Origin of the sequence: Kitasatospora sp. NPDC087314 (assembly GCF_044744365.1) — a bacterium.
Lineage (GTDB): Bacteria > Actinomycetota > Actinomycetes > Streptomycetales > Streptomycetaceae > Kitasatospora.
Genome location: NZ_JBIUYE010000014.1, coordinates 172,188 through 229,686, shown reverse-complemented (window position 1 = coordinate 229,686; position 57,499 = coordinate 172,188). Strand labels below are relative to the sequence as shown.

The following is a 57,499-nucleotide window of genomic DNA, read 5'->3' as shown; positions in this document are numbered from 1 at the left end:
GGTGCCGTCGGCCACGCCGGCGGCGGTGATGCGGGCCAGGTCGTCGAGGGCCTCGGATTGCTGCCGCAGCAGCTCCGCCCGGCGCGCGATCTCGGCGAGCACGGCCTCGTACCGCTCCAACTCCTCACCTCCCAGGTCGGGGACGCTCAGATCCTCGACGCCGTGCGAGGCCCGTACGGCTCCGCGGGTGCGGCCGTGGTCCGAGGCCGCGGCCCGCAGGAGCGCCGCCAGGGTCCGGGGCTGGACCGGGGGGTCGGCATCGGGGTGGACACGCAGGATGCGGGCCGGGGTGACGACGACCGACAGGCCCTCGGTGTCAACGTGAACGCCGAAGCGCGGACTGGTGGTGACGACGAGATCGCCCGGCTCGGTGAACTGGATGTGCTCGTACGCCGTGAGGACCAAACCCCGGTCGATACGGCGGTTGCCGAACCGCGCCATACCGAGGATCTCCTCCGGCCCGATCACCGCGTAGTGGCCGTCGGAGGAGAGGTGCTCTGGGGCGATGCGGTGGCCCGGGCGGCGACGCAGACGGCGCTCTTTGAAGAGACGGCTGATGGTCGTGCGGCGGATCGGCTGGTCCTCGGAGCGGAGTACAGCCCCGATCCTCAGGGGGCCATCGGCGCCAGCCCGGCGCGCCCCTCGCTCGTCGAGTTCGGCGAGGTGTCGCTCCACATCTGCGATGCGGGCAGGGCGTTCCACGACGGCCCGGGCGTACCGGGCCTCAGCCGAGCGGTGCTGGACGGTGAAGGCGGAGCCCGGCCGGTCGTCGAGCTCCTTCGCGGGCACGACGGCCGCATGGCGGAGCTGGTGGCGGCGGTCCCCGTGCCATGCGGAGGCCTGCCAGATGGCGATGTCCTCGGCGAGCACGTCGAGGACCGGCTCGATGAGCGGCTGCGCGGAGTAGTCGGCGAGGAGGACGCGGCCCGCACGCTCATCCTCGGGGGTACGAGCCAGGATCCAAACGGCGGTGCGGTAGCCGGGGCGGTAGGCGAAGGCTCCGTCGGGCAGGCTGATCACCGCTTTGAGGAGGCCCTTGTCGAGGAAGGAGCGGCGCAGCCGGTCCGCACCCCCATGGCGGGGCAGGGACCCGACCAGCGCGTCGGCCGGGCCGAGGACGACCGCCGTCGAGCCGTCGCTGAGGTAGTCGGTGAAGTCCTGGACCCGTTCCAGGACCTGGCGTGCGCTGCGGGTCTCGCCCGCCTCGTACGGGAGGGCGCAGACCAGTACGTCCGGATCGCCCCAGTCATCCGTGGACAGTTCCTCACCTTCGGTGACGTCGAGCGAGAACTCGAACACGCCCCGAACGAGCATCCTGCGCCGGACGAGACGGGCGAGCGTCGGGTCGGGCTCGGCCGCGAGGTAGGTGTGGCCGGAGTCCTCGGGCGCCGCCGTGTGCAGGGCGGCTAGCAGGTCGCCGCTGCGGGCGTATGGGGTGGCGACGATGGACTCGTCGGCCAGGGTGCCGATGCCGGCCAGGGCCGCGAGGGCGCGGGCCACCGCCGGGGTCGGTTCGTCGGCGGCCAGGTCGTGGGAGCCGAGGCGGCGGCGGGCCTCCAGGACCCAGTCGAAGGCTTCGGCGGGGGTGTAGGCGGCCTCGGTCAGCTCGTCGGCGAGCGCGCCCAGGGCCGAACCCAGACGTTCCGGGTCGGGGACGGCCCGCAGCTCGGAGAGGAGGAACGTGTCCTCTGCGTCTAGATCGGCGGCCTGGTCTAGGAGGTTGCCCCAGGCTTGCTCCCCAACGGGGGCGTCGTACTGCTGGCGGAGGCAGATCAGGGCCGTCAGCGCGCCCACCAGATCGAGGCCGGAGAGGCCGGAGGACCGCCAGGCGGCAAGGGTGTGCAGAGCCGCCTCGGCCCGCAGGCGCCGGGGCTCGGCCTTGCCGCGGCCGGTTCGGATAAGCCAGCCCACAACCTCCCGGGCGTCGAAAAGCGGGCTACCGCCCTCGCGGGTCACCGGGACGGGGAAGTCGGGGTGACGTCGACTCCAGGTGGTGGGGACGGGCCGCTTCACTTGCGCGAGGGCGGCGATCTCGGCGTATCCGATACGCCAGGCCGGGACCTCGGGCAGGATGGGACGAACCTCGCCCGACATGGAACCGCTCATCGTTCTTCCCTCCCCCAGAGTCGTGTCTGTCGAGGTGGCCCCGAAACACTCGCCGCATCGACGTGTGGCAGAAGCTTACAGTCCGATGCGATCTAGCCATCAATTCTTCTGATAACCCCCGTTATCAGGAAGTGAGACTTCATCCTACGGAAGCAGCGATGGGTTCCCTCGTCACAACGTCCGCGTGAGGTCCACGCGACGAGCAGCAAGACCTGACATTCCTGCGATCACCACACAGCACTCCTCCGCCCGGAGCGGCCTGGGCCCCGCACCGCCGACGCCGACACCCACGGCGAAGCCCGACCCGGCGACCTCCTTCGAGGGCGACGGCCAGTACCTGGTCGGCGTGGACATCGCGGCCAGCGCACCCGCCGCATTCGGGACCGCCCGTACACACTCCGCCGTCTCCGGTGCCGCCCACACCCCGGAGCGAAGAGCCAGCCCCCATTCCCGACACTCCGGCGGACGGCTCCCGCTGAGCCTGGTTGTCCCGCCCCTGGTCCTCGCCATCGATGTGGCCCTCGGCACCACGGTCACGGGTGACTGCTGACTGGCAGCCTCCCTGGCCGACGGCGACGCGTCTCTCACCGAGGAGACGTTCGCGCGATGAACTGCCGGCCCCGGCCAGGTGCGGTCGCCTACCACTCCCCGCCGTGACCGCCCCGACGGCAACGACCACCATCGCAACGAGGTCCTGGACCGGGGGTACCGCCCTGTCGAGTACCCGGAGCTGGGCCTCGTCGCACTGAGGGATGGTCTTATGGATGTCAAGCAGCGGTTGTGAGCTGCTCGGCGGTGATCGGTGAGGTGGTGGGGGCGGTCAGGACCTGGTAGATCTCGCGGGCGATATACCGCTTGAGGCAGCGGATGATCTCCTTCTTCGACAGGCCGTCCGCGGTGCGGCGGGCCGTGTAGTCCTTGGTGCGCTGGTCCCAGCGCAGGCGGCAGAGCACGATCCGGTAGAGGGCCGAGTTGGCGCCTCGGTCGCCGCCTCGGTTGAGGCGGTGACGCTGGGTGCGGCCGGAGGAGGCCGGTAGCGGGGCTGCACCGCAGAGCATGGCGAAGGCTGCCTCCGAGCGCAGGCGCTCGAAGTTCTCCCCGGCCGTGACAAGCAGCTGCCCGGCGACGTCCGCGCCGACGCCGTTCAGGGCGAGCAGGGCCGGGGCGATCTCGGTGGCCAGCGGGGTGATGAGCTCGTCGAGTTCATCGACCTCCTCGCCGAGGCGCTGGTGGCGGCGGGCGAGGGTCCGCAGCGCGAGTCTGGCCGCGACGAGCGGCTCGCCTGCCCGCTTGGCGTCCGGTCGTGAGGCCGCACAGGTGGCGATCAGCTGCCGGTCGCCCAGGCCCCGCAGGAGGGCGCGCAGTTCCTCCGGCGCGGTGATGATGAGGGTCTTCAACTGCCGTGACACGTCGGCGCGTTGGCGTACCGCGCTGCGGCGTGCGACGCGCAGGCTCCGCAGGGCCTCCACCCGGCCGTCGCGACGTTTGGGTATGCCGGTGCGGCGCTGGGCAAGGGCCGCGCGGGCCGCCGCCTCGGCGTCGACCGGGTCGGACTTGCCCTGCCAGCGGCGGGCCTTGCGGTCCGGGCGGTCGATCTCGACCACCGGTACGTCCTGCTCGCGCAAGTGGCGGGCCAGGCCGGCCCCGTAGGCGCCGGTGCCCTCCACCCCGACCAGCACCAGGGTGCCGAACGAGCGGAGCCATGCCAGAAGCTCGCGGTAGCCGGCCGCGGTGGCCTCGAACTGCTCGGCGCCCAGGGGGCGTCCGGCCGAGTCGACGGCCGCGGCGGTGTGGGTGTCCTTGTGGGTGTCGACGCCGCCGGTGATCTCGCGGGCCTGTTGTGCGATGGTGGACATCGCCGTCCTCTCCATTGAACCGGTCAGGGCGGCAGTCACCGGTCCGGCGGGCGGACAGGACAGTGATGGGGCCTCTGGCCAGGCTCTTATGAAGTCACGCAAGCCGGTCCGGTGGCTGCACACGAACGCCTCCCGGGCGGGGCCGACAGATCCCGCTGAGGACCCGAGGTCAGTCAGAGGGTGGGTCAGACCCCGCCGGAAGACATCCATGAACATCCTCACTGTCAGAAGGCGTCGTCGAGCTCAAATAATGGATCAGGCATGAAAGTTGATAACCCTGGTTACCAGTAACTCATAATCCTTTGGTCTTGCTCTCTCCCTAACGTTTCGTCCCGTCAGAAGGCGGTGCACGACACCGCCGCATCCCCTGCCAGACCGCACAGGAGAGCCTTCGTGACCAAGACGGAACAGCACCAGCAGACCGCGCTCCCCCTGGCCGAGACGGTGGCGACGCGCCTGGCCGAGTCGGCCCTTCCCGAGCCCGTCAGGGCTCTTCTCCGCGAGGCGCTCGACAACGACACTCCCGACACCGCCACGTCACCGGCCCCCTCCGGCCGCGTGTACCTCGACTCCCTCACCGTCAACGGCTTCCGCGGCATCGGTCCCCGCACCCGGCTGAGCCTCAGCCCCCACCCCGGCGTCAACCTCGTCGTGGGCCGCAACGGCTCCGGCAAGTCCAGCCTCGCCGACGCCATCGAGGTCGGCTTCACCGGCGCCAGGGCTCATCGGCCGGGCCAGGACGCTACTCGCGGCGGCCACTGGTCCAACCTCCATGCCGGAGACGGTCCCATGATCGAGGTCAAGCTCGCGATCGAGGGCGACACCGGCCGCAGCAGCCTCACCCGCACCTGGACGAGCAAGGAGTTCGGAAGCTCTGAGGCCACCTTCAAGCGCCCGGGCCACGAAACCGTGCCCCTGGCCGAGGTCGGCTGGGACACGGCTCTCGCCGACCACCGGCCGTTCCTCTCGTACACCGACCTCGACCTTATGCTCACCGGCAAGCCGTCCGAGCGGTACGACGCGATCGCCGCCATCCTCGGCATGGAGCTGCTCTCCACCGCGACCAACAGGATGAACGCGCGGGAGAAGGCCCTCGCCGCCGCCGCGAAGGAGATGAGGGAGGCCCTGCCTGGCCTGAAGGACGCCCTCTACGAGCTGGAGAACGACGACCGCGCCGTACAGGCCCTGGTCGCCGTGGATACCCCGGGCGCCCTGGACCTCGACACCATCGACCAGCTCCTCGCCGGCCTCCCCCCGGCCGACGACAGCCGGCTCGCCGAGCTCCGCGTCGAGGCCGGGGTGCGTGGTCCCGACTTGGAGAAGGTCGGGCAGGCTGTCCAGCGGCTGCGCATCGCCCTCGCCGACGTGGAAGACCTTCGCGGTACCGACGCCGAGAACGCCCGGCTGCGCGCTGACCTGCTGGAGAGGGCCCTCGCCCACGTCGACCGGCATCCCTATGACGACGTCTGCCCGGCGTGCGGAACGGAACGGGTCCTTGGACGGGAGTGGTACGACCGCGCCTCCCGGCAGGTCGCGGAGCTGCATCGCGAGGCGAAGGCCGCCGAGGACGCGCACTCCGCCGTACAGGCGGGCGCACGGAACCTCCAGAGCCTCATCGAATCCCCCGCACGCATTCCCGCCTCCCTGACCGACCCGTGGAAGGTGTGGATCAACTACCGGCAGATCACGGACCCCGTCGAGCTCGCCCGGAGCGCCGAGGAGGCCGCCACTATTCTGGCCGACGCCTGTGACACCGTCAGGAGGTACGCGGCCCGCGAGTTGGAGGAGCGTGACGAGCGGTGGAGCGCGCTCGTCGTCCGGCTCGCTGCCTGGGCGGGTCAGGCTCGCGCGGCCGAGCGGGACAAGCCCCTGCTGAGCAACCTCCGCAAGGCGGTGAAGTGGCTCAAGGACCTCACCACCGAACTGCGGGAGCAGCGCATGGAGCACTTCACCGGCGCCACGCAGGACATCTGGGAGCGCCTGCGGCAGGAGAGCAACGTCGACCTCACGGCCGTATGCCTGAAGGGCAGTGAGAAGGCGAGCGTCCGCAAGCTCGTCATGGCAGCCTCCGTCGACGGCCAGGACGCTCCCGCCCTCGACGTCATGAGCCAGGGTGAGCTGCACTCCCTCGCGCTCTCCCTCTTCCTGCCGAGGGCCACGACGGCGGACAGCCCGTTCGGCTTTCTCGTCATCGACGACCCCGTGCAGTCCATGGACCCGACCAAGGTCCACGGACTCGCCCAGGTGCTGCACGAGATGGGCAGGCACCAGCAGATCGTCGTCTTCACGCACGACACCCGCCTGCAGAAGGCGTTCACCGACCTGGAACTGCCGGTCACGGTCTTCCAGGTCTCGCGTGGCGAGGGGTCCCGGGTGAAGGTGGAGTGCGTCGACGACCCGGTCGCCCAGGCCATCGGCGACGCCCGGGCCATCGCCTCTACCCGGAACCTTCCTGCCGAGACGTGCAGCCACGTGCTGCCCGGCCTGTGCCGCATCGCCCTCGAGAACGCCTTCCTGGAGGCCGCATGGATCCGCCACCACCGCGCCGGCGGATCTGAGCGGGACCTCCAGGACGCGCTCAACAGTGCAGAGAGGCTCCAGAAGGTCGCGGCGATCGCCCTCTTCGGCGATCTGGGACGCGTCGGCGACGTCAAGTCCGAGGTGCGCCGTCGTTACGGGGACCAGGCCTGGAGCCTCATCCGGAAGTGCCAGCAGGGGGCCCACCCTGACGGCACCTCGATCCCCGGCCCCCACCGCTTCGTCTCGGACGTCGAGGCTCTGGCGCAGAAGATCCGCAAGCCGGAGGTGACCGCATGACCATCAACTGTCCCGCTTCTGTCGAAGGTTTGCTGCTGACTGCCAATCGTCTGCTCGACGGCGAACTCGCCGGCGTCACGACCACGGGCAGGCACCGCGGAGCGTGCCTCGCACTGCGGACGGCCCTGGAGCTCTGCGTCGACCGCACGCTGAAGGTCGCACTGCCCGGCCTGCCTCACACCACCTCGAGTCGCGCCAAGCTGCTCCTCCTGCACCACTCCACGGCGGCGGAGACGGCCCGGCACGCGAAGGCCCTCTGGGCCCAGCTCAGCCTGGGATGCCACTACCACCTGTACGAGCTCGGACCCACGTACGACCAGGTACGGGCCTGGCGGGCCGAAGTCGACGACCTCGTCCGGGAACTGGCCTACCGATCAGGCAACTGACTCTTCGCCACAATCCGGTTTCTGATAGTTGTTTTAGCGGGTACGGGCACATGCCCGTGGCGGTGTCCCCCGGCATCGCAGGGAGGACGTACATGAGCACCACCACTCGGGATCAGATCCTCGCCGGCGAGCAGCGGGCGGTGGATCACGCGTACGACTGTTATGCGGCGAAACTCGCCGAGCTGAGCCGCAGTTCGACGGCCGCCGCTTCGGCAAGCGGTAAGGACGGAATCGCCAACCGGGTCCAGGCGGAGGCCCACGCCGAGGCGTACGGAGGGCTCGGCGACGAGGCGCTGGTCTTCGCCCGCGTCGACGCGCCGGAGGACCCGGGCGGGGAGCCCCAGCCGTGGTACATCGGGCGTCGGGGCGTGAGGGACAGCGCGAACGACCCGGTGGTCGTGCTGTGGACCAGCCCGCTCGCGAAGGAGTGGATCGAGGCCAGACCCGAGAAGCCGGGCGGGGTGGTCCTGCGGCGGCAGCTGCGTTGCGTGCAGCGGGTCGTCGAAAGTTACTTCGACGAAATCTCTCTGGCAGCGCTCGAGCCCGTGGTAACCGCACTCCCAGAGCCCCGGCAGGCCGTCGACGACAGTGGGACGGAAGTAGAGGGGCGCGCGGTCCCCACCCCCAGTGACGTCGTGCGGCAGCAGCGGCGGAAGGCGCTCCAGCCTGACGACTTCCTGCTGCAGGAGCTCCAGCGGTCGCGCAGCGGGCGGATGCGGGACATCGTCGAGACCATCCGCCGCGACCAGATTGAGCTGGTCACCGGCTCCCCCTCGGACATCCTCGTCGTGCAGGGCGGTCCCGGTACCGGCAAGTCGGCGGTCGGTCTGCACCGGGTAACCTGGCTGGTCAACAACGGGCACTTCAAGGCCCAAGACATCCTCGTCATCGGCCCCCACCAGCGGTTTCTCGACTACGTCGGCCAGGTCCTGCCCACCCTCGGCACCCGGGACATCAACGCCGTCCAGCTGGACCGGCTGTGGGAGGGCGAGGTCCTCGGCACCGACTCGGCGCGGGCGCGGCTCGTGAAGTCGGACGAGCGCATGGCGGCCGTGCTGCGGCGCCGCGTCGAGCACGACTACCGTCCCGAGGCCCTCGATGGGCTCACCGTCGAGCCCTCCTTCGAGGGCGACGAGCCCGCGGTTGTCGTCACCGCGGGCAGCAGGACCCTGCGCGTGCCGAAGTCCGAGGTCCTCGCCCTCCTCGACCGGGCCCACAGTGGCGGCGAGCCCTTCCGGGCACGGCGCGACCACTTCCGTGGCCTGTTCGTCGACCGGCTCCTGCAGGAGCTCGCCGAGATCGCACCACGCCGGGCGCAGACTGGCACGATCCGTCGCGACCTGGAACGCAATCGCCGGGTCGAGCGGCTCGTCGAACGTGTCTGGCCGTCACCGGGCCCTCGGGAGGTCCTGCGCAGCCTCTACGACTCGGCCGATCTGTTGCGAGTCTGCACCGACGGCCTTCTCGACGAGGACGAGCAGGCAGCCCTGATACGGGCCCGCGCTGCCAGCGCCGATGCCGACCCGTGGACCCTCGACGACCGTGTCTGCCTCGAAGAGCTCCGGGTGCTGATCAGCGATGACACCCCGCGGCGGTACGGGCACATCGTCGTCGACGAGGCTCAGGACCTAACGCCTATGCAGGCCCGAGCCCTACGGCGGCGCTCCGCCGTCGGCGGCTCCATGACAGTCCTGGGCGACCTCGCGCAGGCGACGGGCGCCCACATCCCGACGAGCTGGGACCTGCTCGGCGCGCTCCTCTCCGACCACGGCGACTGGAGTGTGGCCCGGCTCGACACCAGCTACCGCGTCCCCGCCGAGATCATGGAGTTCGTCGCCCCTCTTGCCCGGACGATCGCCCCGTCCCTGCCATACCCACAAGCCGTCCGCGAGGCGGGAGCGGACGCGGTGCGAACCATCGCGACCGAGCCGTGGAAGCTGCTCGACGACACCGTCGCTCATGTGGCGCGGCTCGCCCGCACGAGCGACGGCAGCACACGCCGCTCCGTGGCCGTCATCGTCCCCGACGACTCGGACTGGTTGGACGCGATCAGCCGCCGAATCGACGAGGGCAACGACATCGACGAGCGGGACCGCGAGGCCGTCTCCGTGCTTGCCGCCACCCAGGCCAAGGGCATGGAGTACGACCACGTCCTGGTCGTCGAACCCGCCATGATCGCCGACCGCGGCCCCGCCGGACTGCGGCAGCTGTACGTGGCCCTCACCAGGAGCACCCAGAGCCTGACCGTGCTGCACACCGCCCCGCTGCCGGAGGCGCTCACCGGCTCCGAGGACGACCCGGCGGGCACCGCGACGGCGGCCGAGACCCGGCCTGTGACGGCAGTGGAACGGCTCCCCCGGATCGGCGCCGACGTCAGGGTCGAGGTCGTCGACCGGGCCCCCGGCGGGCGCTACAAGGTCCGACCGCTGTCCCCCGTGATCGACCGGCCTCTCGTCCTCACCGTCCGCCACGGATCGGTCCCGCCCCGGCGGGGCGAGCAGCTGGACTGCTGGGTGTTCGCCAACGAGACGAGCCAGACGGTGCTCACGGCCGATCAGCGCGGCCGGTCGCCCGTCTCGGAGCGGATGGCGGGGCGCTACCTCGCGGCGTTGGACGTGCTCGGCGAACTGGCCGGGACCGACGGCGACGTGCCCGACGCCCGCGGCCGTCTCTCCGAGCTCCAGGGCATGGCCAACCGCATTCTCCGGCGCGATCAGGCTGACTGGGTCGACGTGTTCCACCTGTTCGGCGACCCGGACCGGGAGTTGCTCGGCGTTCTGCGCGACCTCGCCGCGACAACCAACCGCGCACTCAAGGAGGGCACGTTGGACACGAAGCAGCTCGCGGAGGAGCTGGCGGCGTCCGGATGCGCCGGGCCCCTCGCCGTAGCACGGCGAGAGCTTCAGGAGCGCTTCACCACCGCCGCTTCGAAGGAGCCGGACTCCGACGAGGCCGTGCCCACCGTCCCACAGCATCCCGACCAGCAGGAAGAGGCGCAGATGACCACCGCGGACACCGCACCGGCCCCGACCATGAGGGAGGTCTTCCTCCGCACCCTCGCGGAGGCCGCCGAGGCCGACCGCACGTGCAACAAGCACGAGGCGGTCCGCCACGCGCTGAAGGCGTCGCTCCTCTGGGCGGACCTCCAGCCGACCGACTCGTCGGTCGTCGACGTCAGCTGTGTCACCGGGCGCGGCCTCTTCCTCTACGAGGCCCTCGGCGCAGGCCGCTCCGCCTACGCGGACCTCCGCGCGGGCGCGACCCGGTTACTCGAGATCGCCCACACACTGCCCGACCTGGCCGACGGTCTCTACCTCGTCCTCTCCGAACCGCCCGCCGAGGACTGGGCCGCGGACATGATCCGCGACGTCTTCCGCGTCCACGTGATCTGGCGCAGTCCGGCCGGCTGGGGTGGCGAAGGCACAGACATCGCGTTGGGCTCCGTCAAGTAACCCGCGTCCCTGGGCGTGGCCCAGCTTGACGATTAACGTCAAGCTGGGCGTCACGCTGGCAAACAGGACTTCGACGAGGGCGACATCGGCGCGCTTGGTGGTCCGCAGCCGGTCCCCTGCCAGGGACGATCAACGACTCACAGCGAGTCGGTACGACAGCGCCTCCCACCGCCGGGCTGAATGAAGATCTGCTGTCTCTCACCCAGGCATGAGCGCGCTCCTCGTCCGCGCCCACGAACGCGCCCAACGCGGCCACGAAGGCGTCCACACGCAAACGCTCCAAGCGTACGGAGACGGGCTGTACGCCGCAAAGTGCGAGGAACTATCGGCCAGCCTCTCTCAGCTTCCCGGCGTTGAGCTGGTCCGTCTCCAGGCGCGGACCGTCGCGGTGGTCGCCGGCCACGTCGTTTACCCCTACTGGTACGCGAAGAAGGACGTGCCCGTGACTGCTGCCAGGCTCCGCACCGCGTCAGGGCTTCGCGCTGACCTCATCCGCAGGCTCGGTCCCGACCCGCGTCAGGGGGAGCTGAATCTCGGCATCGAGCTGCCGGATGAGGACGAGCCTCATGCGGATCTCGCGCGCCTCTCGCCGGACACCAAGCTTGTTCTCGTCGCCTACGCCTGCTCGCTGGCTGACGGTGTGGTCCGCCTGGAATGGGGATTTGCGGAGCTTCGCCGCGAAGATCGATCACTGATCTGGCACCGTCATGAGCCCTTGCCTATCCCGCGGAAGCGCTGACGTGAGGCCTTCTCGCGGGTGACTGCGGTGAGTTCGACCTCGTCGCAAGTCGATCTGGTGACGCTCACTTGCCGCACTGCGAAGGGGCACGCCCTGGTCCCGGCAGCGCACGGTGGCGGGTGATGGCAGAGTGATGGCATCTCAAACGCCATGCTCGCCAGCTGCCTTCTCCGAACGCTGGCAGCCATCGTAGGGTCAGGCTCTCCTTGCTGGAGGTAACCATATGGCTGCTATCCTGACCATGGTCGGATCTACCGGCGATGCGGCTGCCGCGACGCTGGCGGAAAGCAGTTCGGTGCGCGGTGCCCGGGCCGCAACCGCTCAACACGCCATGGCTCCTGGGCCTAGCCTTCGAGGTGCCCTCGACCGGTGGGCGCCGTCGGCAGCGGTGCCGCAGCGGCTTCCGTACCCGCAGGGCCGCGCGCGAGGCGTTGGAGCGCGCTCGCGAGTGCGAGCGCACCGGATTGGATCTCGACGACGACCTTACGGTGGCCGAGTATCTGACCGGTTGGCCGCGGACCAAGTGAGGACGTGCTCAAGCCCCCACCTACGCCCGCTATCGCGACCACGTACACAACGACCTCGTTCCGGCCTTCGGCCGGCTCAGGCTGTCCGACGTGCGTGAGCGGCACATCACCGCCTGGAACGAGGCCGAGCTGGCCCGCGGGCGGGGACGCACCAGCGTCTACCGCGCTGGCGCCACTCTCTCCAGCGCCCTGAACACCGCGGTCCGCACCCGACGGCTGGCTGACAATCCGGCGCGCTACGCCGTCATGCCCCGCCCCGCCGCTCCCGAGCGGATCTGCTGGACCCCGTCGCAGGCCACCGCATTCCTTCGGCAAAACCACGACGCTTACGGCGACCAGCTGGCGGACGCCTTCGAGGTGCTTCTGGGTACCGGGATGCGCCGCGGCGAACTTCTGGGTCTGCACTGGCCCGATGTGCACCTGGCCGAGCGGATACTGCTGGTGCGGTGGAGCCTCACCACCGTAGACAACAACCACCTCCACCTCGGGCACCCCAAGACCAAGGCGAGCCGTAACTGGATCAGCCTCTCCCCTCGGGTCGTCGCCGCGCTCGAGCGGCGAGCTGCGGCCGCGCGGGCGAGTCTGCCGGAGGGCGCCGTGCTCGAAGGGCTCGTGTTCTGCCAGCCGGACGGCGCGCCGCTGCGCCCACAGCAGCTCCTGACCGTGCTACGCCGCAGGTCGGCTGAGATCGGTCTCCCCCGGATCGGGGTCCACGACCTGCGGCACACGGCCGCCAGCATCATGATCAGCTCTGAGGTTCCGCTGGCCGTGGTGTCGAAGACATTGCGGCACTCGACGCTGTCGACCACGGTCAACATCTACGGCCATCTGCTCCCTCACGCCGCGCGCGATGCTGTCACCGCACTGTGCCAGGCGCTCGACGACGCCTCGCCGCCTTCCGCCGCCCCCGACGGCGCAGCGTCAGACCTTCCGGACGCCGCGTAGCTGACAGAACGTCACTAGGGCCATGTGCCCTGCCATTACGTCGCCATCACCGTTCACCCGAACGAGAACAGCGGGCCTGTCATTTCTGACAGACCCGCTGGTCACATACGTCGGGACGACAGGATTTGAACCTGCGACCCCTTGACCCCCAGTCGCCCGGCGATAACCATCGCCGCACGTCAGACGGTAGACAGCCCGCGCTGTTCGTTCACCAAAGGACACCTCAGAGGCAATGGTGACCGACGGGTGGTCCCCGGCAAGTCCCCCGCTTCGATTCCATCGCGGCAACTCGCCAAGACCTCCTCAACTTGCCAATGCCCCCATGCGGTGCTCTTCGGCCTCGATGGAAGAACAGCCGCCACTGCATTGGCAGTGCCGCGCCTGAGTGATGCGGAGAGACTTCCAGGCAAGGGGCGCGGGCCTCGGCAAGCTCGCGGCTGCGATGGTGCCGCACCGACAGGGTGCGGAGGAACCAGGCGAACCTCGCCTCGCGGTTCGCGACCCTCGTGCTGCGATGGTGCCGTACCGACGAGGCGCGAAGGAACCGGCGAGATGATCTCGCGGGAGAGTACGCCATGGGTGCTGCAATGGCGCCTCACCAGCAGGGTGCGGAGGAACCGGCCGGCTACTGCGAGGGGCGCAGTTGCTCGTCCCTGCGATGGCGCCGCACCAGCGAGGTACAGAGGAACGGCGAGGGCCACGACGATCAGAACGCCGCCAGCGCCGCTGCGATGGTGCCGCACCAACAGAAAGCTGCGGAGGGACTACAGACGACCTGACCGAAGGTCGCGGCGCAGTTGTCGCTGCGATGGTGCCACACAAGCGGGGCGCGGAGGAACCGGCACCCGTGCACACACGGGTCATCTGGGTCTCGCTGCGATGGTGCCGCACCGGCGGAGTGCGGAGGAACTTCCGACCGGGCCAGGATTCAGGTCCGACTACGCGCCTCTGCGCTGGTGCCGCAGTGGCATCGCGCGGAGCGGTGAGGCGGCGTGCGCGCCGCCATGACCGCGGTGGTGGCTGCAATGGTGCCGCGTCGGGTTCGTGCAGAGGGGCTCAGTCTGGGTGACGGTGAAGATCCAGGCCAGGGTGCGGTTATGGTGGCACACCAACGGGTGCGGAGGAACCGCAGAGCCGGATGTCGTGCTCCGTGCTGAAGGAGACGTCTCGATGGTGCCGCATCGGCAAGGTACGGAGAATCGACGACCTTGCCCTAGGTCAGCGGCTCCGGAATGTGGCTGTGATGGCGCCGTACCGGGAGGTTTGAAGGAAGTTCGGACGGGTTGTCGGACACGAGGACGGGCCACCAGCTGCGAAGGTGCCGCACCGGTGAGGCGTGGGGCGGCAGGAAGTCGGAGTCGAGTCCGAGTTCGGTGCTGCGATGGTGCCGCACCGGGATGGTGTGGAGAGACCGTCCTCCCGTCCCCGGTGTGCTGGCGGAACTCGCCGCTGCGATGGAGCCGCACGGGTGAAGTGCGGAGGCGCTCTCCGACGAGGAACGGCGCATCTGGCGGTTCGTCGAGCTGCAATGTAACCGCGCCGGTGAAGTGCGGAGGCGCCGGCTGGTCAGCGTAGAACGTCGGGTCGGCTGCCAGACTGCGATGAAGCCGCACCTGTGGGGTCCGGAGGCTCGGTGGGCGCCGAGATCCGGATCAGGCCAAGGAAGTTGCTGCGATGGTGCCGCACCGGGATGGTGCGGAGCGATGCATGTACGAGGGCTGGAACGCCCGCGATGGCTACGAGCTGCGATAGTGCCGCACCAGTTAGGTACGGAGGAACGCAGCGCATGCTCCCAGTTGAGGCCGAGGGGTTGGGAGCTGAGGGGCATCGCATCGGCGAGGCGAGGAGGAACCTGCTGGCAATAGAACAGCATGGACCGCGTCTACATGCCGCGATGGTGTCGCACCAAAAGAGTGCGGAGCAACCCGCCGACCTCACCGAGCTTCACCGTGGCCTCACGCTTGCTGTGATAGCGCCGCACAGGGACAGTGCGGAAGGGCGGCGATCGTCCTGGTGGACGCCGACGAGTGCGCCATGCTGCGATAGTGGCACTGGCCTTGCGGGCGAGTGAAAGTAATCGCTGAGATGGTGCCGCACCGGCGAGGTACGGAGGAACCGTCCGTGCGCAGGCCGTTGCCATCCTGGTCGAGACGCTGCGATGGTGCTGCACAGGTGAAGTGCGGATCATGCGGGCGTGCGCACGATCCTCACCGCTACTGACGGGCTGCGATGGTGTGGCGCCGGGACAGCACGGAAGGATTGGGGCCGACAGGGACTGTCCTCCTCAACACGTTGCTGCGATGGTGCCGCGCAGAGATGGTGCGGAGCGACCGAGGCGCTATCACCCTTCAACGCAAGGAAGCGCAGCTTCGATGGTGTCGCACCGGTGAGGTGCGGAGGCGACCTTGTTCTTGCCACCGGGGGTGCCCAGGTTCAGGCTGCGATGGTGCCGCACCGGCAGGGTACGGAGGGACAGCTACATTCGCGCCACGATCGTCATGACAAGCAAACTGCGATGATGCCTCGCCAGGGTGGTGCGGAGCGACCCGCGCACGGCATCGCCGAGCGGTGCAGGAGCGTGAAGCTGTGACGGTGACGCACCGGTGAGGTGGAGCGGAACCTGGAGACACAGAGGGCCCCGACGATGGCGATGATCGCGCTGCGATGATGCCGTGCCGGTGAGGCTCGGAGGAACGATGACCCCGATCATCTGCACCACGATGTAGGGCGCGCTGCGATGATGCCGCACTGGGATGGTGCGGAGCGACCGCCGTCGTACTCGACGGGCGCCGAACCAGCGAAGTTGCTGCTATGGAGCCGCACAGGTGAAGTCGTGTTCGAGATGAACGCTGCGACGGTGCCGCACCGGGACGGTGCGGAGCGACTCGGCGAGGAGCTGCGCCGTCCAGACCTCGGGCATACTGCGATGGTGCCGTACCGGGGGATGGTGTGGAGCGATTACATCGGCGCCCTGGCTGACATGGTCGGCGGCACGCTGCGATGGTGCTGCACCGGGATGGTGCGGAGCGACCGGGGTGACCGGGCTGGTCGACCTCATAGGTCCGGTCTCTGTGATGGTGCCGCACCAGGGTGGTGCGAAGAGACGGTGACGTGGCAGCAGACCCTGATCGCGGGTGACGTGCTGCGATGCTGCCGCACCGAAAGGGTGCGGGGGGGACACCATGAGGCCCGGCTGCGGGCGCTTGAAGCATGGCGGCTGCGATGGTGCCGCACCGAGTCGGTGCGGAGGGACGGTCCAGCCGCGTGAAGCCGGCCACTTGGCCCTGCTAGCTGCGATGGTGCCGCACCGGGATGGTGCAGAGCGACATCATGGGCCTGCTCGACGGCGTTGATGCGCAGGTAGCTGCGATGGTGCCGCACCGAGGTGGTACGGAGCGACAGCAGGGTCACGGACTCGTTCACCGCGCCCGCGTGGCTGTGATGGTGCCGCGCCGGTGAGGTGCGGAGGAGAGCGCCGTTCTGACGCACCGCCTCGTTCAGCGCGTCGCTGCGCGGTGCCGCACAGGGGCGGCACGGAGGTGTCGCCGTAAAAGCCGTGAACGGTGTCGCCGGGGCAGGACTGCGGTGGTGCCATGGTGACGGTGCGGAGGCGCCTCCTAGTCGGCGTGGAACATCGGGTCGGTCGCCAGGCTGCGATGGTGCCGCACCGAGATGGTGCGGAGCGACCCGGCACGGCGGCATCGGCCTGCTCGGAGGCGACATGCTGCGATGGTGGCGCACCGGGCTGATGCGAAGCGACCTGCTGCCGGTGAGGATGCTCAGGTCGATCGGCACCGGGCTGTGATGGAGCCGCACTGGGAGAGTGCGGAGCGACGACACCCATCAGGGGCGAGCGGAGGGCGGGGCCGGCGCTGCGATGGTGTGGAGCGACGCGTGTTCCCGGTCCTCGACTCCCTGGACGTGCAGGAACTGCGATGGTGCCGCACCGGGCTGGTGCGGAGCGACCTTAATGCGGTCGAGCTGGATCGGGGTGCCCACGCCACTGCGATGGTGCCGCACCAGGGAAATGCGGAGCGACTGGCGATGCTGCCGGGCGGAAACGGGGCCGCCCTGTGGCTGCGATGAAGCCACACCAGGGAGGTACGGAGCGACCGCCGCGCTCGGGTGCGGGTGTTGCCACCGCCCATGCTGCAATAGAGCCGCACCGAAGTCGTGCGGAGGCGCCGCTCTCGACGATCTCGCGCAGGCTGATGGACTTCTTGCTGCGATGGCGCCGCACCAGAGTGGTGCGGCGGCGCCGGCCCGAACGTCCGGGGCTCGAAACGACCAACGAGCCTGTGATGGTGCCGCACTTGGATGGTGCGGAGCGACAGGCGGAGATCGGCAGGCCAGAGCGGTCGGTGACGTTGCTGCGATGATGCCGCACCGGGATGATGCGGGGCGACCCGGGGCGTGCGGTAGTCGAAGCCCACGCGTCCGAGGGTGTGATGGTGCCGCACCAGAGCGGGTGCGGAGGCACCATCGGAGCTCCACGTACCGGTCGATGGATGAGGTGCTGTGATGGTACCGCACCGGGACGATGCGGAGCGACGACCCGCCGCCAAGACCCCCTCCTCAACAGCATCGGGCTGCGATGGTGCCGCGCCAACGTGGTACGGAGCGACGAGGCCGTCTTGGCGTTGCCGCCAGACGGCGAGTCCACGTCCGCGGCCTGCCCGCCTTCTTCCCCACCGGCAACAACGGCTCCAGCCGAGCCCACTGGCCGTCCGTCAGATCCCCTCGCGCCACACCGTGATCATCCCAACCCGAGATCCACTTTCGCAACAGACCCTAGCTTGATCTTTAACCTGTGCGGCGTGGGCGAGGGGTGTTGGACTTCTTCGTCTTCTTCGCTGTTGGCTTCGTCGTGCCTGTCTTGCGGGCTGTGTGGACGTCGTGACGTGGGGTCGGTTGGGAGTTCTTGCGGCCGGGAGGCCGCCCGGGGCCCGGGTGGCTGGGTTTCGGTGCACTGGCCGGGTTGGCGGTGTGCGGGCGGAGGTGCCGGAATCCTCGTCGGACGCGGGCGGGGGTCAGGCGTTCGGGCGGCGCGGGTGTCTCCCAGGGGCGGCGGAGGTCGGCGGCGAGCGGTCGGGCGAGGCGGAGTTGGGTGTAGGCGGCCAGGATCAGCCATGTCCAGCGGTCGGCTGCTTCGGGGGTGCGGATCTTCGGGCGGGTCCAGCCCAGGGTCTGCTTGAAGAGGCGGAAGGTGTGCTCGATGTCGAAGCGGCGAAGGAACACCTGCCAGAGCCGGTCGACGTCTGCGGGGGTGGCGTCGGTGCCGGACCACCACAGCCAGACCGGCTTGGGGATGGCTCCGCTGGGTAGGTGGCCGACCTCCAGTCGGATCACGGTTCCCTCGATGACCGGCAGGGTGCCGGCCTCGGCGGTCCAGGAGGAGCGGTGGGTCAGCTTGGGGTGCAGCCGGTCCCAGGAGCGTGCGGTCGCGGTTCCGTAGAGGCGGGTCTCGGTGACGGTCTGCGCATCGGGGACGCCCCAGGTGTCCGGCTGGCCGAAGACGAACTCGCCGCCGTGCCTTGGCGGGCGGCCCGTGGTGCCGGGGAGTCGGGGTGGGCATGCTCGGCGCAGTCCCCGGTGGCTGCGATGGTGCCGCACCGGGATGGTGCGGAGCGACGGAGCTTGAGCTGCTGGTTTGGCGGTTCGGGGAACCCGTTGCCGTGCCTGCCGGGGCCTTCTTCGGGGCAATCCGGACTTGCTGCTTCGGTGCGGTGGGGTGTTTTCGCGTGTGCTTGTGGTTCCGAAATCGTGGTCGGCCGGGGTCTCGTTCTGTGTGTTGGCGCTGTGGAGTTGTCAAGGATCGGGTGTTGGTGGGGTGGCCGGGGGTGGGGTTCAGGGCCAGAGGTGGCGGCTGGCGGCGAGGGGTCCGTTGGATTGTTTGAGGCCGGTTCGGGGTGCGGCGTAGAGGGCGGTGACGCCGAGGTTGGTCAGCATTCTGGCGTTGCGGTTCGTGCCGGGTTCGGTGGCGCGGACGGCGGGGTGTTCGAGCAGGACGGTCACGTCGGTGGTGGTGAGTGGTGGTGTCCAGGCGGGCCAGCGTAGGGCACCGCGGCTGTCGGTGGTGTCCCAGCTGGTGGCGGCTGGGGTGCGGCCGGTGGCGGTGAGGCGGAAGGTGGCGAGGGCGTGGAGGGCGAGCCAGGTAGGGCCGGGGGCGCCGCGCTGGTAGGCCTTGCCTTCGGAGTTGGTGTGGGCGTCGCCGAGGGAGCGGTGGTCGAAGTTGGCGGAGGCGTAGTCGGGGACGCGGCGCCAGCCGTCCAGGGCCGAGCGGATCTGCCGCGGGTCCTTGTGGCAGCCGAGGACGGCTTTCTGCATCAGGCCGGTGATGGTCATCTGGCCGGCGGCAGCGATCAGCGGGGTGACGGGGGTGCGCCACACTGTGGCGGGTCCCGGCTCTTCCGTGGGCTCCGGGTCGTTCTTGCCGGTCTTGGGTTTGGTGTCTTCGAAGCACATGACGTTGGTCAGGGAGGCGAACCAGCGGGCTTGGCGGTCGCCCGTCTCGCGTTCCGACCGGGCGAGTTCGCGCAGCGTCTGGTGCGCGGTGTCGACGCGCATGCGCAGGGCTTCGTTGGGGGCGGTGGTGCCCTCGCGTGGTCGGGTCAGGAGTCCGGGAACGTGCGGGAAGGAGTCCCAGACTTCCCCCTCCGCGCCGGCCGCATCGGCGTCCTCGCCCTCTCCGCCCTCCGTCTCGGCACAGTCTGCGGGCTCGCTGGCTCCGCGAGCCGTCTTGGCGGGCTTGGGTGGGAGGTGGCTGGTGAGGAGCTCGGTGAGGGTGTCGAGAGTGAGGGGCTGGTCGGTGGTGAGGACGGCTGCGCCGGCCGGGCCCTTCCAGTGGAGGCACGGCTCGGTAGGCAGGGCGGCGGTGGTGAGTTCGAGGATGCCGAGGGCGGCGAGGAAGCCGAGCGGATCATCGGAACGGAGTGCGGTGAGTTCGAGCTGATGCATGGTCAGCTGCCTTCTTCGGAGCAGGCGATGTCAGCGAGGCGCAGGACCGATTCGAGGATGGCCAGGCCCCAGAAGCCGTAGCGCCGGTTGAGGTCACGGAAGCGGCGTGGGCCGTCCCAGTCGGTGCCGATCACGGTGCTGGAGACGGTGATGGTGGTGTCGTCGGGCATGGTGCACTCGACGAGGACCGGCTCGGGGTCGGCGAACGCGGGCAGCATCGGGCGGGCGTAGCCGTGGTGGGCGGCGACGAGGTGGGTGACGAGGTCGTGGTCGAGGCCTTGGACGGCGGCGGGGTTGGTGGCGAGCCAGGTCTGGACGGCGGCGGCGCTGAGGGCTTCGTGGCGCAGGTCCTTGGACCAGTTGGCCTGGTGGGCGGCGCGTCGGCGGGCGGCGCGGTCCGCGGGGTCCATACGGGACTTGGCGAGGGGCTCGGGCAGGGACTCGGCGAGCAGGCGGTCGCCCGAGCAGAGCATGCACTGGAACCGCGGGTGGTCCTTCCCACAGTCGTGGGCCCTGGCCGCCAGCACGACAGCGTCGACCAGGTCCTCGGGCAGCCCGACGGCCTGGGCGAAGACGCGGGCGCGTTCGCCGACGGCCTCATGGTGGCGCTTGAGGGTGACGGTACGGGTGAGGCTGCTGCTGTCCGGATCCTCGTCGTCCACGGCGATCCGGTAGCGGCCGGCGTCGGCGAGCCGGGGCGGGACGAGGGCGATCCGGCCCGGACCACCGTGGTCGATCAGCGCCACCCCGGTCGCAGCCGACCGTCCGGTGCGCCATTCGGCGACCTCCAGCAGGGTCTCCAGGCGCCGGCGCAGCGCCGGGGTGTGTCGGGCGTGGCCGTCTGCTGGAGTGTCGGTGGGCAGGGCGGCGAGCAGGCTGGTGATCGCGGTGTGGACCGCGTCGGTCGTGCTCAAGGCGTCCAGGTCGTCGGGGTCTGCAGTGAGGTCGGTGAGGGCCTGTTTGACGATCGGGGTGAACTGCTCGGGGGCTGTGCCGGTGGTGCTGGCCAGGACGACGGGGTCGAGGCGTAGCGGGGTGCGGGTGTTGTCGGTGGGGTGGTCGCCGAGGTCGGGGACGGGGGTGTCGGGGTCGGCGGTCCAGCCGTAGGCGTCGTGGCCGCCGGCGGTGGTGGGCAGGACGAGGGTGGCCCCGGGCTGGAGGTCTTGGATGAGGCGTGGGGTGGTCCAGGTTCCGTCGGTCTCGCGTTGGAGGACGGTGGTGCGCAGACGGGTGGGTAGGTTGCGGGGTTCGGGGGTGGTGTCGGCGTCGGGGCCTTCGAGGTCGCTGGTGTCGGGGGTCGCACGGGGTTGGGTGAGGAATCGGCGTACCGCGGCGAGGGGCAGGGCGAGGGTTTCGGCGGTGTGGACCGGGGCGGTGCGGATGTGTTCGGCGAGGGTCTCGGGGTCGGTGGCGTCGGTGGGGAGGTCGGCGCGCCACAGGAGTTGGACTTCGGGCTGGCCGGTGTCGAGGCCGTGGAGGAAGGGGGCGGGCGATTCGTCGGGGACGGGGATAGGGCTGGTGCGGGCGAAGGCGCCCAGCCGCATCTGCTCGACTGGGGGGATGTGTTCGCCGGCCCTGGTGAGCGGTGCGGTGTCGGTGCCGTCGAGCAGGCCGGCCAGGGTGGCGGGGTTGAGGACCAGGCTGTCGAGGAGGTGGGGGGTCAGCTCTGCAGGATCCCGGCTGTCGTGGGTGGGGGCGTGCTGAGTGAGCCATTGCCAGGTGTGGGCGGCTGCCGGCCCGTAGACGGGGATGCGGTCGGGCTCCTCGGGGTTGTGGGTGCGTACGAGGATCGCGGGCACGGGGCCGAGTTCGCCTCGGCGGTCGAGGCGCCCGAGGCGCTGCAGGGCGGACGCCCAGTCGCCGCATTCGCTGACCATCGCCCCGAAGGTGCAGTCGATCCCCACTTCGAGGGTCTGTGTACTGATCACGACAACGGGGCGTTCGCGGTGCGGGTCGATGCCGGTAAGGAGTTCGGCCAGCGGGCCGGTGACGAGCAGGTCGCGCTCCGCGGGACGGCAGCGCCCGGTCAGCAGCAGCACGTCCACGTCGGTGCGCCGGGCCAGCGCTTCGTGGGCGGCGCGGGCGTGGGTGATGGTGTTGGCGATCACCGCGACCGCGGGCAACCGCAGGAGGGACAGGACGGCGTCCAGGCCGGTCTCGGCCGCCAGGGCGAACGCCTCCGCGGGCTTCTTAGACCAGCCGCTGGCGTCCAGCAGCGTCACGTGGCGCTTGGCCGCGATCCGGCGCCCAGCGATCGGATGGTTGCGGTCGTCTTCACCGATTCCCAGCCGAGAACGGCCGCTGGTGGCACTGGTTGCAGACAGGCTCACCACCCGAAGCGCCCGGTTCGCCAACTCATTGCGCACCGCCGTCTGCTGGTACAGCGCGGTGTCGGCAGCGGTCGCGAGCAAGGCCTTCGACAGGTGGGCCTCGTCCAGGGCCAACAGGGCGTCGTGCCCGGTCAGGGCGGCATCGATCGGAGCACGCTGCGGGGATGTGTGGTAACCGCGGAACAGCAGGCGGCTGCCGAACTGATCCACCGTCGACGTCACCACCAACGGCTGAGCCGGGCTGCGCACCCAGTTCGACTCCCACCGAGTGCCACCGCGCATCCGCACCACCTCCAGCGGCAACGCCCCGCCACCGAGGTCACGCAACGATGCGGCCACCTTCGCCCGCACCGAGCCGGCCGGCGCCCCGGCGAGCGCCGCGGCCAGCTCGACAGAGTGTTGGTGGGCCTGGTCGACCACCAGGCGCCGGTCGACGCAGAAGAACAGCCGCAGCGGCACCTTCCGGTGCTCGCGGCCCAGTTCCTTTTGTCGATGGCGGGCGTGCTGCTGGGCGAGGAGGAAGAGCCAGATGTCGATGAACGTCGTCTTGCCCAGCGCGGTGGGGACGTCGAGGTCAGGCCAGTCCGCCCCGTCGGCCACGGCGTCCAGGTAGGCGCTCTGCCACGGGAACGGCGCCCAGCCCCCGCACCCATCACACGTCACAGTTGTGGCCCCATCGGGGCAGTGGGTGTGGTGGTGGACCTCCCGGAAGAAGGCGGGGAACTCGGCCGTCTCGATCGCTGGCGGCCACTCGGTGCCCGTCACTGGTCGCCCTCCTGAAAGTGCGGCTCCGGGCGGCACAGGCCCAGGCCGAAGTTCTTCTTGCTGCCCAACACCACCGGCCCCGTCACCGGCACCGGGAAGATCAGACGCACATGGCAGCTCGGCAGCGGCCTCTCCCCGTCCTTGCGACGGACCGGGAACCCGTGCACGCCGCGCGCACCGGGCACGAGGCCGGCGCGCGGGCTCACCTGCACCCGCGCGGGTTCGGGCAGCCCGGCCGCGACGCAGCTGGCCACGACCGAGTCCGCCCACGCGGCCTCCTCGTACCTCTTGGGGAAGCGGTCGAGGACCATCGGCAGCACCGTGGCCCACACCGTCGATGGCCCCTGCCACGTCCCCGGCTGGATGGTCTGCGGCCACCGGTCGTGGTCGGCGGGACTGACCCTCACCAGGTCCAGCGGCTCCCCGTCCGCGAACCGGATCCAGCGCAAGCCCCCGTCATTTCGAAGGAGGGCCGCGAGCAGTGCCTTACGGTCCTGTTGCGGCATCTCGCGGGGCAGGGCGATGCCGAGTCCGCGAAGCATCCCGTCGGCGTGGCGGTGGCTGGCGAACGGCAGCGCGAGGTAGGCGACCGGTCGCGGGTCGTCCGGGCTGTTCTTGTGGCCGTGGACCGTGGTCATCGCCGGAACGTCGTGGCCCATCGCCTCCAACGTGCCCATCACCGTGATCCGCAGGCTGCCGGTCAGCTCCAGCGTCCACCGCGGGTCCAGCGCCACGCCCGGGGCGAATGAGAACGTCAGCAGGTCACCGAACGGGCCCTCCGTCACCAACCTTTCGGGCCCCTCGGTGTGATCAGGGTCGAGGTAGTGGTGGGTGACCGACTGGCTCCAGGACGGCCGCTGCTCTTCGAACGCCTCCTCCAGCCACGCCAGATAGCCGCGGTAGGGGATCCGGATCGGCCGCGAGCCCTTCGGGTGCTCCCCGCTCGCGGCAGGCCTCCAGCTCTGCCGTCCATCCGCGTCACCGGGTTCGTCGGGGCCGCACCAGGCATCCAGCAGCCCGGCGCCGGTCGATCGCCCGAAGTACGGCACCCGGCTCGCGAGTTCCTTCAACACCGGGGCGAGCTCGTCCCCCGGCTCCGCAGTCCAGCTGAACACCATCCGCGAACCCGACAGCGTCTTCTGCGCCCACGCGCGCGGCACCCCGCCGGCAGTGCGTCCCGGCAGCAGGCCGTGGGTCACATTCTTCGGGTCCACGATGTTGGTCACCACCCACGCCGCGCGCGGGTGCTCCGCCTCCATCGGCCTGGCCGGCACCGTGACCACGGGTGGCTCCTGCGCCTCCAGCCAGGTCAGCGCCATCCGGTGCGCGGCATCGTCGAGGTCGGCATTGTCGACCAGGGCGCAGAACAAGCGGGCCGGGTGGGGCGGCCACTCCGCGCGCTCGCCGTCCATCGCGGTCGCCTGGTAGAGCGGCTCCAGCAGCTCCACCGAGATGTGGAAGGGCATGACGCTTTACTCGCCTTCCGCCTCGCCGATGCCCTCCAGGCGGAAGGAGCGCTCGATCGCCTGCTGCACCTGCGTGTTCGGCCGCAGCCGCACCGGCTCCTCCGACCACACCAGGCCAGCCTCCTCGGCCCGCAAGCGCGCGAACTCAAACAGCTCCAGCGCCTGCGCCGCCGTGTCCAGCTCCAGCGGCTCCGTCACCGCCACGCCCTCGCGCCCGCGGCCAACCCACTCGATCCGCTCCGACACCAGCAACAGGTCGCAGCCCGACCGCAGCCGAACCGCCGGCGCCGCGAACGCCAGCCGGTCCCCCAGCAGCGCCAGCGCCGCCAGCAGGGCCCTCGCCGCCCGCACGTACTCCTTCGGTGCGTCACCGAAGCGCAGCCCCCGCAGGCCCGCCATGGCCAGCGTCGCGTTCCGCTCGATCGCCCGAACCGTCACCCCGCCCATGCCCTCGACCGGCGGGATCATGCCGTGCCCGACCGCCGACGCCTTGAGCGTCTTCCCCTTGCCGCCCTTCTTGCCCGTGCCGTCGACCGGCCTCCAGCCGTCGGCGGTCAGCTCCACGTTGTCTCCGGGGAAGTTCCACTTGTCGAAGCGCCCCGCCGCCCTCTTCCCGGACAGCGGATCCAGACCCACTAGCTCCGAGGTGTAGGTGCGCGGCACCTTCAGCTGCACGCGGCGCTTGCGGTGCGAGTCCCAGAGGCCGAACACCAGGTCCGACGGCGCCGACTTCAGGAAAGCCCGCACGTCTCCGGTCCCGGTATCGCGAAGCGCCCGGCCCGTGTCCGTCTCGTCGAACTTCACACCGGACTCGTCCAACGCGTCCCGGAAGTACGCGTCGCGGGAACGGTGTGGCGCATCCAGATTCGTCATCCGAAGCGCCCGGCCTTCCGCGGTCACGTGCAGCGCCAGGTGCGGCACCACCGCATGCCCCAGGTCGACGGCCTCCAACAGGGCCGTCTCACAGCGGTTCGCCTGCGACTGCCGCTGATCCAGCAGCACGACCCTCGTGCGATGCCCGCCGACCCACCGGTCCTCGAACAACTGGCCCGGACCGTCGCTCTCCTTGAGCTTCACCGTCGGCGGCGCCACCGGCGCCCCCATACCGGCCACCGGCTCGTACTGGGCCACGACCCGGATCGCACCGTCCGCCGACAGCCCACTCGCCGCCCCGGCCAGCCGCTCGTACAACGCTTCCATGAAAACCCTCCTCGGACAGAACCTCTTGAACAGTTCGCATCGAAGCAGCCGCCACCGACAGCCATCACCCGTTTGAGTGACAGATCGTCAAAACTTCTTTGATAAAGTCGAATTGGACTAGAATGCGCCGCGCGGTGGCTGGCGGCAGCCATGTCTGACGGGCCTCACGTTGCCAACACCGCACCGATTCACACCAGTTGACCTCCGGAACCACCTACAACTCAAGGAGTAGCGGCCAGGATCGAGAGATCAGGCGCCCTCGAAGCAGGGTGCATAGCCCTGGTGGAGGCGGCACTGCATATCCGCGTCGCGACTCCGTCCCGGCAAAGCAGAAACACGCTTCGGGAACCGATGCCTGGTCGCTCTGGGGGTGCGCATCAGCAGTCTGGCACCGTGCGGGCGCACAGCCAGAACCTTCAGTCGCCCGGCGGTGTGCGCTCCGGCCTGCTATGCATTGAACGGAACGCGTTGTCCGTGCGGAAGAACTATCGCTGCGCGCGTCGATCTGCCTGGTGCGGTCCCCGCCCCATCTCCCCTACTTCACTTCTCCCGTGCCAGCCAGGCGGTGTCGTAGCGGGCAGAGAGTTCCTGCGAGGTCAGACGGCAGGTCTCGGAGAAGACATGGTCTCCAACTTCGAACACGTTCCCTGACGGAGGGCGTCGCCGAGGACGCCCGCACTCTTGCGGCTTCGACCGAGTGGCCGCCCTTCACCACCCCGCCGGGCTCCGTTGGATCCTCAACCCGGCCCGCTGGGAACAAGGTCAAGCAATGCGCCTGCAAGCATAGTTGGTGCGTTTGACCGTGGCCGCTCCCCAGTGGCGCTGACAAGACTGGCAATCAGGCGGCACTGGCCCACCGGGTCAGCAGATCGCCCAACCTTCGCAGCCTGGGCGTGCTAACGTGACAGACAGTCATACGGTCCGCCGGGCTTCCGATGTTTGGACATGCCCCCACCCGTAACGGAGTTCCTTCATGCTGCCCTCGCGCATGCCCGCGAGCGCTTCGGCTATGTCCGGACGCGCCGCGCCAGACCAGGTCCTGCCCTGCGCCCCTTGTGTGACACAGCCACAGGTGTTCTCTTCCCGCCTTCGGAAGATTTGAGCGGTGAGCTGTGGCGCGGGCTAGGTCCGTGCGCCAGCTCTGGCAACCCGGCATCATGCATCGCCCACGTTCGGCGCCGCTGGGCGCCTACACGCGCGGCCTCTCCTAAGGACTTCCGTGCTGTCCGTCTACACTGCCATTGGCTCTTCCCTCCTCGCTGTCTCGACGATCGTCCGCGTCATCGTCCGGGCTCGACTGACCCGGCAGATCGCCAGCGAGGCACTCGCCAACTCCGATCCCAAGGACAGGCCTGAGATCCTCAAGGCCCTTCCCAAATGAACGAAGCTGCTCCCCCATCATCCATTTTGTTACTGTCTCCCAGCCGGCCAGTCCACGAAGCCTGCCCCAGTAGCAAGGAGGAGAAAAGTGCTATATCGCGGTCCCGCATCCCTCCTGGCTGCGCAGGCCCTCTCTGGGAATCTCGCGTCAGCAGTCGAGCAGGGCTCACTGCTCCTCCGCGGGCACCAGCCGAGTCAGGCCGAGAGGCGCATGTGGAAGCGCGGGCTACCAAGGGTTCTAAGCGTTCTCCTGGAAGCCGGTCTCGGCCAGGTTGAGGTGTTGGTTGACTATGACCTCCCCTTCACTAACCGGTCAGCCGACCTCGTGCTGGCAGGAATTCATCCGGTAACGGGGGATCCATCCTACGTAGTTGTTGAAGTGAAGCTGTGGTCGCAAGTCGAGCCTGATGGCGAGATCCCGCACCTGTGCCGAGTCCCCGGCCTCGCGCGTCCTCTACTCAACCCGATCGAGCAGGTGCGCGGCTACTGCTCGTATCTGGCGTCGTACAACGCGGCGCTAGCCGACTGTCCTGAGCGGATCTCGGGTGTTGCATTCCTTCCCTACATCGCGGAGTTCGCGCCTGAGGAAGCTCTCGCGGTAAGCCCGAGCTCCAACGTCGCGATGTTTACTGGGGGGCAGCGACCGAGCTTCATTCACCTTCTGTGCTCGCTACTAGCCCCAGCAGACGGTGCCGAGGCAGCTGATCTTCTTCTGTCTGCGAAGACTCGGCCAACACCACAGCTCGTGTCGGTAGCTGCCGCCGAGGTACGCGAGCGTGAGCAGTTCGTCCTGCTGGACGAACAGCGGGTTGCGTGTGAGGTGGTGCTGCACGCCGTGCGGCAGGCCCAGCAGACTGATCGCAAGGAAGTGGTTGTGATCACTGGCGATCCGGGCACCGGGAAGAGCGTCATCGCGCTGTCGCTCCTGGGCGATATGTACAGGCATGGTGTTGCGGCTCTCCACGCGACCGGATCCAGCTCCTTCACCACCACGATGCGTCGGACGGCTGCAGCGCGAAAGCGTCAAGTGCAGGAGCTGTTCAAGTACTTCAACAGCTTCATGACCGCCGAGCATAACGGACTCGACCTTCTGATCTGCGACGAGGCACATCGCATCAGGGAGACGTCCGCGAACCGCTACACACGCGCGGCCCAGCGCACGGGAAAGTCCCAGATCGAGGAACTGATCGACGCCGCCCGAGTACCGGTGTTTCTGCTAGACGAGAACCAGATCGTCCGGCCGGGCGAGATGGGCACAGTGGACCTGATCCGCGCCGCCGCCGCCGCAAAGGGCCTGGATTGCCAAGTGATCGAACTAGGCAGCCAGTTTCGCGGTGGAGGTAGCGACGCCTACCTGTACTGGGTGGTGCGACTGCTCGGGCTGGAGCCAGGTGGCCCTGTGGAATGGGAGCCCGACGGCAAGGTAACCCTGGAGGTGGTCGACAGTCCCCAGGAGCTGGAGGCGTTCCTCGACGCCCGGCGCGGGGAGGGGTACGGCGCCCGCATGTCCGCCGGCTACTGCTGGAAGTGGACCACGAAGGTCGCCCCAGGAAACCAGCTCCCCCTTGACGTGCGCATCGGCGACTGGGCCCGGCCGTGGAACGTCTACGGCGACCGCTCGGTCGCCGGCGCCCCGCCCGCAGCACTGTGGGCCACTGACCCGGCCGGCTTCGGCCAGGTCGGCTGCGTGTACACCGCCCAGGGCTTCGAGTACGACTGGAGCGGCGTCATCCTCGGGCCGGACCTCGTCTGGCGCACCGACCGATGGGTCACCGACCGGACGGCGTCCAAGGACCCCGTCTTCCGCAAGTCCACCACCGACGCCGACATCGACCGGCTGATCCGCAACACCTACAAGGTGCTGCTGACGCGAGGAATGATCGGCACGGTCGTGTACTCGACGGACCCGGAGACGCGCACCAAACTGCGGGAGCTGGTCACCGGGCAGCAGGCAGGACGGATCGCGGTGGAGCACGGCCGCCGCGGCTGATGACCACTCGCTGATTCCAGGCGAGGCATACGGTGCCGTCCAGGCTGCACGGTCGGGAACGGGCCACCCGGAATGGGAGTCGAACGGAGCACGGTCGCTGATGGGCCGGCGACCGTGCATCCTCTGTCAGCCCGTATACGCCGGGGTCAGGGGCTCCCGGGCCTCACCCCGGAAGACCTGTTCGGCGTGCCCCTGCCGGTGCCGGCCCGCGACCGGAGGAACCCCTGCTTGCGGGCCGATGACCGGCCGTCCGGCCAAAGCGAGCACATGCTGCCTGCTGGCATCGCTGCGCCCGACGAAGCGCCGCGAAACGCGTATCCGGCGGCCCTCCCCCAGGCCCAGGACGCCCTTGTCGAAGAGCTTGTGGTGCAGCGAACACAGACACAGGCCGTTGTCGACCTCGTCCGGCCCGTCGTACGACCACCAGCGCACGTGCGCCGCCTCCAGGCCGACTGTGCTCGCGCCCAGCATGCCGTCGTAGCCGCAGAAGGCGCACTGGAACTCATAGGCGGTCAGAACGAGTTCACGCATCCGCCGGTCCCGCTGCCGTCGCGCCGCCCGCTCCCTCCCACCCGGGCCGCTACCGGTCGCATCCTCGGTCCCGACCATGTCCAGGTCGAGGCCGACGGCTTCGCACAGGTCGGCGTGCAGTGACGGCGGGAAGTGGAAGTCCAGGAGCACCCGCGCCAGACGGCCCAGCATCGCCGGCTCCTTCCGCAGAGCCGTTCGCAACTCGGGCGCGAGCCTTCCGGTCGCGCCGCTGGCACGGAGGACCCGAACCCCACTTCCAGGGCTCCCAGGCCCTTGGTCGGTCCTGACCTCCCATACGCCGTCACTGACCAGATGATGGAATGGGTACGCAGGGGTCGTCGGATGGGACGGCCCGTACTCTTCGAGCAGCCGCTTCAGCTCCTCCTCGACAGCGCTGTACCTCAGTTCACCGTCGGCATCGCGCTGGAAGCTGCCCAGCGCGTACAGCAGCAGCAACGGTTTGTGCGGCGCCCGAACGTCGTTGTTCGTCCACCGTCGTAGCTTCGCTACCCGCTCCAGCCAGTCCATGGCCGCCTAGCGTATTCCGGGACACCGACACCACCTGAGCCGCAAACCTCCAAGCAGGACATCATCCTGGCGTCGGCGTCGCACAGGAGATGCGGCCCCGAACCGATCGCGCAGTCCCACCGCCCCATCCCCAGCCTCACCACGTAACACTTCCTGCTCCGTGCACCCTGAGATCCCCCAATGCGCCCTTGATCCACCGTGCCGATCAGCGGACTGTCAGACCCTGAAGTTGGTCATAGGACGATCGATCGGGGGATTCTCATGTCAGACGCGCACTCCGCCGCCAGTCCGTGGGCACGCACCGTCTTCGGCCCCCTCGCCACCGAGGTCACAGCAATCGTGCCCGCATGCCTTGTCCGAGCCCACGAACGTGCCCAAGGCGGCCACGAAGGCGTCCACACGCAGACGCTCGAAGCGTACGGACACGGGCTCTACGCCGCACAGTACGAGGAACTATCGGCTGGCCTCTCGCAGCTTCCGGGCGTTGAGCTGGTGCGCCTCCAGGCGCGGACCGTCGCAGTGATCGCCGGCCATGTCATCTACCCCTACCGGTACGCAAAGAAGGACGTGCCCGTGACTACTGCCAGGCTCCGCAGCGCGTCAGGGCTCCGTGCTGACCTCATTCGCAGGCACGGTCCCGACCCGCGTCAGGGAGAGCTGGATCTCGGCATCGAACTGCCGGATGACGACGAGCCTCATGCGGATCTCGCGCGCCTCTCGCCGGACACCAAACTTGTTCTCGTCGCCTACGCCTGCTCACTGGCTGAAGGCGTGGTCCGCCTGGAATGGGGATCTGCGGAGCTTCGCCGCGAAGATCGATCACTGATCTGGCACCGCCATGAGTCCCTGCCTATCCCGCGGCAGCGCTGACGCGAGAGGTTCTGGCAGACGAGCGCTCGCGGGTTCGAACTCACCCGAAGCCGATCTGCTGAGAGAAGCGTTCGGCCGTACACCTCAGCACGCCTAGCGCTCCCGAACGCCGTTCCAAGAGCGTCGCCGGTCTCTGGACCAGGGCCATCTCGCAGCGCCATAGGTACACGCTGGCTATACGTTCATCTGCTATTCCAGAGGGAGGACGTCATGCGTGGCACTGGAACGATCTACAAGCGGTGCGGCTGCCGGGACCCCCATACCGGCCGACAGCTTGGAAGCCTTTGCCCGGACCTCCATCGCTGTGGCCACGGCTCCTGGTATCTCGCGATGCCAAGACACGCGGCCGTCGATGATCGCCGGTCCCGGCTGCGTCGAGGCGGCTACCGTACGCGGGCAGATGTCGAACGCGTGCTCAAGCGCCTGCGCGACCCCATGCTCGCTTGCCAGGGTGGACTTCTCACGACCGGCCAGTGGCTACAGCGCTGGTACGTCATCGTCGAGCCCCACATCCGGCCGTCGACCGCCCGCGGTTACCGCCAGCACTTGGAGCAGTACCTCGTGCCGCTGCTCGGCCGCGAGCTGCTTTGCGAGCTGAGCAACGACGCGGTCCAGCAGGCTTTCAGCACCATCGTCCGTCGACACCAGAGCACGGGCCGGCCGGTCAGCGCCGGAACGTTGCGTCGTGTGCAGGCGACACTGCGTGCTGCCCTGAACCTCGCAGTGCGCAGCGGCCTGCTGGCCGCCAACCCGGCTCGCCATCTGGACCTGCCGCGGGCACCTCGACCGCACCCGGTGGTCTGGACGGACAACCGTGTCGCGGAGTGGAGGCGGACGGGCGAGCGCCCGCCTGTTGCCGTGTGGACACCCGTCCAGACCGCCGCGTTCCTCGCGTTCGCGAGTGATCACCGGCTGTACGCCCTGTACCACCTGTACGCCCTACGTGGCCTCCGCCGCGGGGAAGGCGCAGGGCTCCGCTGGTCGGACTTCGACGCCTCGGGCCACACACTCACAGTCGCGCGGCAACTACAGCAACGGGAGAACGGACGGCTCGAGGTCTGCCCTGTAAAGACACGGGCCGGCGAGCGGACGATCGCTCTCGACAGAAGCACCATTCACGCGCTGAACACACACCGTAATCAGCAGAAGGAGGAGAAACTCGCAGCGGGAACCGGCTGGAATGAGTCCGATTTCATTTTCACCGACGCCTACGGACGTCCGCTGCGCCCGGACTACATCGGCCACGTCTTCCAGAACATGGTGCGCAGAAGTGATCTGCCGCCCGTCCGACTTCACGATCTGCGTCATGGTGCGGCGAGCCTTGCCTTGACTGGCGGGTCAGATCTCAAGCTCGTCCAGGCTCAGTTGGGGCACTCTACGATCATGACTACCGCCGACACATACACGTCAGTGCTTCCCGAGACGGCCCATCTCAGTGCCGAGGCGACGGCCCGAGTAGTCATCGATGCGGCCCGAAAGCTCTCCCAGGGCATCCGGTACCAGTCCACGCCGCGCAGACGGCGCGCGAAGGGCCGACCGGGAGTCTCGCCGAAAGGCGGGATGCGTAACTCAGCGTAAGGCTTTGACGGTCCGTCGCCGGACCTGGGCGCCCCACGAGCGACCCACTCGCGACCCATCGAAGACGAGCCGCCCGCCCGGTCGCATCTTCACGGGCTTAATAAAAGGCCAGGTCACAAAGGGTGTCGGGCCGAAAAGTGGTCTCCGAAAGAAATCGGCAGGCCTACGGATTAAAAGTCCGCAGCTCTACCAATTGAGCTAGCAGCCCTAGCTACACCTGCGTCCACGTCAGTCCACGTTTCCGCAGGTCACACTGTGTTGCGACCTACCTGCTGTCTACAGCAGTCTACCCCGGTCCGCCCTCGGATCAGGCGGTTCCATCCCCGCTTCATCCCCGCTCCATCCCCGCACCATCCCCGCGCTGGCCACCTGATGGACGGACGAACCGCTACCACTGGCGGTGACCAGGGACGATGCCGGGCCGGAAACTCGACGGCTTCGGATCTTCCAACACGAGGGGCGAGAATTCCACCCCCCTCGGCGAACCAGGAACCAAGCTACCCGATCCTGCCCCGCACCGGGCCGACTCCTGGGTGCGTGGCACTCGCCTTCATCTGCTTCTCCAGACGGCGTTGAGCCACCCGTCCTCCACTTGCCGGCGGCCCTAGGGCCTGTGCGGCGGAGAGGACGGATGCGGCCTGGCTGTCGGTCAGCGTCGCGGTGTCGAGCACGCGTCTTCCCCCCTTGCCGTTGTCATGGCGTGCGGACCCGCACCAGAAGGCAGCCCCTCTGCCCTGCGGACTGAGGTCTTCGGTGAGGCGGCCCCGGGATCAATCACCGCGCGGGGGCTTCGGCTCGTCGGAGGGCCTCGCACGGTGCGCGGTTGCGAGGTCGACGCACAGAGGGTCGCTGCACCGTGCGTGCGCGCGCCCCGCGGTGCCCCATTCATCGGACTCGATCGTGATGCGGACGTCCCCAGTGCCGTTGAGACTGCAATGCGCCTCTCTGATCAGGTCATCGAGCAGCGTCTGGCGCAGAGCGCCCAGGCCGCAGTCGGCAACCCGGTCGGCGCTCCAGATGGTGCGGGCTACGTGAACCACCTCGGGCTCGTTGGACACGGACGCCTCCTCGATGAACCGGTTGGTGAGGTGCTGAGGAACTGGCTGAAGCTTCTCGTACGCTACCGACTCTGGTGACGGGCCTGACGGGCCCGTAGAGGCCTTCTACGGGCCCGTCAGGGCGTCAGGGGCGCGCGTGTCCGGCCAGGGCCGGGATCGCAGGCAGAATGAGCGCCTGGAGACCCTGGTTCCACATCAGGGAGTGGTGGCCCTGGGACTGGAAGTGGCGGCTTCGGTGGTCGGGGTGCGCCCACAGGTGGCGGATCGCTCGGACGACGTGGACCTTGTTGAGCCGCCACCACGTCTGGGCGGGTGGGGCCGCCCAGTCGTGTTCGTTGGGGATCGCATGCAGGGAGGTGCCGTCGGGGCCGACGATGTTCGCCACCTGGACGGTGATGGCGCGCGGTCGTGCGTCGAGGCTGAGCAGGAGCGCGGCCGCCTGCGGGAAGGCTCGGCGGATGCGGGAGGCCAGGGCGGCGGCAACGCTGGGGGCCGGAAGGTTGAGGAGGCGCCGGTGGCCGGCCAGCTCGATGACCGGCAGGTGCGCTCCGAGCAGTACGACGGGCAGCAGTCGGTCTGCCTTCCTCAGCCAGGGTGGTTCGGAGGTCAGCGCGGGGGCGCGCCGCCACAGGAGCGGTGGGATCGGGTACCGGTGATCGCGAGGGTTGGCCCACAGGGCGTGGATGCGGTCGGAGGCGAGGCTTTCCTCGAACTCGACGGCGGCGGCCTCGGGGGCGTGGCTCCGGACGTGGGCGGCAAGGAGTTCGAAGGCGGTGGCGGCGACGCCTTGCTGGGCTTCGGACTCTCGGAGCAGCGCGTCTTGGAAGCTTCTGCTCGGGTCGGTGCGCCGGTAGGGGGCGGGTCCGGTCGGCGTGAGGATCGGTCGGCGGTTCGGCATGGTGGTCCTGGGCGAGGTCTTGGTCGGGCCGGTGTGCGGCCCGGCCGGGTCAGTTGGACTCGTGCAGCATGCGCTTGGCGAGGGCCTCGACCCGGTCGGTGAGTGCGGCTGCGGCGCGGGCTTGGGCGGGCGTGTGGGAGCTGTCGTCCGAGCAGTGCCGGACGAAGCGCAGCACGAGCTGGGTGAGCTCGTGCATCGCCACGGGGTCGTGGGCCGGGATCGTCAGGCTCCAGCTGGAGGCGTCGATGCGGTGCGGGACGCCGGCGCGGTAGGCGAGCAGCAGTCGGTCGGTGAGCTCGTCACCGGTGAAGTCCTCGGGCAGCAGTCCGTTGTCGGTCAGCCAGTTGCAGAACGGGCCGGGCAGGGTGAGCGTCCACCTGCTGGTGGCGGGGGCGTGGTTGGCGGCCTGCTCGGCGTAGGCGTAGGCGTAGCCGAGGTGGCGGTTGGCCATCGGCGTGCCGAGGGCCTGGAGTGCCCAGTGGTAGCCGCAGGCGGCGTGCTGGTGGTAGCGGCGGGCGGTGGGGCCGAGGTTAGTGTCGGCGGCGGCTCGGCGGTGCCGGTCGCGGGCGGCTGTGATGGTCTCGGCGGTGCAGGGCTTTGGCGGTGGTGTTGGCATGACGGCCTTTGGTCGGGCAGGGGTGGGTCCCTGCGGCGGGGTGGGGTGGTGGGGCGCTTGGTGGCCCCACCACCCCCAACCTCTCCAACCGACCGTTGAATGGGCACAGCAAGTTTCTTACTGGGTTGGGTAGTTGGCTCGTCTCGCCGCGCCTGTGCCGCCGGGCGCGGGACCTACGCGGGCCATTGACCGACGGAAATGGGCTCGGGACGCAGGCTGATCCCGGTGTTGGCGTCCACCCGCGCCGCCAGGTCGGCGAGGACCTGGGCGAAGGCCGTGGCCGTGATCTCGCCGTGGGCCGTGATGGCCAGGGTGCGCCGCTGCGAGCAGTGGATGCCGTCGGCGATTCGGTGTCCGGGGTGGCAGCCGATGAGTTCGAGCAGCCAGCCGGCGCTCATTCGCCAGCGGCCGTCGATGCCGGTGTGGACGGGGCATCCGGCGGCGGACCACCGCGCGGCCTGGTCGGGCGTGACGGGCGGGTCGAGAAAGGCGGAGCCGATCTGCCGAGCGTCGGGCCCGTCCGAGTCGAGGAGCAGCCCGCGGCGGCGGCGGTCGGCGAGGACGGCCGCGGTGGTCTCGGCAAGCGGGGGCCGCGCGCCGAGCGGGATGCCGAGTTCGCCTGCGAGGCGCCGGCAGGTGATCGGCGCGGCGGTGTCGGTGCGCGTGAGGTGGAGGGTCGCCGACAGGATGGTCCAGCGGCCGGGTTCCTGCCGGAAGCGGCTGTGGCGGTGGCCGAGTCGGCATTCCTGGGCGGGGAGGGTCCGCGTGCGGCCCGCGTGCCAGTCCCAGGCGCGCAGGTGGTGCAGGGTGTCGGAGATCTGCTGCCCGTACGCCCCGGCGTTCTGGACGGGGGCGGCGCCGATGGTGCCGGGTATGCCGGCCAGGCATTCGATCCCGGCGAGGTGTTCGGTGACGGCCCAGGCGGTGAGGTCGGTGAGCGGGTGGCCCGCGTTCACGGTGACGGCGACCGTGGTGTCGTCCACCCGCTTGGTGGTGATGCCCCGGGTGTTGATGACGGCGACGGTGCCGGGGTGTCCGGCGTCGGAGGCGATGACGTTGCTGCCGTGGCCGAGGGTCAGGGGGGCGCCCTGGCCGTGGCGGCTGATGGTGTGGGCGAGGTCCGGCCAGTCGCTGGGGTCGGAGATCGTGAGCATGTCGCCGGTGGGACCGCCGAGGCGCAGGGTGGTGAGGGAGGCCAGGGTGCGGCGGGGCATGGGGAGCTCCTAGGGGTTGAGCTGGTCGGGCTCGACCACCGCCGGCGGCTGGGCGCCGGTAGTGCTCTGGTGGTCAACGGCGAAGGCGAGCAGCACGATGGCCGGCAGGTGCAGGGCGGCCCACAGGCCGGTGAAGAGCGCGTCGAACCGTCCATGCGGCGCGGCGGCGTGCTTGGCGCGGGGGGTGTTCAGGGGGGTGCTGTGCTTGGGCATGGGAGGCCTTCGGCAGCGGGTGGGAGGTGCGGACGTTCCCAGTGAACTGCCGGTCCGGGGGCCGAATCCGTAGTCGGGCTACGGGCCGTAGTGCGGCTACGGGTCAGACGATCCGGACGCCCGCGCGGGCGGCGAAGTCCCGGACGCCGGGCAGCTTTCGGTCGTGCCTCAGCAGGCCGCCGGCAAGGCCGCGGACGGCGCCTCGGTGGATCTCCTGCGGAGCGGCCTCCTCGGCCGCCAGCAGGGCTTTGAAGCACTGTTCGGGCTTACCCCACTGGTCGAACGCGCGGGCGACGTCGGTGAAGAAGCGAGCCTGCCGCTCCGCGGTCGGCAGGGCGGCCGGGTCGATCGTGGAGGCCAGTTCGATTGCCTTTCCGGCGTCGCCGAGCTCGTAGTGCACGGACAGCTCGTGCAGGGCGACGCCCTGGATGCCGTCCACCAGGCCGGAGGTACGGCCGGCGGCTGCAGCGCTATCCGCGGCTTCCCGGATCAGGGCGTGCGCGTAGGCGCGGTCGCCGGACTTGGCGGCGGTGTAGGCCGCGGTGGCGTACAGGTCTCCGCGGAGGGCCAGTCGGGCGGTCTCGGACACCGTGTTGTCGGCGAGCAGGTCCTCGGCGGCGACCACGACGATGTCCGTTGCGCGGGCCAGGCTGCCCTGGCGTCGCCAGGAGCTGGAGACCATCCGCTGGGCCTCGGCGACCACGAGGGGGTCGCCGCCGGCCCGGGCGGCGGTGAGCGCACGGTCGGCGGTGATGGCCACCAGATTGTTGTCGCCGATCTTGATACACAGCCGGACCGCGATGTTGTAGAGCTGGGCGACGTTGCGAGCCCGCTCCTCGGCGCTGCCGACCAGCTGGGCAGCGGCGATCCGGCTCGGCAGTGCTACGGCGAGCGCGTCGTACTGGGCCGCCTTGAACTCGCGACGGGACGTCAAGAGCGAAGCGGCGACCGACTCGTGGGTTGGTTCACTGCGGGGTGCCGGAATCCGGCCCGCCCCGTACAGCAGGAGGTCCTCCAGCCCGCCCAGCGGGGCCTTCTCCTCGGCGTGCGCGGCCTCCTGGCCGGTGGCAGAGGCGAAGAGGGCGGTAGCCGCCATGGTCAGAAACGGGCGGCGTCGCACATCGTCCTCCTCGGCAGCGGAAGTGCTCGCCAGCGTAGCCGAGGCCGGCTTCCGGGCGCGGGATCTCGGCCGATCAGCAGCAGGCTGCGGCAGGGCCATCAGCTCGCCAATATCGCTGCCCAGCACCTCGGCGAGGCGCCTCAGCAGCGCCAGGTCCTTGACCCCTTGGATGTCGCGTTCGACCTGGGACATCCAGGCCTCGCTGCGGTTCAGCTCGTGGGCCAGGCGCAGCTGCGTCCAGCCCTTCGCCGTGCGGCGCAGCGCGATGAACTTCCCGAACGTGATGCTGCTGGGCTTCACACTGGCCCCCGGGATCAGTATCCGTTCCGCTACGGAACGCCACCGTATCGAGTGATTGGCTTACCTGTACGCCCTCTCGGCAAATCGGGCTTCCGAACCATCCCCTGGTGTACCGCGGTTGCGCACGGGCATCGGGCAGACCGCAGACGGCGGCCTCGACCTCTCTTCACCTCGGCCCTGCCCCGCGCCTCGTCGTCACCGCTCGGGACTCCACCCGAGTACACCAAGTGCACCTGAAATGCCTCGGATTGGCGCTGACCCCCTGGTTCACGCCCGCTTGGCCGGCGGCGGAACCTCAACGATGCGGCCCAAGGCGGCACCGATGCGCAGCGCCAGGATCGCGTTGCCGTGGGCGTTGGCGAAGCCCTTGCATATCGCGCCCTTCGTGCCGGGCGGGGCGAGGGCGGGCAGCGTCGAGTGGCAGACGATGTGCCCGTCGGTTGCGAGGGCGTCGGCGGCGAGCTGCCGTACGCGGCCGGGGGCGAGGTGCATCAGGTTGCCCGGGCGGTAGATGCAGGTGTCACACAGGCGCGCGAGGACTCGTACCTCCCCGGTGGCGGGGTCGGCGACGGCCGGCGCCGGGTCGTCGTCGGGCTCGGGCTGCGGTCGGGTGGAGTTCACGATGTTCCCTTGCACTGGACTGGAAAGGACTGTGCGGGTCGGGCCGGGGCAGGCGCTCGGCGCCCGCCCCGGCCGGTTGGTCAGCTGTCGCGGCCGCGAAGGCGCTCGTCGCGCTCCCGCCGGACCGCGTCAAGGAGGGCGTCCACGGAACCCGTCATCACGATCTGCTCCATCAGGAGCTGGGCCAGAAGGTAGCGCGGGTCCGCGCTGCGCGCCCGTTCGAGGGCGATGAGCGCGGCCGGGCCTTCCCCGGCGACGGCGGCGGTGAACGCGGCGAGGGTCAGGGGGGCGGCGACGAACGTCGTGGTGGCGCTGGCGCAGCGGCGGGCCAGCAGCGCCCACAGTTCGCGGGCGCGCGGGAGCTCGTCCGGTTCGATGTATCCGATCGCGACGTCCCGTACGGGCCGGTGCCGCAGTCCGACGATCAGCTCCGCCGTCTGCCCGGGGGTGAGGTCCTCCAGGGGGGTGCCGTCTCCCCCGCCGAGCAGCAGCCCGTCGAGGATCGCCGTGAGCCGTTCGGTCTCGGCGTCGAAGCTGCTGGCCTGCACGCGGTCGGCCCGCTCGCCGACGGCGTGCAGGATCGCGGCGCGTTGGGCTTCCGCTTCCTTCCCTGCGACGGGTTCGAAGGGGGCGGTGAGCGCGGCTTGGCTGGGCGGTGCGGGGATGCCGACGGTGCGGGCGTTCATGGTGACCACGCCCGGGTTGTCCGGGCCGTCCACGGGCATGCCCTCGTGCCGGTAGTTGGGGTTGTCGTGGTGGTACACCCACCAGTGGGTGGGCGTGACGAACATGGCGGCGAGGGTGTCGATGCCGTGGGTCTCGGCGGACAGCAGCAGTGCGTCCGCCAGCACCCGGTGCCGGGTCATCGCGGCGTGGCCGTCGCCCGCGTCCTGCTGGCTCGCGCACAGGTACACCAGGATGTCGGCCGGGCCGGTGGCGAACTTCTCCAGGCGGTGCAGCGTGCTGTGCATCATGTGGTGCGCGGCCTCGTTCGGGTCGTCCTCGCCACTGGGCAGGTCGAACTTCTGGCTGAACAGCGGGCGGTCGTGCAGGGTGTCGTGGGCATGGATGAACACCATGCCGTCGGGGCCGTCGGGCCGGAAGCTCAGCAAGTAGGGCAGGGCTTCGACGGCCTGGGCGGGGCTGCGGACGTCGAAGGCGGGCACCGTGTTGATGTTCAAGGGGATCTCTCCGCTCGTGGTCTGTGTGGGGTGGGCAGGGGCCGCTCGACTCGCGGCCCCTGCCGGGGCGGGTCAGCCCGTGACGGGGTTGCCCCGGGTGGCACGGTGCTCGCGCAGGTGCTCGCGCAGGTGGTTGAAGCTCGATCCGCTGTTGAAGACGCTGCGGAGGAAGTGCGTCAGGTCCTGGTCCGGGAGGCACACTTCGGCGGCCTGGAGGGCGAGTCGGGATGTGGCGTCGTTGCCGAGTGCCCATGCCGTGAACGCGTGGAGGGCGAGCGGTACGGCGGCGTGGTCGGTGTAGGCGGCGGGGCAGCGGTGGGCCAGGGCGAGCCACAGCTCGTTCGCGGCCGCCAGCTCGTGGTCCTCGCAGTGCATGAGTCCGGTGTTGCACACGTCGTCGTACTGGAGGGCGAGCAGCAGTCGGGCCGCGAGGTCGTCAGGGATGTCCTTGGCCTGTCGGGCGCCGGTGCCCAGTTCGGCGATGGTGGTGGTCACGAGGTCGATCGCGTCGTCCACGACGCTCTGGTGTCCGCCGGAGTGGATCTCGGTGTGCAGGGCGCGCACGGAGGTGTCGAGGGTCGCGGCCATGGCGGCGGCCCGTTCGCCGGTGGTGGGGGCGAGGGATTTCAGGACGTCGCTGCTGCGCGGCAGGCCGGTCGAGTCGAGCTCTGCGGGCGGCTCGGGGATGGGGTGCCCGTCGTTGGGGCCGGTCGTCAGCATCGACCAGTAGCGGGACCGGGTCACGTACACCGCTTCGCTCAGGGCCAGACCCTGGCGGTGGCAGGCGTCGCGCAGGTGGTCGGCGATGGGCTGGTGGGTGAGGCGGGACTGCGGCCCGTAGTCCGGGTCGGCCGGGTCGGGGCAGACGTAGGCGACGAGCCGGTGGGTCGGGAACAGGAACGACGCGGCGTCGTCCTGCTGGTGGCCGACGAGTTCCTCGGCCAGGGACGGCCAGTGGGCGGGGTCAGCGGGCAGATCGGTGCGGACGAATCCGAGCGGTGTACCGGTCGGGGTGATGCCGGCGAGAACGACGCTGTTCTCGGGGTGGTAGTCGAAGAGGAACGGCAGCAGGTGAACCAGGCCTTCGGTGCCGTTGAGCAGGAGCAGCTTGTCGTTCATGGGTCCCTATCAGGTTGGTCCGGATTCGCGGTCCGGAGTGGCAACAGAAGAGGACTTTCGTCTTCTTTCTTGACTTAAGTCTATTTGAGGGCGTGCCCGTTGGGCACACCCCAATTCCCCGGACTGGAGCTCAGTCGGGGCCGGGCCAGGGTGCCCGTCCCGGCGGGGACGGGCACCCTGGCGACACGGCAGCCCCGGCTACCGCTCGCGGCAGTCGCGAAGGGAGGCCCTCAGCGACTCCGCCACGCTCACCGACGTGCCGACGACCTGGTCGAGCTCGGCCAGGGAGACCAGCCCCAGCACCGCCTGCGCCTGCTCGTCCCCCGGCTTGGCCTCCAGCGCCAGGAGCAGCGCCTCTGCGGCCGCCGGCACGTCGCCGTCGAGCAGCAGCGCGGCGCCGAGCAGGGTGAGCGGCGCGGCGGCCAGGCGGCGATAGGGGTCGACGCACAGGCAGGCGACGCGCGACCACAGCAGCGTCGCCCGCTTCACCTCGTCGGGTTCGCAGTACGTCGAGGCCGCGTGCAGGACGTCCCCGTTCTGGACGGCGAGGAGCAGCCGCGCCGCCTCCGCATCGGTCAGCTCCTCGACGTCGCGGCGACCGGTCAGCACGGCGGCGAGCAGCGGCCCGAGACTCTGCCTGGTGGCCTCGTGGCCGGCTTCCAGCTCACGGGCGAAGGCACGCACGGCGTCGGCCACCACACCCGCGGCGCCCTCCGCCCCGACCGCGGGACACCCGTCAGCCGTCGACCGCTCGGCAGCGCGGGGTGTTCCCGGGCCGGGGGCGCCGGCGGACGGGTCGGTGGGCAGGGTCCACCAGTAAATGGGGGTGATGAACTGGCTTTCGAGCACGGCCAGGCCGTACCGCGCGCACGCGGCGGCGAGGTGGCGCCACACGGCGGTGTAGGAGTCGACATCTTCGGGGCCCTGGCCGTCGCGGGCGTAGACGAGCAGCGCGACGCCGCGCTGCCCCTTGCTGGTGGCGGGCAACTCGGCGATGTCGCCGATGAACGCCCGGACGAAGGACGACCAGCGGCGCGGGTCCTCCGGGATGTCCGCGAGGAGCACCCGCAGGGGCTCACCGAACTCTGCGACGACGATCTGCCCGGCCGGTTCGCGCCCGAGCGCGCCGGCGACGAAGTCGGCCAGGTCAGCCATCTCGACGATGAGGGGGTTGGTGTCGGACATGGCGGTTCCTCGTTCCAGGTGGTGGGGCCGCGCCGTCGGGCGGCGCGGCCGGGTTGACGTGGAGCTTGCGGTTGGCCGGGGGCCCGCAGGCCCCCGGCCGCCGGGGTTAGGCCGCGAGCAGCAGGGCCTTCGCCATGTCCTTGGTCGGGTTCTTCTGGTCGTGCAGCAGCGTGGTCATCGCGAGGTTGGCCCGGTGCTCCTGCTCGGTCAGGGCCTCGGGGGCCTTGACGGTCCGGAAGTAGTCCTCGAACTCGATGACCGCCTGGAGGGCGGCCCAGCGGGTGCCCCGGATGTTGTCCTGGGTGTGAGCTTCGGCGAACAGGTGGTGCAGCCGGTCGCGCCGCTCCTCGTAGGCGGCGACGATGTGCTTGCGCGCGTCCTTGCTCGGGGCCCCAAACAGCCGGGTGATCAGCTTGTCGAACTCCTGGTTGGTCATCGCCTGCTGGTAGAGGGCGGCGGCCTCGGCCTCCAGGGCGGCGGCGTAGTGCTCGGTGAAGCCGAGGGTGCGCCGGGCCTCCTCCAGCTGCGAGAGGGCGTCGACGGTGTGGCGGACCTTCCAGACGCGCTGGGCCTCGTTGACGGCGAGGTCGAGGGTGTTGGTGCACACCGCCCGGACCGGGGTCTCGACGGCGACGGCGGCGGAGCGGCCGTCGTGACTGTTGGCGAACAGGGTGTAGAGGTCGATGCGGTCGGCCGCACCCTCGGGGTCGATGGTGATGCTCGGGGACTTGACGGACATGAAGACGACCCGGCCGCCGTCGAGCGCACCGGCGGTCTCGTAGGTGACGTGGCCGCCGCCGACCAGCTCGTCCAGGAAGGCGAAGGCCTCGCGGTTCTGGATGGGGGTCCAGGTGTTGCCGACGAGGCCGCCGACCCAGTCGCCGGTGTCGGTGCGGACGGTGGCGAAGCGGTTGGGGATCTTCTTGCCGAGCTTGCCCCTGTTCATCGGCAGGATCGGCAGCTTCTCGACCTCCCAGTCCAGCTTGGCGAGGTGCAGGACCTCGTCGCTGGTCTTGGCCTCCTCGGTGACGGTGCCGAGGCCGTGCCAGGCGGGCTGGCGGTGCGAGTAGAAGGCGGCCTCGCCGGTGGTGTTGTCGATGGCGCCGAGGTCGGCGCGGCCGGTGATGACGTCGCTGTCGCGCATGGGTGTCTCCTGTGAGGTCTGCCCGGATTCGCGGTCCGAGCGGGCAACGAAGCCGACTTCCGTCTGCTTTCTTGACCTCAGTCTATTCTCGCGCGGGCGCCCTTGGGCACACCCTTCGAGGCAAGAAGTTCAGGCCCTCCGCACCGGCCGGGCGGGCGTCGGCATCACGGCGCCGGCGGTCGTCAGGCCTCGCCGCGGCTCCTCGCCAGGGCCCACCGGGCAACCCGAGCGCCTGGACAGCAACGGATCAAAGTCACAGAAATCCGCAGGTCAGGGCCGTCGCCCGAATTTCGAGGCGGCTGGCGTCGGTTGACCTCGCGGCGGGAACGAAGTAGCCACGCACCCCGCCCCCGGCGAACAATCTCCCTACAACGGTCCGCCGCAGCGGGCGAGTTGATCCATCATCCACAGCCTGGCGCCAGCCCTCGCGGCGCGCCGCCCCCAGGAGATCCGCATGAAGCGCCTGCCCGCGCCGGCCAACGTCCTCGTCCAGAGCGGCCTGTCCGGCCCCGAAGCCCTGTTCCTCGCCTCCCTGGTCGTGGTGCTCGCCATCCTGGCCCTGACCGGCACGCCCGTTCCGGACGCGCTGATCGTGATGGCGACCGCCTCGAGCGGCTTGATCACCCGCGGGCACCCGGGTGGCGGCCAGCTCGACGGACGGGCGCGCTGATCGTGGGGCGCCACGCCAACCCGGTGCCGACAGACGCTGGCCTGCGCCTGCACGCGCTGGCTGTCGCGCTGCGCCGGCTGAAAGCGGCCAGCGGCCTCACCTACGCCGGGCTCGCCAAGCGCACCAAGGCCCGTGGCGAGCCGAAGGGGGCCTCCCCCCTCAGCCAGGCCGCCGCCGGCCACCGGCTCCCCCGGCTCAGCACCGTTCTCGCGTTCGCCCGCGCGGCCGCGGACCCCGCCGACCCGCACGCACGGCGCCAGGCCGAGTGGGAGATCCACTCCCTATGGGCGGCGACGGCCATCCAGCACTCGGCCCCGCTGGCCGCAGAACAGGCACCGTCCGTTCGTCGCCTCCTTGAAGGCGTTCGCCGCCCCCTCGATGCTGCGCGAGCCGAGAAGCGCCGCCCCAAGCGCACCCTGGAGAACCTGGGGCTGGAGCTGAGGCGAGCGCGGGCTCGGGCCGGACAACCGTCCCTCCGGGCCCTTGAGAGGTGGTCGGAAGAGGCCGGGCACCGGGTACCGAGGAGCACGGCCAACCTGATCCTGACCGGGCGCGTCCTGCCGACACGGGAGCAGCTGGCGGCGCTACTCACGGCCGTCGTCCGCTCTGCTGCGGGAGCAGACAGAGGCGCGCCCTCCGACGACCTTCGGCGGCTGGCGGCGATCCGCGACTCCATCGAAGCGATGACCCGGCCCACGCCGCCCGTTCGCGTCGCCGGCTACGGGTGCGTGGACGGCTCCCTCGACGCGTTGCTGGAGCGCAGGGACCGCGACGAGAGGATCCTGCGCAAGATCGGCAAGCTCACCGAGGACGCGGACGTCGAGCATGACGAATACCGTCTCGGCGTCGCTGAGGACACCGCTCCGTGGGAGTTCATGGACGACGAGGAACTGGCCGCCTGGGAGCAAGAAGCCCTCGAGGCCGACCGGGCGCACCGGAGCGGCCGCGACCTGGGCGCCGAGCTGCGCGCCTTGGCCGACGGCTAGTTGCTCGTGCGGCGGTTGCGCAGTTCCAGTCCGGCTTGCTTGGCGTAGCGGGTCACCAGGGCCGGGGACAGCCCGGAGGCGTCAGAGATGCGGTAGACCGGTACGGACCGGTCGGGGTAGGCGGCGACGACGCCCTCGAGGCGCATCTCGCGCATCTTCGTGGCGGTGTCGTCGATCACCGCGAGCGGTTCGCGCAGCTGGTCAAGCAGGTTCATCGGCTCCAGGCCGGCTTCCTCGACGGCCGCCAGTGCGGCCTGGAGCTCCTGGGCGGCGGCGGCGAGTCGCTCGCCGGAGTTCGCCGCGGTACGGCGCGGCTTGCTGCGCTTCGGCGTCGCGGCCGGCTCCTTGCCGCTCATCGGTGCTCTCCTTCGTGCTGCGGTCCGGCCGGGGCCGGGGGTCGTCTATGTCTACCAGGGGCTGCGGGGGCTGGCGAACAGCGCGGCGTGCCCGCGCCCTGCGGGGCAGGGCGCGGGCACGGGCTCTACAGCAGGGTGCCGATCGCCTCGACGGTCAGTTCGACCAGCAGGCGGGCGCTCTCACCGGACGGCTGGTGCACGCGCTGGGTGAGCTGTCCGACCACGATCACGCGGTCGTTCGCCCGCAAGGTCTCCGCCGTCCTGTGCGCGAGGTCCCGCCAGGCGACGCAGCGCACGGTCAGCTGTCTGGCCTGCGGGTCGCGCGGCTGGCCCAGCTCGGCGAGCCGCGGGCGCTGCAGAAGGGTGAACCTCGCCTGGGCGACGGAGGCGCCGGGCGGCTGGTAGAGCTCCGGGTCGCGCAGCAGGCTGCCGATCAAGGTCGCGTGGTTGGGGAGGTTCACCGGCCACCGGCCTGGTGAGCGGCGTCCACGTCGCGGGGGTCGGCGGCTGCTGCGGCGTCCAGGCAGCGGGCGATGCGCTGGAAGTGGCGGGCGGTCTCCATCGGGTGGGCGTCGCGACGCGGCCACCGGGGCAGGTCTTGGAGGGGCAGGGCGAGGCGGTGGGCCTCCTGGCGCAGGCTGCCCACCCAGTCCGGTACTTCGCGGGGCAGCGCGCCAAGGCGGTGGCACATCCGCGCGAGGACGAGGTGGTCGGTGTCCCCTCGCCACGACCACAGTTCGGGGCTGGGGGTGGACTTGAGGAACCACTGGAGCTCGCAGGCGAGCCGGTCGCGGCCGCGCACGTCCGGGTCGCGGCGGTCGAGGCGCCCGTCGTACCACGGCAGGTGGGCGAGGCCGGGGCCGATCGTCTGGTCGGGGTCGAGGCTGACGCGCCCGATGGAGCCGTCGATGGCGTAGTAGGAGGCGCCGTCCTCGCGTAGGAGGGCGATGCTCACCGGGGTGACGGCCTGGCCGTCGTCCAGGTAGGTGGTGGTGGTGAAGACGCGCATGGGGTCCTCTCAGTGGCTTGCGGCAGGGTGGCCGGCGTGCGGCACGGCGGGCGGGGCGAGTTCGAGTTGCTGCATGTGCCGTTCCAGGCGGTCGGCGCAGCGTTCGTAGGCGCCGGTGACGGCGTGGCCCCGGTCGGCGGCGAGGTCGTCCAGGCAGGCTCGGATGCGCCAGGCGAGGACGTCGCGCGGGGAGCTGTAGCGGGAGCGCTTGGCGGTGCGCTCGTCGCGGCCCACGCGCGCGGACAGGATGGTCCAGCGGCCGGTGAAGGCGTAGTAGTGGACCCACACGGTCCAGTAGCTGATGCCGGACTCGGCGTAGGCGAAACGGACTTCACCGGCGCCGGGAACCCACGTCCAGTCGCCGTCCTGGGCGGCGCGGTGGAGCGGGTCGCCGTCGGGGGCGAGGATCGTGATGTTGTCCGGGTGGACGTGCTGGAGGCCGCTGCCGTCGGGGGCAAGGAGGGCGATGCAGTCCTCGACTCCGCCGAAGGGCGCCTCGATGTGGCCGGCGCAGCCCTCGTTGGTCGTGACGGTGAAGATGCGGCCGTGCAGTTCGGTCTTGCTGCCGTGGTAGATGGCCCTGGTCGGTTCCACGGTGTGCTCCTGGTCTGGTGACGGGGCGGGCGGTCGGCGCGGGCCCGGCGGCAGGGTGGTCCCTGCCGCCGGGCCCTTCGGGCTAGCCGTGCTCCGGGGAGAAGGGGTCGAGCAGCTGCCCGTTCTCGTCCGTCGGCGGGGTCCAGTCCATGAGGTCGTCCGGGTGCACGTGGCTCAGCACCAGTTCGTCGCCGTCGAACAGGTCGTACAGGTGCTGCTGCGCGCCGTTCTCGTCGGTGTACGTGTCGTAGGTGCTCGTGCCGCGGCGGGTGGTGAGCATCCGGTGGTGCAGGGACTCCACTCGCCCGAGGTACTCCACGGTCGATCCGTCCGCGAGGGGCGGGTGGGTCCCGTTGCTGAAGGCCATCGGTCTCTCCTAGGTCGGGCCGGGGGTTCGCGGTCCCCGGCTGGCGGTACCAGCCTCCACCCAAAAGATACCTGAGTCAATAAATTAGATGCAGGTTACTTTTCTCGGATTCGCGACACCGCCGCGAGGCGGGCCCACCACCGCCGCCGCGCCGGGGCGGGCCCGCCTCCGGCCAGCTACTGGAACGCGGAGACGTACTCCTCGACCGCCTTGGTCAGCCGAGCGGCACGAAGGGGGGCTCGCCCATGGACGCCGGCGGCGTTGATGGTGGCGATCCGCTTACCCCCCTCGGCAGACAGAACGTCGTGCTCGGCGAACAGGAAGACGTTGCCGTCGAGTTCACCGGCCGCCTGGCTGACGATCCTGATGCGAACCCCCTCCCATTCGCCAGGGAACCTGCTCGGCTCGAGGGAGGCGATAGCGATCAGGCCCCCGCTTCGCCGCACCTGGCGCTGCCCGGAGACGACGCCTCCAGGCAGCGGCTGGAGGGCCCTCAAGACTGCTCCGTGACTGACGGCCGCCATGGCAACTCCTTTGCGTGGGGCCAGGCTTCGCGTTTCCCGGCCGATGTAATCAGCCTCCACCACGAAACAGACCTAAGTCAACTTTAGAGCTATAGGTCTTCTTTTGTTTCGCTGCGCCGTTCCGGGCCGTCGGGCAGATGGGGCGCCAAGGCCCGCTCGACCAGGCCGTGGACCGTGCGCAGCGCCTCGTTCCAGCCCCGCGCCCACTCGTCGCCGCCTCGCTGCTGCCCGAGTTCGGCGACGGAGGCGAGCGCGGCAAGCATGGCCGGCACCGGCAACAGGACGACGCTCGTCGCCCCGTCGTGGCCGTGGATCGGCTCGACATCGGCAGCGTGGTCCCAGGCGACGGTGGAGCCGCGGGTCCCGCGCCAGCGCGTGACGCCCCTGGACCCGGCGGCGACAGAGAAGATGCAGCCCTCGGCGACCACGCCCGTACCGGAGACGCCGGACACGTCAACGTCGCGGCGCAGCACGTATGGGGTGGGAGGCTCGGGCTCGAACTGCGCGATCAGGGAGGCGAGTCGGGCCGCAAGACGGTTCATGCCGCTTCTCCCCTCGAGGTGTAGGTGCCCTTGGGGTCCTTGCGGATGGCGCTGCCTTCCTGCGGCAGGTCGCGGCGGCCGTCGGCCAGGTCACGGAACCGCTCGTGGGCGCGGAAGCGGGGGACTCGACGCGCGGGCACGACCACCTTGCCGCCGGTCTGGGGGTTTCGGGCGTTGCGGCTCGCGGCCTGGACAGCTTCGAAGGTTCCGAAGCCGGTGACGGACACCGGCTCGCCCTCGACGACGGCACGCACGATGGCGTCGAGGACGGCCTCGATGGCGCGGGCGGCGGGCTGCCGGCCTCCGAGCACGGGGGCAAGACGGTCGATGAGGACGCGCTTGTTGACGGTCACGGGTCTACTCCTGCGATGGATATGGGGTGGTTCCGGGCCGGGCGACGGCGCGTGGTCACGTCGCCCGGCCCGGGTGCGGGGGGCGCCTACACCGGGTGCGGCACAGGCGCCGGGGACGGGCCCGGGGAGGGCTGCGGCGGGTCCCCGGCGGGCTTGGCCGGGGCGGTGCAGCCGGGGGCGGCGGGCTGGGAGGTGGTGACGGTCACCGCCGGGGCGGGGCCATCGGCGGTGCGCGCCATGGCGGCACCGCTGATGCTTCCGAGCACCAGTCCGGCGAGGAGGGAGCCGACGAGCAGGGCGGTACCGCGCATGGCGGTGATCCTTTCGGGGAGGGGCCTGACCGGCCCCGCCGGGGCGGGGCCGGTCAGGTTCGGGTCAGCGGCTGGAGCTCGGGCGGGCGGGGGTGACCGGGGTGTTGGTCGGGGTCGGGTCGGCACTCGGGGTCGCCGACCGGTTGGGGCCGGGGTTCGGGCTGGGTGCCCCGGTCGGGGACGGGGACGGGGCAGGGACGCAGGCGCTCGGGCCGCCGGACGGGGACGGTGCCCCGACGGTCGGGGCCGTCTGCACGTGGGTGACGGTCACGGTCACGGTTGGGACCGGGGCCGGGGTCGGGGCCGAACCGGGCTGCTCGCCGGTCTGAGCCGGGAGGGTCGGGGCCGGGCTCAGGCCGGGTGCGGCCGGGGTCAGGCCGGGTGCAGCCGGGGTCAGGCCGGGGGCGGCCAGGGTCGGGGCTTCCGGGGTGCTCGCCGCGACCGGGGCCACGGTCGGCAGGGCGGGGGCCGCCGGGGCCTCGGTGCCCAGGTTCACGGGAGCGGTCGTCAGGCTCGGCATGCTCGGAGCCTGAGCGGGCTGGGCCCCGGGGGCCGGGACGGCCGCAGGGTGGCTCATCACCAGGGAACCGGTGATGAACCCGACTCCGGCCAGGCCCAGGGCCACGAGAGTGCGCGCGTCGAGGCGGAGGGTCACCGCTCGGCGGGGGCGACGGGCACCGTCCTCGGCGGGGGCGTCGGCGGGGGTGGTTTCGGTCATCGGGCTATCTCCTTCGTCGGGCCGGGGGTTCGCGGTCCCCGGCTGGCAGGACCAGCCTCGCACAAAACAGACCTGAGTCAAATAAGAAGACACTAGTAACTTTCAGTTCGGGGCGGGCACTCAACGCGCCCGCCCCGCAACCGAGTTGGCCCCTACCGCGCCCGCAGCCCGTGAGCCGTCTGGTAGGCGTACAGCCACGTCAGCGGCCCGGTCAGCCCGTCCGCCGGCCCAAGGTCGCCCACGTAGTACTCCTGGAGCGCCTGCACCTTCTGCAGATCCAGCTCCTCCATGTCCTCGCTCGGCCCGACCCGGTACGGCGGCCCCCAGTCGCCGGCCTGCAACCACATCTGCAGTTGCTTGGCGTAGGAGCTGTGCGCGCCGAGGACGAAGTGCTCGCGCCCGGGGAACCACGGCGCCGGGATCTGGAGCTGCTGGCCGGCCTGGATCCGGTCCGGGTCGGCGATGCCGTTGAGCGCGACCAGCTGCGCCACGTTGGTCTCGAACCGCCCGGCCACGGCGCTGAGGGTGTCGCCCGGCTGCACGGTGTAGACGCCGGCGCTATCGCCCGACGACTGGGGGTCGGGTGTCCCGCCGCCGCCCCCGCCGGGCCGGGGCGCGCCGCGCTGCACCCAGCCGTACAGCTCGTCGCCCGGACACGACGTCGCGTAGCCATCGCGGTGGCCGCGGACCTCGCCGCCGGCGCCACCCTGCGCCCGGCAGTACTCGATCGCGTCCACCAGACCGTCGAGCATCGCGTTGGTCGGCGAGGTGATGCCCTCGGTGCCGACCATCGCGCACACCGCGTAGTGGCCCGCGTTCAGCGCCGGGTTGCCGTTCGCGCCGTTCTTCCTGTTCAGGCCACGACCCTCGAACACGTACCCGTGCGGGCAGACCACGAACGAGTAGGCGATATCGATCCAGTCCTCGTCCGGATCGTTGAGGTGGGCGCGCTGGATGTCGCGCACGTGGCCAGCGCATCGGCCGTGGTCGCCCAGCAGGCTGCTGGGGACGGAGTCGCCCTCGTAGTGGATCTTGACGCCGCGCGTGGAGCCGATGCGGGTGTAGGCGCCGGTGGGCGCTGCCGCGCCCCACTCGGAGCGGGAGACGAGCTTCATCGGCTCGCCTCCCGCCCGCGGTCGGTCCGGTTGGTGGTCGGCACGGTTTCCTCCCCAGGTCGGGTGGTTGGTGTGCCGGGACGCTAGGCCGGACCGGTCGTTAAGGTCGCGCCGTCAGGCGGCGGCCGTCTCGGTCAACACGCCGTCCTGGTATCCGAATCGACGCTCGCGCACCCGGTCACGCACCAGGAACAGCGGGACCAGGCCGCCGCCGTCGGCGGGGGTGGAGCAGACGAGGTAGCCGGACGCGACGACCATCACCCACTCCTCGGGCTTCTCCACGGTGAACCCGACCGGGACGGAGGAGTCCTCCGCGACGCGGCGCTCGCTGGCGCGGCGGGCATGCGGCCGGGCGATGTGCGGGCACAGCGTGAGCGCGGCTTCCGCGCAGGCCTCGTGCATCGGCGGGTCCGAGTAGTAGCCCGTCTGCGCCGACATCGGGCCGCCGAGGAACGCGGCCGGCCCCGTCAGCGGCTCGCCACACAGCGAGCACCGGTCCGCGAGGGCCAGCCGCAGGGAGGCCTCGCCGTTGAGGGTCACGAAGTCGACGGCGCCGTCATGCATGTTGACGACGGGGATCGGCAGGCCTCGCTTCTCGTCTCGCGGCCGGGCTGCCAGAGCGGGCGGCAGGTTGGTCAGGTCCTTGCTGGTCATCTCGTCCTCCGGGAGGCCCCGTTCGCGGCGGGGCTCGGCAACAGGAAGTCCGCCAACGCCGGGGCCGGCGACACCGGACCCGCGCAGCTCCGGCGCCGCGCACTCCCCGAAGCGAAAGGAGGACGGCCTGCTGCAACAGGCTCCGGCCCGCTCCCAGCCTCCCCCTTCGGAGACGAGGAGCGGGGCCCGGCGTTGGCGGACCCCACCACCCTCCCCACAACCCGCCAGGACGGACAACACCCCTACCTCAGCGGCCGGATGATGCCTTCGGGGGCCTCTCCGTCCGCGTTGAGCAGGTCCTGCGACACCCAGTACGGCTCGATCAGCTTCGAGTCGGGGATGCTGCGGCCCGGGCCGGTCCACACCGTCTTGAGGTGTCCGCCCCGCTGGTGGGGGTACTGTCGCCACCCCCCAGCCCCACCATTGCCGCTAGCGCCCTGGACGGCGCTGCGCCTCGCTTCCTGGACTCGTACCCGGGCGTCCTTCAGGCGCGGGCCGAGCCGCCAGCCGAGGCGCAGGAAGGTGTCCGGCTTGTTCCATCGCCGCTGCTTGCCGGGTTTGGCGGCCTTGCCACGAGGCACGGACGGAGTGGAGATGTCCGCCTTCGACGAGCACAGGTAGACGGCGACCTGCAGCGCTCTGGTCACGATCGCGCGCTGGGCGTCGGTCGGCGCCTCCTGGCCGTTCTTGCGGGCGATCCTCAGCGCGAGGTCCTCGGCGGTGAACTTGTCGCCAGCGCTGGCAGGGATCGACAGGTGGCAGAACTCCAGCGCCGGTGTCATCCCGCCGGGGGAAGGGGGCAGCGGGGTGCCGTCCTCGGCGAGCGGCTCGCAGATCACGGCGACGGCGACCTCGTCCATCCGGTGGTCGCTGGTCAGGCACAGCAGCTTCTGCGGGGTGCGTCGACCGCTGAAGAGGATCGCCAACAGCCGCCCCTTGCCGCCGCTTCCCACGCTGAGCTCGACCGTAGGCGGCTCGGCGAAGACCACCATCAGGTTGGGGTGGCGGGCCAGGTTGCGGAACAGTTGCCCCGGCAGGGTCCCGAGCCGGTACGTCGCCAGTTCAGACGCCATGTCCGGGTGCATCGCGGCGACGTTCTTCCCCTTCCTCCACAGACGCCACAGTGCGGCCAGGGTGGTCATCTGCCGCACCTCGGACAGACTCAGGATCTCCTGTGACACGGTGCTGAGCAGGATGCCCCCGTTGATCGCGTAGTCCGGTACGTCGCCAAGGCCGGCGCTGTGCAGCACGCGGTCGGCTGACGTCAGCTCGGCAACGACCTGCTCGGCCACCACGGCGGTGGCCCGGCCCAGTTCAACGTCCTTGCTCGCCATGTGTATTACTCCCTGCCCCCTTGGGCCCGTGCGGCCCGACTGAGCCCACACTCGCCAAGGGCGCAGAACCGGACAACAGCCTTATGTGGCAGCAGAGTTGATGAAATCTGGCCGAGGGGGACAGCCCTGGACGACGCGGCATCAGTCCCAGCCGGCCCGCGAGGGCGAACCGGCCTTCTACGGCTCCGAGCCCTCCACCAGCTCCGCGTCGACCACCGCGGCTTCCTCCTCCAGCTCCGCCGCGAAGTCCTGCCGGATCGCGGCCAGCCGGGCCGCCAGGCGCTCGACACCGGCCCCCTGGTCCGCCGAGGCCGCCGGCAGCTCGCCGCCGGCAGCCGGCGCGAGCTCGATCCGGGCCTGCGCCGCCCGGCCGAACGTCTCTGGCGCCAGGCACGCGAGGAGGAACTGGGCCGCCCTCCAGTCCGGCTGGGCGAAGTCCCGCTCGACCTGCACGACCCGCTCGCCGGTCTCCGGGTCGCGTACCGTCCGGGTGCGCTCCCGCACGACGTGGCCGCCGGTCGCCGCCTTCCTGACCAGCAGCACCAGCTGCGCCTTGCCCTCGCTGCGCGCGCGCGTGAACCTGTCGCGGAACTCGCAGAACGACTGCTCGCCCGCCCGGGCCCGCAGGCCCGTCTCCCGCCGCTGCTGCTCCTGCTCCCCGCGCTCCAGCCACCGGTACACGGTGCTGGGGTGAATGCCGGCCATCGGCGCCGCGTCGCTCACCGGCACGCCCGCCCGCACGGCATCCAGGAGCCGCTTCTCCACCTCCGGATCGAGGGCGGGACGGCGACCGCGGCGGCTACTCACAGGGCCGACCGTACGCGGAACCCCAGGTCAACGACGCCTCGAGAGCACCGGAATGCGGGGACTCACCGGCACCCCGGACTCGGCCTTGGGCGCCCCTTTGGGCCACTCTTTCGGCCCAAAGGAGAACCGGGAAGCCTGGAGCACCAATCCCTGGCGATTCATTTATCTGGCACCCTTCACTCCTGAAAAGCCCGAGCCTGGGCACCAAAGCGCAGGTGTTCAATAGGCATCGAAAGCGTCCTCCACACACGGCCTCGGGCGTGTGAATGAATACCCTTTCCGGGGTTTGCATTCATTGGCCCTTTCGGGCTAATTGAGCACCACGGGAAAGAGTACCGAGTTTGTCACATTAGCGCGTTAGGGATATCCCTCGACAGAGGCTAGGGGCTCCCCTCGCCGCGTATTAACGGGCCCGGCACCCGACCCAGGGAGGCGGCAACGACGTGGAGCGAAGGTACACGTGTCGGCGATGTCAGGGGCCGCGACTGGAGGTGCTCGACTTTCGATGACCTAAATCTGTAGCCCTGCCAGCTGGGGCGATTCGTGTAGCTACTTTCAGGATTTGGCGAGGCGTCAGCCAAGTCCTAGGATCGGTGCGCGGATGCGGGCCACCCTTTGCCGAGGATGGCCCGCGCGCTCCGCTTTTCCGCAGGCGTTTAGCAGAAATGGAACGATGCCCATGATGACACAGCCCAAGGGCTCCACGCCTCCGCCTTCCATGGCGGACCGGCCGGTGACCTGGCGGGACCTCGCGGTCTGCGGCCACGGCGCCCTGACCACCGCAAGCCTGCACAACCAGGTCGGGTGGCCGACGGCCACCTCGGCACTCATCGGGCTCACCGGCCCGGTCTTGTGGTCGCTGCTCCGCCATCGGTAGCAGGCCTGCAGCCGGACGCCGGCTGCGGCGGCCTGCCTACGTGGCCGAGCACGCAGACGACCTACTCACGTGAGTAGGACGACGTCGAGCCCGGGCCGGGCGCCCCGTAAATTTACGGGGTGCCCGCCCGGGCTGTTGGGCCGCCGGGCTACTCCCAGCCGAGGTTGTAGGCGATCTCGTCGTACGCCGTGCCAGTCGCGCCGCTGAGTACGGCGGGGAGAACGACCGCCCTGACCGTGAGCCCGGAGGTCTCGTTGATGAGGTCGCCGAACTCGGGGGTGCCGATCGTGGTCTGGCGGGGGCCGTCCTCGACCTCCCAGACCGTCACCACGGGCGCGTTCGCGGGCAGGCTTGCGAGCAGGCTGTACAGGCGCGACACCGTCATGGCGTTCTCGTCGTCGGCACTGACCTGAGGCAGGGCGACCACCGGCACGCGGTGGCCGGACTCGTCGCGCACCGCTGCCCTCACCGGCCACCCCAGCGGGGTACGGCCGGGGCCGCCCTGCCCGGGGCAGTCGGCGACGACCAGCAGGTCGTCGGGCATCACCCCCAGGAATCCGCGGAGGTCGCCGACCCGCAGCGCGGTGACGGGCAGGTCAAGAGGAACCCTGAGCAGCATCGTTGTTGTCTCCTTGGTGTGGGCGGCCGGGATTCGCGGTCCCGGCCTGGCCCTGCCATCCTCCCGCGCAAGCGGTCTCTTGGGCACAACTCCCTTGCAATGTCAGGCTGGTGGCGGAACTAGCGCGAGCGCTTCGGCGCGGCGGGCCAGGTCGGCGTGGAGGGCACCGGTCAGATGGCTGGTGACCATCGCGGCCCCGTGTGCGCGGGCACCGCGGGCTGTCATGCAGGCGTGCTGGGAGCGGATCAGGCAGGCCGCGCCCTGGATGTCGAGGTGCGCGCCGAGGGCGTCCACGACCTGCTGGCCGAGCCGTTCCTGGACCTGCGGGCGGGCCGCGAACTCCTGGAGGAGGCGGGCGAGCTTGGACAGGCCGACGATGCGGGCTCCCGGGGCCGGCAGGTAGGCGACGGTGGCCCGGCCGTGGAAGGGGAGCATGTGATGCTCGCACAGCGCGTCGAAGGGCACGTCGACGGCGGCGATCAACCCCGCCCGTTCTCCCTCCGGGGGGAATGTGACGGCAAGGTGCCGGGCCGGGTCCAGGCGCATGCCGGCCGTCAGCTCGGCGAGGGCCTTGGCCAAGCGGCGCGGGGTCGCGGCTGTGGACTCGGTGTCGCACGGGATACCGAGGGCGGTGAGCAGGCCGGCGGCATGCACTGCCGCGCCGTCCAGGTCGACGGTGTTGGCGGGGGTGGTCATCGGTTGCGTTCTCCAGGCCACAGCAGCACGTGCTGCCGCATCGTCAGGTTCCAGTTGCGTGCGATCACGTCGTCGGCCAGGGACCGGGCGACATCGATGGTGCGCTCGGCGGTGGTCCCTTCGGGCATCACCCAGGTCGCGTGCGGGGGGATGCGGAAGCGGTCGACCAGGGAGGCGATCTCCTCAAGGTCGGTGACGTTGGCGGCGACGAACTTGAACCGGGCACGCTGCTTGTGGGCGAGGTCGGTGTAGGCCTCCAGGGCCTCCGGCTTGATCCGCTGATCCTCCGGCATGCCGGAGTTCGCCAGCTTGGGGCTCACGTTGAACGCCAGCCGCGGCACTCCGAGAGTGACGGGCTTCGGCGCGAGGCTGCCGTTGGTCTCGATCTCCACGCGACGGGTGGTGTGCCGCAGGACAGCCATGAGCGAGCGCCACCCGTCGGTGCGTTGGTGCAGCAGGGGCTCGCCGCCGGTGATGACGATGATCGCGTGCGGGTGCTCGGCCGCCCACTCCACAATCTCGACGACCGGGATGCGGCGGATCTCCTTGCGCAGGTCGTACCGCTTGCTGTCCCAGGTGTACGGGGTATCGCACCAGCTGCAGGCCTGGTTGCAGCCACCCAAGCGCAGGTACTTGGACTGCTGGCCCGCGGTCGGGCCTTCCCCCTGGAAGGTGGGCCCGAAGATCTCGGCGACGGGCAGGCTGGCGGGGAGGACAAGGGCGCTCACGGGGCCGCCGTCCAGGAGGCGGCGTTGACGGCGGTCTCGGACACGCCGACGTGGGAGACGTACGCGCCGGCGGCGCGGGGCAGGGTGTGCAGCGCCTCCGTCGCGACCCGGCCGAGCAGTTCGGCGACGGCCTCCACGCTGGGCCAGCCGAGGTCCGCGGCGTGCTGCTCCTGCTCGGCGGGGTCCTTGGCGCCGAAGCGGAACAGCTTGCTGCCCTCCCCCGCAAGCACCGGAACAAGGGTGTCGGCGGCCCCGAGCATGGTGCCGTGGTCGAGGAAGGTGTCGATCCACTCCCGCAGGGCCCGCTTGAACGCGCCGAACTCCACGACGGTGCCGGCCGCGAGCTCCGAAGCGGTGACGGTGACCTCGACCACCCAGGAGTGGCCGTGCAGGTTCTCGCATTTCCCTGTGAGGTGCGGCAGTCGGTGTGCTGTCTGGAAGTCGTGGCGGACGGTGACGGCGTGGCTCACTGCTGCTCCCCCGCATCGCTCAGGTGCACGATCGCGCCGGCCTCGCCGTCCTCGGACACCGCGACCATCGTCACTCGCAGGCCGACGCTGCTCAGGTGCTCGGCGAGGGTGCGGGCCAGGGTCTCGCACGAGGCGGGTCCGCACTCGCGGGCGCCCGGGCCCCACCAGCCGCGGATCAGGTCGCCGAGGTCGTGGAACTCGGTATCGCGGTCGTCGTGGGCTACGGCGACGGTGACCGTGATGTGGAACAGGTGCCGGTGCCGGGCCCGGAGGTAGGAGCGGTGCTCGGGCGCGGCGGGCCAGTGGTGAAATCCGGGCAACTGGACCTTGGTCCAGACGTTGGCAGTTGGCTTCACGAGGATCGTGCCTCCGGTTCGGTGAGGGGCGGGTAGGACGGCTGGCCGAGCAGCTCGTCGCGGGTGGTGCGGGCGACGCGCCACACGGTGGTGGTGGCGTCGACGGTCTGCGCGCACATCAGGCAGCAGGCGGTGCGGCCGCGGGTGGGGTGGGCCGGCTGGTCGAGGTCGTACGCGAAGCCGCGGTCGATCACGCCGACCTTGCGCAGCAACGCGGAGTCGACCCGTACGTCCGGCCAGCGCAGCGGGCCCAGCCAGGTGGAGGAGTCGCAGGAGTCCGGCGGGACGGCCAGGCACCATTCGTTGACCGTCAGGCCGAGG

At 70.3% G+C, this 57,499-nt stretch carries 51 protein-coding genes and 1 pseudogene (2 of these 52 only partly in view); 13 read left to right on the top strand and 39 right to left on the bottom strand.

What is annotated here, in order from left to right; translation table 11 throughout:
- A protein-coding gene (locus ACIO5E_RS29185; protein WP_400673446.1) for an N-6 DNA methylase crosses the window boundary here: on the bottom strand, window positions 1–2,106 show its 5' portion. 54 nt of this gene lie to the left of the window's left edge; only the first 2,106 of its 2,160 coding nucleotides appear in the window; it begins with the start codon at window positions 2,104–2,106; its stop codon lies off the left edge, out of view.
- A 767-nt stretch (window positions 2,107–2,873) separates the two neighbouring features.
- The gene (locus ACIO5E_RS29180; RefSeq protein WP_400673444.1) at window positions 2,874–3,962 is read right to left on the bottom strand and encodes an IS110 family transposase; all 1,089 of its coding nucleotides are present in this window, start codon (window positions 3,960–3,962) and stop codon (window positions 2,874–2,876) included.
- Window positions 3,963–4,355: 393 nt separating this feature from the next.
- Here ACIO5E_RS29180 and ACIO5E_RS29175 point away from each other — a divergent pair, with 393 nt between their 5' ends.
- From ACIO5E_RS29175 to ACIO5E_RS29150, 6 genes are all read left to right on the top strand, one after another.
- On the top strand, window positions 4,356–6,779 hold the full coding sequence (locus ACIO5E_RS29175) for an AAA family ATPase (protein ID WP_400673442.1): 2,424 nt from the start codon (window positions 4,356–4,358) through the stop codon (window positions 6,777–6,779).
- On the top strand, window positions 6,776–7,165 hold the full coding sequence (locus ACIO5E_RS29170) for a hypothetical protein (protein WP_400673440.1): 390 nt from the start codon (window positions 6,776–6,778) through the stop codon (window positions 7,163–7,165). The genes ACIO5E_RS29175 and ACIO5E_RS29170 overlap by 4 nt, the downstream gene beginning before the upstream one ends.
- 92 nt (window positions 7,166–7,257) lie before the next feature.
- Entirely contained in the window at window positions 7,258–10,617 is a 3,360-nt protein-coding gene (locus ACIO5E_RS29165; RefSeq protein WP_400673438.1) for a HelD family protein, read from the top strand.
- A gap of 208 nt (window positions 10,618–10,825) precedes the next feature.
- Complete coding sequence (locus ACIO5E_RS29160) at window positions 10,826–11,356, top strand: hypothetical protein (RefSeq protein ID WP_400673436.1); 531 nt, start codon at window positions 10,826–10,828, stop codon at window positions 11,354–11,356.
- A gap of 617 nt (window positions 11,357–11,973) precedes the next feature.
- Window positions 11,974–12,828: a tyrosine-type recombinase/integrase gene (locus ACIO5E_RS29155; protein ID WP_400673433.1), complete on the top strand. Its 855-nt coding sequence runs from the start codon at window positions 11,974–11,976 to the stop codon at window positions 12,826–12,828.
- A gap of 3,894 nt (window positions 12,829–16,722) precedes the next feature.
- Window positions 16,723–16,914 (top strand): hypothetical protein, encoded by a 192-nt coding sequence (locus ACIO5E_RS29150; RefSeq protein WP_400673431.1) that lies wholly within the window; start codon window positions 16,723–16,725, stop codon window positions 16,912–16,914.
- Between the two features lie 717 nt (window positions 16,915–17,631).
- On the opposite strand, the pseudogene ACIO5E_RS29145 reads toward ACIO5E_RS29150, so the two are convergent.
- The 5 genes and pseudogenes from ACIO5E_RS29145 to cas7u form a co-directional block, all read right to left on the bottom strand.
- A pseudogene (locus ACIO5E_RS29145) lies at window positions 17,632–18,456 on the bottom strand (transposase); the annotation flags it as partial.
- 219 nt (window positions 18,457–18,675) lie between these two features.
- Entirely contained in the window at window positions 18,676–19,785 is a 1,110-nt protein-coding gene (locus ACIO5E_RS29140; RefSeq protein WP_400673428.1) for a hypothetical protein, read from the bottom strand.
- 2 nt (window positions 19,786–19,787) lie between these two features.
- On the bottom strand, window positions 19,788–22,880 hold the full coding sequence (cas3u, locus tag ACIO5E_RS29135) for a type I-U CRISPR-associated helicase/endonuclease Cas3 (protein ID WP_400673426.1): 3,093 nt from the start codon (window positions 22,878–22,880) through the stop codon (window positions 19,788–19,790).
- Window positions 22,877–24,346 (bottom strand): type I-U CRISPR-associated protein Csb2, encoded by a 1,470-nt coding sequence (csb2, locus tag ACIO5E_RS29130; protein ID WP_400673424.1) that lies wholly within the window; start codon window positions 24,344–24,346, stop codon window positions 22,877–22,879. The genes cas3u and csb2 overlap by 4 nt, the downstream gene beginning before the upstream one ends.
- A gap of 6 nt (window positions 24,347–24,352) precedes the next feature.
- Window positions 24,353–25,546: a type I-U CRISPR-associated RAMP protein Csb1/Cas7u gene (gene cas7u, locus ACIO5E_RS29125; RefSeq protein ID WP_400673421.1), complete on the bottom strand. Its 1,194-nt coding sequence runs from the start codon at window positions 25,544–25,546 to the stop codon at window positions 24,353–24,355.
- 1,219 nt (window positions 25,547–26,765) lie between these two features.
- Here cas7u and ACIO5E_RS29120 point away from each other — a divergent pair.
- Both ACIO5E_RS29120 and ACIO5E_RS29115 read left to right on the top strand, forming a co-directional pair.
- Entirely contained in the window at window positions 26,766–26,927 is a 162-nt protein-coding gene (locus ACIO5E_RS29120) for a hypothetical protein (protein WP_388049422.1), read from the top strand.
- An 87-nt stretch (window positions 26,928–27,014) separates the two neighbouring features.
- Window positions 27,015–28,916 (top strand): DNA/RNA helicase domain-containing protein, encoded by a 1,902-nt coding sequence (locus ACIO5E_RS29115; RefSeq protein ID WP_400673418.1) that lies wholly within the window; start codon window positions 27,015–27,017, stop codon window positions 28,914–28,916.
- 126 nt (window positions 28,917–29,042) lie between these two features.
- Here the strand turns inward: ACIO5E_RS29115 and ACIO5E_RS29110 are convergent, their stop codons facing one another.
- Window positions 29,043–29,975, bottom strand: coding sequence for a phosphorothioated DNA-binding restriction endonuclease (locus ACIO5E_RS29110; protein WP_400673415.1), 933 nt, complete (start codon window positions 29,973–29,975; stop codon window positions 29,043–29,045).
- 261 nt (window positions 29,976–30,236) lie between these two features.
- Here ACIO5E_RS29110 and ACIO5E_RS29105 point away from each other — a divergent pair, with 261 nt between their 5' ends.
- Together ACIO5E_RS29105 and ACIO5E_RS29100 are read left to right on the top strand one after the other, a co-directional pair.
- Window positions 30,237–30,845, top strand: a complete 609-nt coding sequence (locus ACIO5E_RS29105; RefSeq protein ID WP_400673412.1) for a hypothetical protein — start codon at window positions 30,237–30,239, stop codon at window positions 30,843–30,845.
- 411 nt (window positions 30,846–31,256) lie between these two features.
- Window positions 31,257–32,423 (top strand): tyrosine-type recombinase/integrase, encoded by a 1,167-nt coding sequence (locus ACIO5E_RS29100; protein WP_400673410.1) that lies wholly within the window; start codon window positions 31,257–31,259, stop codon window positions 32,421–32,423.
- A gap of 770 nt (window positions 32,424–33,193) precedes the next feature.
- Here ACIO5E_RS29100 and ACIO5E_RS29095 read toward each other — a convergent pair.
- From ACIO5E_RS29095 to ACIO5E_RS29045, 11 genes are all read right to left on the bottom strand, one after another.
- Complete coding sequence (locus ACIO5E_RS29095) at window positions 33,194–33,481, bottom strand: hypothetical protein (RefSeq protein ID WP_400673408.1); 288 nt, start codon at window positions 33,479–33,481, stop codon at window positions 33,194–33,196.
- Window positions 33,482–33,605: 124 nt separating this feature from the next.
- Window positions 33,606–34,379, bottom strand: coding sequence for a hypothetical protein (locus tag ACIO5E_RS29090; protein ID WP_400673407.1), 774 nt, complete (start codon window positions 34,377–34,379; stop codon window positions 33,606–33,608).
- Between the two features lie 49 nt (window positions 34,380–34,428).
- Complete coding sequence (locus ACIO5E_RS29085; protein ID WP_400673405.1) at window positions 34,429–34,995, bottom strand: hypothetical protein; 567 nt, start codon at window positions 34,993–34,995, stop codon at window positions 34,429–34,431.
- Between the two features lie 173 nt (window positions 34,996–35,168).
- Window positions 35,169–36,209, bottom strand: a complete 1,041-nt coding sequence (locus ACIO5E_RS29080; RefSeq protein WP_400673403.1) for a UDP-N-acetylmuramate dehydrogenase — start codon at window positions 36,207–36,209, stop codon at window positions 35,169–35,171.
- Between the two features lie 9 nt (window positions 36,210–36,218).
- A complete protein-coding gene (locus tag ACIO5E_RS29075; protein WP_400673401.1) occupies window positions 36,219–36,422 on the bottom strand; it encodes a hypothetical protein in 204 nt (67 codons plus the stop codon).
- 103 nt (window positions 36,423–36,525) lie between these two features.
- On the bottom strand, window positions 36,526–37,842 hold the full coding sequence (locus ACIO5E_RS29070; RefSeq protein WP_400673398.1) for a helix-turn-helix domain-containing protein: 1,317 nt from the start codon (window positions 37,840–37,842) through the stop codon (window positions 36,526–36,528).
- Window positions 37,843–38,109: 267 nt separating this feature from the next.
- The gene (locus ACIO5E_RS29065; RefSeq protein ID WP_400673396.1) at window positions 38,110–38,463 is read right to left on the bottom strand and encodes a hypothetical protein; all 354 of its coding nucleotides are present in this window, start codon (window positions 38,461–38,463) and stop codon (window positions 38,110–38,112) included.
- Between the two features lie 80 nt (window positions 38,464–38,543).
- Window positions 38,544–39,644 carry a DUF4192 domain-containing protein gene (locus ACIO5E_RS29060; protein ID WP_400673393.1) on the bottom strand — a complete coding sequence of 367 codons (1,101 nt, stop codon included), beginning with the start codon at window positions 39,642–39,644 and terminating at the stop codon, window positions 38,544–38,546.
- 72 nt (window positions 39,645–39,716) lie between these two features.
- Window positions 39,717–40,763 (bottom strand): DUF4192 domain-containing protein, encoded by a 1,047-nt coding sequence (locus ACIO5E_RS29055; protein ID WP_400673391.1) that lies wholly within the window; start codon window positions 40,761–40,763, stop codon window positions 39,717–39,719.
- Window positions 40,764–40,961: 198 nt separating this feature from the next.
- Window positions 40,962–41,948 (bottom strand): DUF4192 family protein, encoded by a 987-nt coding sequence (locus tag ACIO5E_RS29050; protein ID WP_400673389.1) that lies wholly within the window; start codon window positions 41,946–41,948, stop codon window positions 40,962–40,964.
- A gap of 106 nt (window positions 41,949–42,054) precedes the next feature.
- Window positions 42,055–43,092, bottom strand: a complete 1,038-nt coding sequence (locus tag ACIO5E_RS29045) for a DUF932 domain-containing protein (protein WP_400673386.1) — start codon at window positions 43,090–43,092, stop codon at window positions 42,055–42,057.
- Between the two features lie 454 nt (window positions 43,093–43,546).
- On the opposite strand from ACIO5E_RS29045, the gene ACIO5E_RS29040 reads away from it, so the two are divergent.
- Both ACIO5E_RS29040 and ACIO5E_RS29035 read left to right on the top strand, forming a co-directional pair.
- A complete protein-coding gene (locus tag ACIO5E_RS29040) occupies window positions 43,547–43,762 on the top strand; it encodes a hypothetical protein (protein ID WP_400673383.1) in 216 nt (71 codons plus the stop codon).
- A gap of 23 nt (window positions 43,763–43,785) precedes the next feature.
- Window positions 43,786–44,748, top strand: a complete 963-nt coding sequence (locus tag ACIO5E_RS29035; protein WP_400673381.1) for a hypothetical protein — start codon at window positions 43,786–43,788, stop codon at window positions 44,746–44,748.
- Here the strand turns inward: ACIO5E_RS29035 and ACIO5E_RS29030 are convergent.
- From ACIO5E_RS29030 to ACIO5E_RS28965, 14 genes are all read right to left on the bottom strand, one after another.
- Entirely contained in the window at window positions 44,745–45,104 is a 360-nt protein-coding gene (locus ACIO5E_RS29030; protein ID WP_400673379.1) for a hypothetical protein, read from the bottom strand. The genes ACIO5E_RS29035 and ACIO5E_RS29030 overlap by 4 nt on opposite strands.
- 125 nt (window positions 45,105–45,229) lie before the next feature.
- Entirely contained in the window at window positions 45,230–45,565 is a 336-nt protein-coding gene (locus ACIO5E_RS29025) for a single-stranded DNA-binding protein (protein ID WP_400673377.1), read from the bottom strand.
- On the bottom strand, window positions 45,562–46,113 hold the full coding sequence (locus ACIO5E_RS29020; RefSeq protein WP_400673375.1) for a hypothetical protein: 552 nt from the start codon (window positions 46,111–46,113) through the stop codon (window positions 45,562–45,564). The genes ACIO5E_RS29025 and ACIO5E_RS29020 overlap by 4 nt, the downstream gene beginning before the upstream one ends.
- 9 nt (window positions 46,114–46,122) lie before the next feature.
- Entirely contained in the window at window positions 46,123–46,707 is a 585-nt protein-coding gene (locus ACIO5E_RS29015) for a hypothetical protein (RefSeq protein WP_400673372.1), read from the bottom strand.
- An 82-nt stretch (window positions 46,708–46,789) separates the two neighbouring features.
- Entirely contained in the window at window positions 46,790–47,074 is a 285-nt protein-coding gene (locus ACIO5E_RS29010) for a hypothetical protein (RefSeq protein WP_400673369.1), read from the bottom strand.
- A 176-nt stretch (window positions 47,075–47,250) separates the two neighbouring features.
- Window positions 47,251–47,598 (bottom strand): hypothetical protein, encoded by a 348-nt coding sequence (locus ACIO5E_RS29005; protein ID WP_400673368.1) that lies wholly within the window; start codon window positions 47,596–47,598, stop codon window positions 47,251–47,253.
- 89 nt (window positions 47,599–47,687) lie between these two features.
- Complete coding sequence (locus ACIO5E_RS29000) at window positions 47,688–48,140, bottom strand: hypothetical protein (protein ID WP_400673366.1); 453 nt, start codon at window positions 48,138–48,140, stop codon at window positions 47,688–47,690.
- Complete coding sequence (locus tag ACIO5E_RS28995; RefSeq protein ID WP_400673363.1) at window positions 48,137–48,493, bottom strand: HU family DNA-binding protein; 357 nt, start codon at window positions 48,491–48,493, stop codon at window positions 48,137–48,139. Before ACIO5E_RS28995 ends, ACIO5E_RS29000 begins: the two co-directional genes overlap by 4 nt.
- A gap of 86 nt (window positions 48,494–48,579) precedes the next feature.
- Window positions 48,580–48,804 (bottom strand): hypothetical protein, encoded by a 225-nt coding sequence (locus tag ACIO5E_RS28990; protein WP_400673362.1) that lies wholly within the window; start codon window positions 48,802–48,804, stop codon window positions 48,580–48,582.
- A 64-nt stretch (window positions 48,805–48,868) separates the two neighbouring features.
- On the bottom strand, window positions 48,869–49,522 hold the full coding sequence (locus ACIO5E_RS28985) for a hypothetical protein (protein WP_400673360.1): 654 nt from the start codon (window positions 49,520–49,522) through the stop codon (window positions 48,869–48,871).
- Between the two features lie 152 nt (window positions 49,523–49,674).
- Window positions 49,675–50,637 carry a LysM peptidoglycan-binding domain-containing protein gene (locus ACIO5E_RS28980; RefSeq protein ID WP_400673357.1) on the bottom strand — a complete coding sequence of 321 codons (963 nt, stop codon included), beginning with the start codon at window positions 50,635–50,637 and terminating at the stop codon, window positions 49,675–49,677.
- 114 nt (window positions 50,638–50,751) lie between these two features.
- Entirely contained in the window at window positions 50,752–51,291 is a 540-nt protein-coding gene (locus ACIO5E_RS28975) for a hypothetical protein (RefSeq protein WP_400673355.1), read from the bottom strand.
- Between the two features lie 242 nt (window positions 51,292–51,533).
- Window positions 51,534–52,625, bottom strand: coding sequence for a hypothetical protein (locus ACIO5E_RS28970; RefSeq protein ID WP_400673353.1), 1,092 nt, complete (start codon window positions 52,623–52,625; stop codon window positions 51,534–51,536).
- Window positions 52,626–52,802: 177 nt separating this feature from the next.
- Complete coding sequence (locus ACIO5E_RS28965; protein ID WP_400673352.1) at window positions 52,803–53,432, bottom strand: hypothetical protein; 630 nt, start codon at window positions 53,430–53,432, stop codon at window positions 52,803–52,805.
- Between the two features lie 679 nt (window positions 53,433–54,111).
- On the opposite strand from ACIO5E_RS28965, the gene ACIO5E_RS28960 reads away from it, so the two are divergent.
- A complete protein-coding gene (locus tag ACIO5E_RS28960) occupies window positions 54,112–54,309 on the top strand; it encodes a hypothetical protein (protein ID WP_400673350.1) in 198 nt (65 codons plus the stop codon).
- A 148-nt stretch (window positions 54,310–54,457) separates the two neighbouring features.
- On the opposite strand, the gene ACIO5E_RS28955 is transcribed toward ACIO5E_RS28960, so the two are convergent.
- The 6 genes from ACIO5E_RS28955 to ACIO5E_RS28930 form a co-directional block, all read right to left on the bottom strand.
- A complete protein-coding gene (locus ACIO5E_RS28955; protein WP_400673348.1) occupies window positions 54,458–54,928 on the bottom strand; it encodes a hypothetical protein in 471 nt (156 codons plus the stop codon).
- A gap of 102 nt (window positions 54,929–55,030) precedes the next feature.
- The gene (folE, locus tag ACIO5E_RS28950; protein ID WP_400673345.1) at window positions 55,031–55,624 is read right to left on the bottom strand and encodes a GTP cyclohydrolase I; all 594 of its coding nucleotides are present in this window, start codon (window positions 55,622–55,624) and stop codon (window positions 55,031–55,033) included.
- Complete coding sequence (locus ACIO5E_RS28945) at window positions 55,621–56,352, bottom strand: 7-carboxy-7-deazaguanine synthase QueE (protein WP_400673343.1); 732 nt, start codon at window positions 56,350–56,352, stop codon at window positions 55,621–55,623. The genes folE and ACIO5E_RS28945 overlap by 4 nt, the downstream gene beginning before the upstream one ends.
- The gene (locus ACIO5E_RS28940) at window positions 56,349–56,822 is read right to left on the bottom strand and encodes a 6-pyruvoyl trahydropterin synthase family protein (protein WP_400673341.1); all 474 of its coding nucleotides are present in this window, start codon (window positions 56,820–56,822) and stop codon (window positions 56,349–56,351) included. The genes ACIO5E_RS28945 and ACIO5E_RS28940 overlap by 4 nt, the downstream gene beginning before the upstream one ends.
- Entirely contained in the window at window positions 56,819–57,178 is a 360-nt protein-coding gene (locus tag ACIO5E_RS28935; RefSeq protein ID WP_400673338.1) for a hypothetical protein, read from the bottom strand. The genes ACIO5E_RS28940 and ACIO5E_RS28935 overlap by 4 nt, the downstream gene beginning before the upstream one ends.
- Window positions 57,175–57,499 carry the final stretch of a hypothetical protein gene (locus tag ACIO5E_RS28930; RefSeq protein ID WP_400673335.1) on the bottom strand. The gene runs 608 nt beyond the window's last position, so 325 of the gene's 933 nt are visible here — the last part of the coding sequence; its start codon lies off the right edge, out of view — the gene reads right to left on this strand; its stop codon occupies window positions 57,175–57,177. Before ACIO5E_RS28930 ends, ACIO5E_RS28935 begins: the two co-directional genes overlap by 4 nt.

Bases quoted from the DNA above. Each gene is read 5' to 3' on its own strand.
- ACIO5E_RS29140 (WP_400673428.1), bottom strand. From the start codon at position 19,785: ATGCATCAGCTCGAACTCACCGCACTCCGTTCCGATGATCCGCTCGGC.
- ACIO5E_RS28985 (WP_400673360.1), bottom strand. From the start codon at position 49,522: ATGACCGAAACCACCCCCGCCGACGCCCCCGCCGAGGACGGTGCCCGT.
- cas7u (WP_400673421.1), bottom strand. From the start codon at position 25,546: ATGGAAGCGTTGTACGAGCGGCTGGCCGGGGCGGCGAGTGGGCTGTCG.
- ACIO5E_RS29005 (WP_400673368.1), bottom strand. From the start codon at position 47,598: ATGGCGGCCGTCAGTCACGGAGCAGTCTTGAGGGCCCTCCAGCCGCTG.
- ACIO5E_RS28990 (WP_400673362.1), bottom strand. From the start codon at position 48,804: ATGCGCGGTACCGCCCTGCTCGTCGGCTCCCTCCTCGCCGGACTGGTG.
- ACIO5E_RS28975 (WP_400673355.1), bottom strand. From the start codon at position 51,291: ATGACCAGCAAGGACCTGACCAACCTGCCGCCCGCTCTGGCAGCCCGG.
- ACIO5E_RS29055 (WP_400673391.1), bottom strand. From the start codon at position 40,763: ATGAACGACAAGCTGCTCCTGCTCAACGGCACCGAAGGCCTGGTTCAC.
- ACIO5E_RS29045 (WP_400673386.1), bottom strand. From the start codon at position 43,092: ATGCGCGACAGCGACGTCATCACCGGCCGCGCCGACCTCGGCGCCATC.
- ACIO5E_RS28960 (WP_400673350.1), top strand. From the start codon at position 54,112: ATGATGACACAGCCCAAGGGCTCCACGCCTCCGCCTTCCATGGCGGAC.
- ACIO5E_RS29105 (WP_400673412.1), top strand. From the start codon at position 30,237: ATGTCAGACGCGCACTCCGCCGCCAGTCCGTGGGCACGCACCGTCTTC.
- ACIO5E_RS29085 (WP_400673405.1), bottom strand. From the start codon at position 34,995: ATGCCAACACCACCGCCAAAGCCCTGCACCGCCGAGACCATCACAGCC.
- ACIO5E_RS28955 (WP_400673348.1), bottom strand. From the start codon at position 54,928: ATGCTGCTCAGGGTTCCTCTTGACCTGCCCGTCACCGCGCTGCGGGTC.
- ACIO5E_RS29165 (WP_400673438.1), top strand. From the start codon at position 7,258: ATGAGCACCACCACTCGGGATCAGATCCTCGCCGGCGAGCAGCGGGCG.
- ACIO5E_RS28980 (WP_400673357.1), bottom strand. From the start codon at position 50,637: ATGAAGCTCGTCTCCCGCTCCGAGTGGGGCGCGGCAGCGCCCACCGGC.
- ACIO5E_RS29080 (WP_400673403.1), bottom strand. From the start codon at position 36,209: ATGCCCCGCCGCACCCTGGCCTCCCTCACCACCCTGCGCCTCGGCGGT.
- folE (WP_400673345.1), bottom strand. From the start codon at position 55,624: ATGACCACCCCCGCCAACACCGTCGACCTGGACGGCGCGGCAGTGCAT.
- ACIO5E_RS29040 (WP_400673383.1), top strand. From the start codon at position 43,547: ATGAAGCGCCTGCCCGCGCCGGCCAACGTCCTCGTCCAGAGCGGCCTG.
- ACIO5E_RS29170 (WP_400673440.1), top strand. From the start codon at position 6,776: ATGACCATCAACTGTCCCGCTTCTGTCGAAGGTTTGCTGCTGACTGCC.
- ACIO5E_RS29050 (WP_400673389.1), bottom strand. From the start codon at position 41,948: ATGTCCGACACCAACCCCCTCATCGTCGAGATGGCTGACCTGGCCGAC.
- ACIO5E_RS28970 (WP_400673353.1), bottom strand. From the start codon at position 52,625: ATGGCGAGCAAGGACGTTGAACTGGGCCGGGCCACCGCCGTGGTGGCC.
- ACIO5E_RS29030 (WP_400673379.1), bottom strand. From the start codon at position 45,104: ATGAGCGGCAAGGAGCCGGCCGCGACGCCGAAGCGCAGCAAGCCGCGC.
- ACIO5E_RS29020 (WP_400673375.1), bottom strand. From the start codon at position 46,113: ATGCGCGTCTTCACCACCACCACCTACCTGGACGACGGCCAGGCCGTC.
- ACIO5E_RS29110 (WP_400673415.1), bottom strand. From the start codon at position 29,975: ATGGACTGGCTGGAGCGGGTAGCGAAGCTACGACGGTGGACGAACAAC.
- ACIO5E_RS29010 (WP_400673369.1), bottom strand. From the start codon at position 47,074: ATGGCCTTCAGCAACGGGACCCACCCGCCCCTCGCGGACGGATCGACC.
- ACIO5E_RS29180 (WP_400673444.1), bottom strand. From the start codon at position 3,962: ATGTCCACCATCGCACAACAGGCCCGCGAGATCACCGGCGGCGTCGAC.
- csb2 (WP_400673424.1), bottom strand. From the start codon at position 24,346: ATGCCCTTCCACATCTCGGTGGAGCTGCTGGAGCCGCTCTACCAGGCG.
- ACIO5E_RS29160 (WP_400673436.1), top strand. From the start codon at position 10,826: ATGAGCGCGCTCCTCGTCCGCGCCCACGAACGCGCCCAACGCGGCCAC.
- ACIO5E_RS29090 (WP_400673407.1), bottom strand. From the start codon at position 34,379: ATGCCGAACCGCCGACCGATCCTCACGCCGACCGGACCCGCCCCCTAC.
- ACIO5E_RS29075 (WP_400673401.1), bottom strand. From the start codon at position 36,422: ATGCCCAAGCACAGCACCCCCCTGAACACCCCCCGCGCCAAGCACGCC.
- ACIO5E_RS29000 (WP_400673366.1), bottom strand. From the start codon at position 48,140: ATGAACCGTCTTGCGGCCCGACTCGCCTCCCTGATCGCGCAGTTCGAG.